Below are 57,060 nucleotides of genomic sequence, written 5' to 3'. Positions count from 1 at the left end.
CTTGGTCAGGATGCGGCCGACATGCGTCTTGACCGTCGCCTCCGACAGCACCAGCCGCGCCGCGATCTCCCCGTTCGACAGGCCCTGCGCCACGAGCAGCATCACCTCGCGCTCCCGCTCGGTCAGCCGGGCCAGCGCGGAGTCGACGGCGCGGGTCTCCTTGTCCGTACTCGGCAGCATCGACGAGAAGCGGTCCAGCAGCCGCCGTGTCGTGGACGGCGCGACGACCGCGTCACCGCTGTGCACGGACCGGATGGCGGCCAGCAGTTCGCCGGGCGGCACATCCTTCAGCATGAAGCCGCTGGCCCCCGCCTTCAGCCCGGAGAAGGCGTACTCGTCCAGGTCGAAGGTGGTCAGGATGAGCACCTTCGGCGCGTCAGGGTCCGCACAGATGCGCCGCGTCGCCTCGACGCCGTCCAGCTTCGGCATGCGTACGTCCATCAGGACGACGTCCACGGCCGTGGAGCGCAGGACCTCGATCGCCTCCGCCCCGTCACCGGCCTCCGCGACGACCTCCATGTCCGGCTGGGCGGCCAGGACCATGCGGAAGCCGGTGCGCAGCAGCACCTGGTCGTCTACGATCATCACGCGGATGGACATGGGGTGGGGTGCCTTTCGTCGGCGTAACCAGGGATGGGAGGCGGCCGCTCAGTGGGCCGGTTTGAGCGGCAGCAGCGCGCTGATCCGGAAGCCGCCGCCCGGCCGCGGCCCCGCGTCGAGCGTGCCGCCGACCATACCGACGCGCTCACGCATGCCGATCAGGCCGTGGCCGCGACCGTCCGCGCCGCCGTCCTCGTACAGTTCGTGCGCCGCGCCCCGCCCGTCGTCCTCGACGAGCAGGCCGAGCCCGTCGTCGAAGTACACGAGCCGGACGCTCGCGCCCGCCTCGGGCCCGCCGTGCTTGCGCGTATTGGTGAGGGCTTCCTGCACGATGCGGTACGCCGTGAGCTCCACGCCGCTGGGCAGCGGCCGGGGCGTGCCCTCCACCTTGAAATCGACGGTCAGCCCGGCGGTGCGTACCTGCTCGACCAGGTCCTCGATCTGCTCGACGTCGGGCTGCGGTACGTACTCGCCGCTCTCCTGGTGCTCGCCGGTGCGCAGTACGCCCAGCAGGCGCCGCATCTCGGCGAGCGCCTGGCGGCCGGTTGTCGAGATCGTCTCCAGGGCCTGCCTGGCCTGGGCGGGCGAGGCGTCCATGACGTACGCCGCGCCGTCCGCCTGGACGACCATCACGGAGACGTTGTGCGCGACGACGTCGTGCAGTTCGCGGGCGATACGGGCCCGCTCGGCGGCGACGGCCACCTTGGACTGCGCCTCGCGCTCCTTCTCCAGCCGGGCCGCACGCTCCTCCAGCTCGGCGAAGTACGCCCGCCGGGTGCGCATCGAGTCGCCGAGGACCCACGCCAGCGCGAACGGCAGGGCCATGACGACCGTGAAGAAGACGGACGCGAGGACGGAGCTGGTGCCCTGCTCGGCCGGCCAGCGCAGCTGCGCGAGCGGAGCGGCGGTGAGGCCGCCGAAGAGCGCGACGCGCGAGATCCAGCGGGGCCCGTCGCTCGCGGCGACGGTGTAGATGATGACGAGCATGGCCCAGTCGGCGGGATTGACCTCCACGTCGAACACGAGCTGCGCGACGCCCATCAGGATGGCCAGCAGCAGCATCTTGTCCGGCGCGCGGCGACGCAGGGCCACCACCAGGCAGAGGAGCGTGATGATCGGGACGGCCGCGATGCGTGGTTCGGTCCCCATGGCCGCCTGGACGGCCCACAGCAGGAAGATCCCGAAGAGCAGCACAGCCCAGAAGCTGTCGACACTCGTCGGGTGCCTGCGGATGAAATCGTAGAGGCGTTGCACGTAACCCAGCGTAGGGAAATCAAATAGGTGCAGGGGTCAACCGGAGGAGCGATCCGGTGGACCGGAGCCTACTCCCCAAGGTGGAGACTTGGTGCCGTGACGGATGAGTGGCAGGGGTGGCGGGAGGCGGCGGAGCAGGCGCTGTACGGTCCGGACGGTTTCTACGTACGGCCCGGTGGACCCGGCCCGTCCGGCCATTTCCGTACGTCGGTGCACGCGTCCGCGCTGTTCGCCGGAGCGGTCGCGCGGCTGCTCGGGGACGTCGACGAGTCGCTGGGGCGGCCGCGGGAGCTGGCGCTGGTCGACGTGGGCGCGGGGCGGGGTGAACTGCTGTCGGCGGTGCTGGCGGCGGCGCCGCAGGAGCTTTCGGCGCGCGTGCGGGCGTACGCCGTGGAGCGCGCGCCCCGGCCGCCCGGCCTGGATCACCGCATCGAGTGGCTCGCGGAGCCGCCGTCGGGCGTCGCCGGGCTGCTGTTCGCGAACGAGTGGCTGGACAACGTTCCGGTGGACGTGGCCGAGACGGACGCGGCGGGTGTCGCGCGGTACGTCCTCGTACGACGCGAGGACGGCGAGGAGCGCCTGGGCGACCCGGTCACCGGGCCGGACGCAGACTGGCTCGCGCGCTGGTGGCCGCTCGCGCCCGGCGGCGAGCCCGGACTGCGGGCGGAGATCGGCCGCCCGCGCGACGCGGTGTGGGCGGCGGCGGTGGCGACGCTCGACGCGGGACTGGGGGTCGCGGTGGACTACGCCCACGAGCGGACGGCACGGCCCCCCTTCGGCACGCTGTCGGCTTTCCGGGCGGGCCGGGAGGTACGCCCGGTCCCGGACGGCACGTGTGACATCACGTCCCACGTCGCGCTGGACGCCTGCGCGCTGCCGGGTGCGGAGCTGCTGTCGCAGCGGGAGGCGCTGCACCGCCTGGGCGTGACGGCCGCCCGCCCGCCGCTGGCCCTGGCGAGCACGGACCCGGCGGCGTACGTACGGGCGCTGTCGGGAGCGGGAGAGGCGGCGGAGCTGACGGCCCGCGGCGGCCTGGGCGACTTCACCTGGCTGACGCAGCCGGCCGGCTCGTCCCGGCCGGGCGGAATCAGCCCGTCCGGTGTCTGAGTGCCAGGGTCCGGGGCGGAGCCCCGGCCGTAACCCGCACCAGGGATACTGGCGGCATGACGGAGACCACGGTCGGCATCGGCGGCGCGGCGGAGAGCACCGACATGGTGCTCAACATCGGCCCCCAGCATCCCTCCACGCACGGCGTCCTCCGCCTCAGGCTCGTGCTCGACGGCGAACGGATCCAGCACGCGGAGCCGGTCATCGGCTACATGCACCGCGGCGCGGAGAAGCTCTTCGAGGCCCGTGACTACCGGCAGATCGTGATGCTCGCGAACCGCCACGACTGGCTGTCCGCGTTCTCCAACGAGCTCGGCGTCGTCATGGCCGTCGAGCGCATGCTCGGCATGGAGGTCCCGGAGCGCGCCGTCTGGACCCGCACGCTCCTCGCCGAGCTGAACCGGGTGCTCAACCACCTCATGTTCCTCGGCTCGTATCCGCTCGAACTGGGTGGAATCACCCCGGTCTTCTACGCGTTCCGCGAGCGCGAGGAGCTCCAGGCGGTCATGGAGGAGGTCTCCGGCGGCCGCATGCACTACATGTTCAACCGCGTCGGCGGCCTCAAGGAGGACCTCCCCGCGGGATGGCTCGGCCGGGCCCGCGAGGCCGTCGCGGACGTCCGGTCCCGGATGGACGTGTACGACGACCTCGTCACCGGCAACGAGATCTTCCGCGGCCGCACGCGGAACGTGGGCATCCTCTCGCCCGAGGCCGTGCACGCGTACGGAGTGAGCGGCCCCATCGCCCGCGCCTCCGGCGTCGACTTCGACCTCCGGCGCGACGAGCCGTACCTCGCGTACGGCGAACTCCAGGACACCCTGAAGGTCGCCACCAGGACCGAGGGCGACTGCCTCGCCCGCTTCGAGGTCCTGCTCGAACAGACGCACAACGCGCTGGACCTGGCGGACGCCTGCCTGGACCGGATGGCCGACCTCGCGCCCGGCCCGATCAACCAGCGGCTCCCGAAGGTGCTGAAGGCCCCGGAGGGCCACACCTACGCCTGGACCGAGAACCCGCTCGGCATCAACGGCTACTACCTCGTCTCGAAGGGCGAGAAGACGCCGTACCGCCTGAAGCTGCGCTCGGCGTCGTTCAACAACATCCAGGCACTGGTGGAACTGCTCCCGGGAACGCTCGTCGCCGACATGGTGGCGATCCTCGGGTCGCTGTTCTTCGTCGTCGGCGACATCGACAAGTAGGTTCCTCCTCGCCTCAGCGCAGCACGCCCTCCAGGAAGTCGCTGCCCAGCCGGGACACCACCTGGAGGTCCAGGCTGTGCAGGACGTAGCGGCCACGGCGCTGGGTGGTCAGCAGACCGGCCTTCCGCAGGGTCGTCAGGTGCCGTGAGACCTCGGGGGCGGTGATCCCGTGCGATTCGGCGAGCTCACCCGTCGTGTACGGGGAGCGGGCCAGGTTGCGGCACAGGCGCATGCGCATGGGGTGCGCCAGCGCTTCCATCCGCAGCTTCAGCAGCTCGACCGACGCGGGGGACGGCAGTTCCGGTGCGCCGACCGGGTAGTGGATCACCGGACGCCAGCCGGGGCGTGCAGGACCGACAGATGCGGCCAGCCGAAGCTCGACGGCACGAAGGTGAGACCCGCGCCGACGTCCGGCTCGACGGCGCTGGTGCGGCCCTCGGCGAGCTTGTCGGCCTGGATACGGGTCCTGGCCCCGCCCGCGCCACCGCTCTCCTCCAGCGTCAGCGCGGGGGAGACCGCGTGCAGCGCCTCCGCGAGGCCCTTGCGGCGCAGCACCTCGCCGTTGTGCCGTGCGTCGGCGGCCAGCTGGACCCGTATCCGGCGCCAGGTGTCCGCGAAGAACGCCTGGTCGCAGTCCTCGAAGAGCCGCCGCAGCCAGGCCCGTACGGACGCCGGGTCGGCCAGCAGCCGGCGCGCGAAGTCCGTCTGCTTCGGCCCGCGCGCGGCCGCCAGGTCCAGCGCCCGCTCGCGCATCGTGGCGTCGACGAGCGGGGACGGGCTGGGCATGCCGTACGTACTGGAGCAGGTGAATTCCAGGGCGGCGGAGACGAATCGCTCGTCGTCCAGCCGGTCCAGCGCGTCCAGGTCGTCGCTGAGCGTCGCCCCCGTCCTGCCGTCGCCGCCCCGCACGCCGGCGAACGGCATGAAGACGTCCGAGAACGTGCTGCGCCACAGGAACTCCGCCTCGCTCATCCGGTCGGCGAGGTCCGGCTTCAGCGAGGCGGCGGCCGCGGTCGCCCAGCCGTGCAGCCCGGGGTGGTGGCCTGGCTCGGACAGGGCGTGCAGGGCCATGCCGAGCTCCGCCAGCGGGGAGGTCTCGAAGACGATGCGCTCGGGCGGCAGGCCGGTGATGTCGATGGACACGCTCATGGGTACATCGTGCCCGGTGCCACTGACAGCGCGGCCGCCGATTGACGGGGCTCGTCAAACGATGCGCGTCGCGGGGTGCGGCGTACGCATGGTGAGGACATGAACGCCACTCAGCAGCACATGCTCGACGTCTACCGCGCCACCCGACTCGGCACTCCCGCGCCGCCGGCGCCCGGCCTCAACGACTGGCAGGTGGTGCGGGAGGTACGCGACTACCGGCGCTTCCGCGCGGCGGTCGAGGACCGACCGCGTCGGGCCCACCGGCTCCGGACCGCCCTGGCGAACCTGTTCGCCTCGGCCACCCGCAGCTCCGGCACCCGTGGCTCCGCCGGCCGGGCCGGGCGCTCCCGCCCTGTCGCGGGTGCGGGCTCGAGTGCGTGCGGCTAGGGGTGCGCGGGGTTTCCCTGCGGGTCGGGGAAAGCCCGCCGCAGGCGGTGTCCTACGGCCTCAGCCGCTCCGTGAAGTCCGCCACCGCCGCCCTCACGTCCTCCCGCGTCCACGCCAGGCCGGGAGACGCCACCGTCACCTCCGTGACGGCCAGCCCCGGTGGCGTGTCCGCGAACCATCTGCGGAACAGCGTCACGCCCGTCTCCTCCGCCTGCCGCACCGCCGCCTCCGTCAGTACCTCCGCCGGATACGGCAGCCAGACCTGGAACTGGTGCGTGTGCGGCGGTTCGGGATGCACCCGGAACCACGGCACCCCGGCCGCGCGGAAGCCGTCCGCGAGGGCCGCCGCCACCACCTTCGCGTGGGCGACGTACTCCGGCAGTCGCGGCAGCTCCCGCTCCAGGCCGAGCAGCGCCGAGAGCGCCGCGGGGAACTGCTGGAAGACCTGCCCGCCGTACCGGTGCCGCCAGGTGCGCGCCTCCGCGATCAGTGAAGCGGGCCCCGCCAGCGCCGCGCCGACATCGCGTCCAGTGACTTGTAGAACGACACGTACACGCTGTCCGCCAGCTCGGCGATCTCCGGGAGCGTACGCCCCAAGTGAGGGGCGCACTCCCACAGTCGGGCGCCGTCGAAGTGCACCACCGCATCATGTTCCCGCGCGGCTTCGACGACCGCCGTCAGCTCCTCCCACGAGGGCAGTACGAAACCGGCGTCCCGCAACGGCAGTTCCAGCATCAGCGTGCCGAAGGGCTCGTCGAACGCGCGGATTTCGTCCGCCGTCGGGAGCCGCGGCGCGTGCGTGGGGTGCACGGTACGCAGACCGCTCACCGCCGCCAGCGCGCCGCCCTCGTGCACCTCCGGGTGCGACAGCGGATGCAGCGCCACCGTCGCGTTGCCCGTACGCCCCGCCCAGCACCGCAGCGCCACCTGCTGAGCCATCGTGCCGGTCGGGAAGAACGCCGCCGCTTCGAGGCCCAGCGTCCGCGCGACGCGCCGCTCGAGCTCGGCGACGACACCGTCGCCGTAGACGTCGGCCCACTCGTCCAGGTCGTACGCCGAACCCGCGTCCGCCGCCAGCGCCGTCAGCCGCTCGCCCACCGTCGCCTCCGCGGAGGCGCGCGAGAGTATGCGCCCCGACTTCTTCCACGCGGTGAGCCTGCGCCGGCGCTGATCCTGCTCGCCGGTGTCCGGGCTGTCCGGGCTGTCCGTGAGGTCCGTGCGGTCCGCGGTGTCCGTCATCAGGCGATCATCGCGTACCGTGCGGCCTCTGCCCACAGCCTGTGGACAGCGAGGCGACCGCACGAAACGCTGGCGTAGCATGACGAGAAATCGTCCGGTACCCCCCGCGGACTGGAACGGAAGGCCGTCCCCGCGTGAACGTGAACGCACCAAACGCAGCACATGAGCCCCTGGATGCCAGGGACCGCCCCGCCCGCCTCACCGTCGGCGTGGTCGGAGCCGGCCGGGTCGGCCCCGCACTCGCCGCCGCGCTGCGGCTCGCGGGCCATCGTCCGGTCGCCGTATCCGGTGTCTCGGACGCGTCCGTCCGCCGGGCCGCGGCGCTCCTGCCCGACGTCCCGATCGTCACCCCCGCCGAGGTCCTGGCGCGCGCCGAGCTCGTCCTGCTGACCGTTCCCGACGACGCCCTGCCGGGCCTGGTCGAGGGGCTCGCGGAGACCGGCGCCGTACGCCCCGGACAGCTCATCGTGCACACCTCGGGACGGTACGGAACCCGCGTCCTCGCGCCCGCCCTGCGCGCCGGCGCGCTGCCCCTCGCCCTGCACCCCGCCATGACGTTCACGGGAACGTCCGTGGACGTGCAGCGGCTGGCCGGCTGCTCCTTCGGCGTCACCGCGCCCGAGGAGCTGCGCCTCGCGGCCGAGGCCCTGGTCATCGAGATGGGCGGCGAGCCCGAGTGGGTCGCCGAAGAGTCGCGCCCGCTCTACCACGCGGCCCTCGCCCTCGGCGCGAACCACCTGGTCACCCTGGTCGCCCAGTCCATGGAGCTGCTGCGCACGGCAGGCGTCGAGGCCCCCGACCGGATGCTCGGACCACTCCTCGGCGCCGCCCTGGACAACGCCCTGCGCTCCGGCGACGCCGCCCTCACGGGCCCCGTCGCGCGGGGCGACGCGGGAACGGTCGCCGCGCACGTCGCGCAACTGCGCGAGCACGCGCCGCAGGCCGTCGCCGGATACCTCGCCATGGCCCGTACGACCGCCGACCGCGCCCTCGCGCACGGCCTGCTCAAGCCCGAGCTCGCCGAGGACCTGCTGGATGTACTGGCCGACGGTGGCAGTACCGACGGCGGCAGCACCGATGGCGGCAGTACCGACGGGCCCAAGGGAGAAGACCGATGAGCGGCACCTTCGAGCTGGTCCCCACGCGCGAGGATCTCCAGTACGTCCTCGAACACTTCGGCGCCCCCGGCCGCACCGCCGTCGTCATGACCATGGGCGCCCTGCACGAGGGCCACGCGACACTGATCCGCACCGCGCGCGAGCACGTCGGGCCCAAGGGCTTCGTCGTCGTCACGGTCTTCGTCAACCCGCTCCAGTTCGGCGCCGGCGAGGACCTCGACCGTTACCCGCGCACCCTCGACGCCGACCTCGCCCTCGCCGAACAGGCCGGTGCGAACGCCGTGTTCGCCCCGTCCGCCGACGAGGTCTACCCGGGCGGCGAACCGCAGGTCCGTATCACCGCGGGGCCGATGGGTGAGCGCCTCGAAGGGGCGTCCCGTCCCGGCCACTTCGACGGCATGCTGACCGTCGTCGCGAAGCTGCTGCACCTGACGGGACCTGACGTCGCCTTCTTCGGGCAGAAGGACGCCCAGCAGCTCGCCCTGATCCGCCGCATGGCGCGCGACCTGAACTTCCCCGTCGAGATCATCGGCGTACCGACGGTCCGTGAGGAGGACGGTCTGGCCCTGTCCAGCCGCAACCGCTACCTCTCGCCCGCCGAGCGCCGCACCGCCCTCGCACTCTCCCGCGCGCTGTTCGCCGCCCGCGACCGGCTCATCGCCCTGGAAGCCCTGCACGCGCGTGCCGTGGCCCAGGGCGCGGTGACGACCCCCGCGCGCGTGGCCGCCCTCGCGGGCCTCGGCGAGGCGCGCGCGGCGGCCGACGCGCACGCCGTCGAGCAGGCGGGCCACGCGGACCTGAGCGGCCCGGCGGCCGTACGCGCGGCAGCGGCCACCGTCCTGGACGAAGCGGCGCGCCTGGAGCCCCCGCTGAACCTCGACTACGTCGCCCTCGTCGACCCGTCGGACTTCACCGAGGTGCCCGACACCTACCGCGGTGACGCGATCCTCGCCGTGGCCGCCAGGGTCGGCGTCACGCGCCTCATCGACAACATCCCGCTGACCTTCGTCCACGAAGCCGGCGAAGACAGCGAAGACAGTGCAGTCCGCGAGCAGGGAGCTTCGGCATGACCCGGACCGGTATACGGCTGAAGGCCCCCGCCCCCGGCTGGACCGTCGACGCCGACGTCGTGGTCGTCGGCTCCGGCGTCGCCGGTCTGACCGCCGCGCTGCGCTGCACCGCCGCAGGTCTGCGTACGGTCGTCGTCACCAAGGCCCGCCTGGACGACGGTTCCACGCGCTGGGCGCAGGGCGGCATAGCCGCCGCTCTCGGCGACGGGGACACCCCCGAGCAGCACCTGGACGACACGCTCGTGGCGGGTGCGGGCCTGTGCGACGAGGAAGCCGTACGGGCCCTGGTCACCGAGGGGCCCGACGCCGTACGCCGCCTGATCGACACCGGCGCCCTCTTCGACACCGACCCGGAGTCGGGCGCCATCCAGCTCACCCGCGAGGGCGGCCACCACCGCCGCCGCATCGCCCACGCGGGCGGCGACGCGACGGGCGCGGAGATCTCCCGGGCACTGGTCGAAGCCGTACGGTCCGCCTCTCTTCGTACGATCGAGAACGCCCTGGTCCTGGACCTGCTCATGGACCCCGACGGACGCACGGCGGGCGTCACGCTGCACGTCATGGGGGAGGGCCAGCACGACGGTGTCGGCGCCGTCCGCGCCCCGGCCGTCGTCCTCGCCACCGGCGGCATGGGGCAGGTCTTCTCGGCCACCACCAACCCGTCCGTCTCGACGGGCGACGGCGTCGCGCTCGCCCTGCGCGCCGGCGCGGAGGTCTCGGACCTCGAATTCGTCCAGTTCCACCCGACCGTGCTCTTCCTGGGCTCGGACGCGGAAGGGCAGCAGCCGCTCGTCTCCGAAGCGGTACGGGGCGAGGGCGCGCACCTCGTCGACGCGGACGGCGTGCGCTTCATGCTCGGGCAGCACGAGCTCGCGGAGCTCGCCCCGCGCGACATCGTCGCCAAGGGCATCATGCGGCGGATGCGTGAGCAGGGCGCCGAGCACATGTACCTGGACGCCCGGCACTTCGGCGCGCAGATGTGGGAGTCGCGCTTCCCGACCATCCTGGCGGCCTGCCGCTCCCACGGCATCGACCCGGTCACCGAGCCCGTCCCGGTCGCCCCGGCGGCCCACTACGCGTCCGGTGGCGTACGGACGGACCTGCGCGGCCGTACGACGGTCCCCGGGCTGTACGCGTGCGGTGAGGTGGCCTGCACGGGCGTGCACGGCGCGAACCGGCTCGCCTCCAACTCCCTCCTGGAGGGCCTGGTCTTCGCGGAACGCATCGCCGAGGACATCGCGGCCCACCCCGCCACCCCCGGCCCCGCCGTGGAGAGCGAGGAGGCCCCCGGCCCGCTCCTCGACCCGGCGACCCGCATCGAGATCCAGCGGATCATGACGGCGGGCGCCGGAGTTCTGCGTTCCGCCGACAGCCTGGACCACGCGGCGGACGCGCTGGAGGTCCTGTACCGCAGCGCGGCCGCCGAAGCGGAGGCGGGGAACGGGAGCGACGACGTCAAGGACGCCGAGCCCGGCGTGGACGCCTGGGAGGCCACCAACCTCCTCCTCGTCTCGCGCGTCCTGGTCGCCGCCGCCCGCGCCCGAGAGGAGACCCGCGGCTGCCACTGGCGCGAGGACCGCCCGGACCGCGACGACGACACCTGGCGCCGCCACCTCGTCGTACGGCTCACCCCCGGCCGCACCCTCGCCGTACACCGCACCGAGTCCGCATCCTTCCCGCCCGTAGACCCCGGCCCCGTACCAGCTCAGAGGGAGCAGTAACCGTGAGTACGCCCGACAACCCCCAGCTCCTGCCGACCGCCTCCGGCGGCTGCGGCGACGCCTGCGGCTGCGGCGGTGAGGAGACGTACGAACTCGACACCGCCGAGTGCAGCCTTGACCCGGACCTCGCCCAGCTCCTCGTCGCGGCGGGCCTCGACCCCGTCGAGGTCGAGGACGTCGCGAACGTCGCGCTCGCCGAGGACCTCGCCCACGGCGTGGACGTCACAAGCGTCGCGACCGTCCCCGAGGACGCCGTCGCGACCGGCGACTTCACGGCCCGCGAGGCCGGCACCGTGGCGGGCCTGCGCGTCGCCGAGGCGGTCCTGTCGATCGTCTGTACGGACGAGTTCGAGGTCGAGCGGCACGTCGAGGACGGCGACCGCGTCGAGGCCGGGCAGAAGCTCATCAGCGTCACCACCCGCACCCGCGACCTGCTCATGGGCGAGCGCAGCGCGCTCAACCTGCTGTGCCGTCTGTCGGGCATCGCGACGGCCACGCGCGCGTGGGCGGACGTTCTCGAAGGTACGGGCGCCAAGGTCCGCGACACCCGCAAGACGACTCCGGGGCTGCGCGCCCTGGAGAAGTTCGCGGTCCGCTGCGGCGGCGGCGTGAACCACCGCATGTCCCTCTCGGACGCGGCGCTCGTCAAGGACAACCACGTGGTCGCGGCGGGCGGCGTGGCCGAGGCGTTCACGCTCGTACGCAAGGCGTTCCCCGAGGTCCCGATCGAGGTCGAGGTCGACACGCTCGCCCAGGTGACCGAGGTCCTGGAGGCGGGCGCCGACCTGATCCTGCTGGACAACTTCACCCCGGAACAGACCGCCGAGGCGGTCGCTCTCGTGAACGGCCGTGCGGCCCTCGAATCGTCCGGCCGCCTGACCCTGGAGAACGCCCGCGCGTACGCGGACACGGGCGTCGACTACCTCGCCGTCGGGGCGCTCACGCACTCCTCCCCGATCCTCGACATCGGTCTCGACCTGCGCGAGGCGAAGTAACCCATGCTGCTCACCATCGACGTCGGCAACACCCACACCGTCCTCGGCCTGTTCGACGGGGAGGAGATCGTCGAGCACTGGCGCATCTCCACCGACGCCCGCCGCACGGCCGACGAGCTCGCCGTACTCCTCCAGGGCCTGATGGGCATGCACCCGCTCCTGGGCGACGAACTGGGCGACGGCATCGAGGGCATCGCGATCTGCTCGACCGTCCCGTCCGTCCTGCACGAGCTGCGCGAGGTGACCCGCCGGTACTACGGCGACGTCCCCGCCGTGCTCGTGGAGCCGGGCATCAAGACGGGCGTGCCGATCCTGATGGACAACCCGAAGGAGGTCGGCGCTGACCGCATCATCAACGCGGTCGCGGCCGTCGAGCTCTACGGCGGTCCGGCGATCGTCGTCGACTTCGGTACGGCGACGACGTTCGACGCCGTGTCGGCGCGCGGTGAGTACGCGGGCGGCGTCATCGCCCCGGGCATCGAGATCTCCGTCGAGGCGCTCGGCGTCAAGGGCGCCCAGCTCCGCAAGATCGAGCTGGCCCGCCCGCGCAGCGTGATCGGCAAGAACACCGTCGAGGCCATGCAGTCCGGCATCGTCTACGGCTTCGCGGGCCAGGTCGACGGCGTCACGCAGCGCATGGCGCGGGAGCTCGTGGGCCCCGACGGCGACCCGGACGACGTGACCGTCATCGCGACGGGCGGGCTGGCACCGATGGTGCTCGGTGAGGCCTCGGAGATCGACGAGCACGAGCCGTGGCTGACGCTGATCGGCCTGCGGCTGGTGTACGAGCGCAACATCGCCCGGATGTGACGGCCCCCGGCCGCCGCGCCGTCGTAGATCAATTAAACAGATTTTGTCCGTTTGGTGCGTATTGTCACTGCATGCCCACGCCATACGGATCCCGTGGCGGCATGGCGTTCAGCGCGGACGAGCTGCGTGTGCTCCGACGCGCCCTCGCCATCGCCCTCCATCCCGCGTCACTGTCCGACGAAGACGTCCAGGACTGCCTGCGCCTCGCCGGCACCCTGGACGAGGCGGTCCGCGAAGCGGCCCGGCTGCGCGCGTTCCTCCTCGCCGACCTGGCCCGCTACCGCGACGCGCTCCCCGCCGCCGCGGGCGGCTACCTGGGGCTGCTCCAGGACGCCCTGGCCACCGGCTACCAGCCGGTCCCCGACGACCTCGTGGCACTGCGCGGCCTGCGCGGCACGCCGGCGGGCGCGGCCCTCCTCGACCGCTGCCGGGCCATCGCGGAGCAGTCCGTACGGGCCCGCCTGGCCGGCCGCAGCACCGCCCCCCTCCCGCGCACCCGGCTGCTGGCCATCGCGGGCGGGCGGGCCCCCGACGCCGGGGAACCGCCGAAGCCCAAGAAGCCGGAGCCCGCCCGCGAGCCCTTGGAGCGTCCTATGCGGCCCGGGCGACCCGCGCGACCCGCGCCGAAGCCTTCCGAGGTCTTCCCGCCCCGCAGAAGCCCCGTGCCCCCGCGAGAGCAGCGGGCGGCCGGGTAGCTACTCTGGACGGCATGGACTACGTATCCGCGCTCCTGCCCCCCGTGGTGATGGCCGCGTTCTTCATCGCCCTGGTCACGACGATCGTCAAGACGCAGGGTGGTTCCAACAAGGCCAAGGAAGACGCGGCCGTGGACGCCACCATGGCCCGGGCCCAGTCCGCCCGCCAGGCGGGTGCGCCGAAGACCGGCGACGCCTGACCGCCGTCCGGCCCCTGTCCTGCTTCACCGAGCGCTTCACAAGGGCGTACGGCTCATTCCGGGCCGTACGCCCTTTTCGCTGCGCAAATAACCAGCCATTACCGATATCTCCTACTATGGTGGCGCTGTGCCTCGCCAATTGGGAGAGCTGGAAGACGCCGTCATGACGCGCGTGTGGCAGTGGAACCGACCGGTCACCGTCCGGGAAGTCCTTGAAGACCTTCAGAAGGAACGGTCCATCGCCTACACCACCGTCATGACCGTAATGGACAATCTCCATCAGAAGGGCTGGGTCCGCAGGGAAGTCGAGGGGCGGGCCTATCGATATACGGCTGTCTCCACCCGCGCCGCCTACTCGGCCGCACTGATGAACGAAGCCTGGTCGACGAGTGACAACCCGGCAGCGGCTCTTGTCGCCTTCTTCGGCATGATGTCGGCGGAGCAGCGCGAGGCCCTTGAGGACGCGATGCGCGTCGTTCAGCGCGCCGATCCCGCGACAGAACCGCCCGCTGGTCCGGCAGAGGGCGCCGAGAGTCCAGAGGGCCCGGGGCGATAGCGTCGACGTATGCCGTCAGAGCAAAAAGCCATCACCGTCCGGCGGGCGAGGACCAGTGATGTGCCCTCCGTACGCAGTCTCGTCGACACGTACGCGCAGAAGCGGATCCTGCTCGACAAAGCGAACGTGACGCTTTACGAGGACATCCAGGAGTTCTGGGTCGCCGAACGCGACGAGGACGCCGCCGTCGTCGGCTGCGGCGCGCTGCACGTGATGTGGGAAGACCTCGCCGAAGTGCGAACTCTCGCCGTCGATCCCTCCTTCAAGGGCGCCGGAGTGGGGCATCAAGTACTGGACAAGCTGCTCCAGACCGCACGCTGGCTCGGGGTGCGCAAGGTTTTCTGCCTCACCTTCGAAGTCGAGTTCTTCATGAAGCACGGCTTCGTGGAGATCGGAGAGGCGCCGGTCGACGGAGATGTCTACAGCGAGCTGCTGCGTTCCTATGACGAGGGCGTAGCGGAGTTCCTGGGACTCGAACGAGTGAAGCCGAACACCTTGGGCAACAGCCGGATGCTTCTGCACCTGTGATCGACAGAAGCGGCCGGAGCCCTATGTCCGATACGCGCACGTTTCCCGTCTTCTAGAGGTACTGAACCTCCACCGGGGGTTTGTGTTTTTCAGGGAAAAGCGGTTTCCTTTCCGCGTACTGCATTTTCGATGAAAGGAAATCCGGTGGCACAGAAGGTTCAGGTCCTTCTTGTCGATGACCTCGACGGTGGCGAGGCGGACGAGACGGTGACGTTCGCTCTGGACGGCAAGACCTACGAGATCGACCTCACCACCGCGAACGCGGACAAGCTCCGTGGTCTGCTCGACCCGTACACCAAGAGCGGCCGACGCACCGGTGGCCGTGCGGCTTCGGGTCGCGGCAAGGCGCGCGCCGCTGCCGCGGGCGGCAGCCAGAACACCGCCGAGATCCGTAAGTGGGCCAAGGCGAACGGTTACAACGTGAATGACCGCGGCCGTGTCCCGGCCGACATCCGTGAGGCCTACGAGAAGGCCAACGGCTGAGCATTCGCGTGAGCGGAATTCGTACGCGACAACCGGGCCCGGTGGCATTCCGTCGCCGCCGTGCCCACAAGACGTACGAGATCGGGTGTTTCCCCACGGCACCCGAGTCCGGCGAAAGCCGGAAGTGTCGGTTCCACCTCGTGCCGCGGCTCGGGGGGCCGCAGCCATACGGCGGCCCCCTGCGCGCCGGCCCGGCCGGGCGGTGAGGGCGCGGTCATCCGCCCGCCCGCGCCCAGCACGCGCAGGTCGAGGGCGACGCCGCCCCACTCCAGCCAGTCGAGGAGCCCGGGGAGCTCCTCGGCGCTTCCCGCGGCCACCAGCAGCCGCATCAGCCGCCCCGTCAGCGCGACGGGACACCTGAGCCCCGCGTGACGCCGCAGTACAGCGAAACCCGCGTCCGCAGGCAGCTCCAGTACGTCGAAGCGCAGGCCGGTCAGCAGCTGCACCGGGCGGCCCTCGCCGCTCGCCGCGGTGGCCCAGCCGAGCTCGTGTTCGTACCACTGGGCGATACCGTCTTCGGGCGGCGGTGGTGACGGCAGCAGCGGCAGTGACGGCGGCGTACGCGGGGACGGAACCGTGGGCGTCATGTCCGGACCAACTCCTGAAACGCCTCGGAGTTACGCTGCGTCCGCACCCGACTGCGCTGTGTTGATGCTGCGGGAGCGTGCGGAGGCATTCGGCGGCGCAAGAATGTTCGCCCGTAGCTGAGGGAACGGGGGCGCGCCGCATGGAGTGTCAGTGCTTACGGGTAAGACATTCCTAGTGGGAAGGGCCGACACGCCTGACGAACCGTCTCGCGTTCGCCATCGGCGTAGTGGATGAACGGGTATCCGCTTGGCCTGCGGGAACATCGTCTCCCACCATCAGGTTGGAGCAGGTGTCGGCTGTTCGGCAGCTCGATTCCCCGCGGAGGCGGGGGTGATCCGGACGGATATCGGCAGTTGGAATGAGCTGTCCCGTCCTACGGGACTAGCATGCGGAAGGACTGGGAGGGGACCGACCCCTCACTGACCGACCGCTCTGAGGAGCGATTAACGATGTTCGAGAGGTTCACCGACCGCGCGCGGCGGGTTGTCGTCCTGGCTCAGGAAGAAGCCCGGATGCTCAACCACAACTACATCGGCACCGAGCACATCCTCCTGGGCCTTATCCACGAGGGTGAGGGTGTCGCCGCTAAGGCCCTGGAGAGCCTCGGGATTTCGCTCGAGGCGGTCCGCCAGCAGGTGGAGGAGATCATCGGGCAGGGCCAGCAGGCTCCGTCCGGTCACATTCCCTTCACCCCTCGTGCCAAGAAGGTCCTGGAGCTGTCGCTCCGCGAGGCCCTCCAGCTCGGCCACAACTACATCGGTACAGAGCACATCCTGCTCGGCCTGATCCGCGAGGGCGAGGGCGTCGCCGCCCAGGTCCTCGTGAAGCTGGGCGCCGACCTGAACCGGGTGCGGCAGCAGGTCATCCAGCTGCTCTCCGGTTACCAGGGCAAGGAGACCGCCGCTGCCGGCGGCCCGGCCGAGGGCACGCCCTCGACCTCGCTCGTCCTGGACCAGTTCGGCCGCAACCTGACGCAGGCCGCCCGCGAATCCAAGCTCGACCCGGTCATCGGGCGCGAGAAGGAGATCGAGCGGGTCATGCAGGTGCTGTCCCGTCGTACCAAGAACAACCCGGTCCTCATCGGCGAGCCCGGCGTCGGCAAGACGGCGGTCGTCGAGGGACTGGCCCAGGCCATCGTCAAGGGCGAGGTGCCCGAGACCCTCAAGGACAAGCACCTCTACACCCTCGACCTCGGCGCGCTCGTCGCCGGTTCCCGCTACCGCGGTGACTTCGAGGAGCGCCTGAAGAAGGTCCTGAAGGAGATCCGCACCCGCGGCGACATCATCCTGTTCATCGACGAGCTCCACACCCTGGTGGGTGCGGGCGCCGCCGAGGGCGCGATCGATGCGGCTTCGATCCTGAAGCCGATGCTCGCTCGTGGTGAGCTCCAGACCATCGGTGCGACGACGCTCGACGAGTACCGCAAGCACCTTGAGAAGGACGCAGCGCTTGAGCGCCGCTTCCAGCCGATCCAGGTGGCGGAGCCTTCCCTCCCCCACACGATCGAGATCCTCAAGGGCCTGCGCGACCGTTACGAGGCGCACCACCGCGTGTCCATCACGGACTCGGCGCTGGTCGCGGCGGCCACCCTGGCCGACCGCTACATCTCGGACCGCTTCCTGCCGGACAAGGCGATCGACCTGATCGACGAGGCCGGTTCCCGGATGCGCATCCGCCGGATGACCGCACCGCCGGACCTCCGTGAGTTCGACGAGAAGATCGCCGGTGTCCGCAGGGACAAGGAGTCCGCGATCGACTCGCAGGACTTCGAGAAGGCGGCTTCTCTGCGCGACAAGGAGAAGCAGCTCCTCGCGGCCAAGGCCAAGCGCGAGAAGGAGTGGAAGGCCGGCGACATGGACGTCGTCGCCGAGGTGGACGAGGAACTGATCGCCGAGGTCCTGGCCACGGCCACGGGCATCCCGGTCTTCAAGCTCACCGAGGAAGAGTCTTCCCGCCTGCTGCGCATGGAGGACGAGCTGCACAAGCGCGTCATCGGCCAGAAGGACGCCATCAAGGCCCTCTCGCAGGCGATCCGCCGTACGCGAGCCGGTCTGAAGGACCCGAAGCGCCCCGGTGGCTCGTTCATCTTCGCCGGCCCGTCCGGTGTCGGTAAGACCGAGCTTTCCAAGACGCTCGCCGAATTCCTCTTCGGCGACGAGGACGCACTGATCTCCCTCGACATGTCGGAGTTCAGTGAGAAGCACACGGTTTCCCGTCTCTTCGGTTCTCCCCCCGGTTACGTGGGATACGAAGAGGGCGGACAGCTCACCGAGAAGGTGCGCCGTAAGCCGTTCTCCGTCGTTCTCTTCGACGAGGTCGAGAAGGCCCACCCCGATATCTTCAATTCCCTGCTCCAGATTCTGGAAGACGGTCGTCTGACCGACTCCCAGGGCCGGGTCGTGGACTTCAAGAACACGGTCATCATCATGACGACCAACCTCGGGACCCGGGACATCTCCAAGGGCTTCAACCTGGGCTTCGCGGCCCAGGGCGACGTCAAGACGAACTACGAGCGGATGAAGATCAAGGTCAACGAAGAGCTCAAGCAGCACTTCAGGCCCGAGTTCCTCAACCGTGTGGACGACACGGTCGTCTTCCACCAGCTCACCGAGGAAGACATCATCCAGATCGTCGACCTCATGCTGGCCAAGGTCGACGAGCGCCTGAAGGACCGCGACATGGGCATCGAGCTGAGCTCGGAAGCCAAGTCGCTGCTCGCGAAGAAGGGCTACGACCCGGTCATGGGCGCCCGGCCGCTGCGCCGGACGATCCAGCGGCAGATCGAGGACATCCTGTCCGAGAAGATCCTCTTCGGCGAGCTGCGTCCCGGCCACATCGTGGTCGTCGACGTCGAGGGCGAGGGTGAGGCGAAGAAGTTCACCTTCCGCGGCGAGGAGAAGTCGGCTCTGCCCGACGTCCCGCCGATCGAGCAGGCAACGGGCGGCAGCGCCGGCCCGAACCTGTCGAAGGACGCGTAACGGCGCGCGGAGCGCTTGAGCGCTCGAAGGGGTGGCCCCGGAACCAATGGTTCCGGGGCCACCCCTTTTTTGCTGCTGCTGCTGTTTCAGCAGGAGGCGGGCTTGCGCCAGGAGCATTCGACGGTGGTGTCGGTGGCGGCAGAGGCCGCGCGCCGGGTGGCTGGGCGTACGAGGGTCGTGCTGGTCCTGGTCGAGGAGGCGAGGGTGGTCACGATCGCGTCCTCGATGCTCTTCACCGAGGAGGCCAGGTAGTTGTTGAGGACGATGCTGAAGACCAGCTCGCGGCCGCCCGCGTCCGTGACGTACCCGGAGAGGCCGGAGGCGCCGGTCAGGGTGCCGGTCTTCGCGCGGGCGTTCAGGGCGGCGGGGGTCTTGCACATGCGGGAGCGGAGAGTGCCGCCGATCGTGCGGTCCGGGTTGCAGGCGACGGGGAGCGCCTCGTACCAGTCGGCGTACCAGGGTGCGGTGCGTACGGCGAGGAGCAGCCTGGCGAACTGGGCGGCCGGGATGTTGTTCATGCGGGACAGGCCGGAGCCGTCGACCTGGCGGAGGGTGGCCGTGTCCACGCCTTCCTTCCTGAGGTACGAGGAGATGCCGGCGAGACCGGCGCTCCAGGTGCCGTTGCCCGCCGTCTCGTAGCCGATGGTCTTGGTGAGGGCCTCGGCGTGCATGTTGTTGGACAGCTTCATGAAGGGGCGCATCAGCTCCTTGAGCGGCATGGAGGTGTGGGTGGCGAGGGGCCTGGCGTCCTTGGGGGTGGGGCGGCTCAGCCGGGTGGGGCCCAGGACGCGTACACCGTGGGCGGCCAGCGCGTCGGCGAACACAGCGGCGGCGTAACCGGTCGGCTCCCAGACGGTGACCCACTCCTTGGTGGCGTTCGCGCCGACGGGGATGTCGCCGGTGACGCTGATCGTGTTCGAGCCGTGCCGGCGTTCGACGGTGAGGGTGCCCGGCCGGCCGGCGGGGACGGTCGTGGCGCGGATATCGAGGTCGACGTAGTCGGTGGGCGGGGTGAGGGTGAGTTTGGGCGCGGCGCCGGGTGCGGCTCCGGGGGCGGCCGTGACGATGACCGTGCCGGAGTCGTAGTCGGTGTCCGGGGCGACGGTGAGTGCCGAGATCTGAGCGGAGTAGTACGACGACTCGTCATCGGCGGCCCAGGAGCGGCCGAGGCGCTGGGTGTCGAAGCGGGTGTCGTCCGCGATCAGCCGGCCGGTGATCCGCTTGATGCCGGACCGGGCGACCTGGGCGGCGAGTTCGTCGTAGTCCTTGGCGAGGGTGGTGGGGTCACCGGTGCCGCGCAGGTACAGGTCGCCGCGGAGTACGGGGCCATGGCGGCTGCCGGTGGCGAGGGCGTCCGTACGGTAGCGGTAGTCGGGGCCGAGGAGAGCCATGGCCGCGGCGGAGGTGGGCAGCTTGGTGTTGGAGGCGGGCATGAGGCGGTCGGCGCCGTCGCGCTGGTAGAGCGTCTCGCCGGTGGCGGCGTCCGCGACGACGACGCTCGCGGCGCCGCCGTCGAGGCGGGCGTCGGTGAGGATCGTGTCGATGGCGCCCTTGATGCCGGTGTCGGAGGGGCCTGCGGCGGTCGTGGCGGGTGAACTCCACGTGAGCGTGCAGGCGAGGGCGACGGCCAGGGGCCAGATCCAGGCGCGGGTACGGCGCGCTGGGCGCTTCGCTCGAATCACGGGTCTACTCATGGCAAAGGAGCATCCCGGACGGGGGCGGCGGGGGGAAGGACGCCGCGTAGTCGGGCGCGGTCAGTGGGTGACGGCAGGACCGAGGACGGACACGGCGACCGAGCCGGGGAGCTGGTCGGTACCGCGTACGGCGCGGGTTCCCCCCGAGATGTGAACGCTCGTCAGCTCGGGCAGTGCCGCCAGGGGCGCGAGGTCGAGTTCCTCCCCCCGGCCGACGATGTACAGCTCCCGGCACCCGGGAAACCGTTCCGCGCTCCTGTTGACCTCGCTCTGCGAGACCTTCCCGCGCAGGACGAGCCGCCGGACGGGCGGCACGGTGAGCGAACGAGGCGCCGAGGTGTCGGAGTACACCTGTAGGGTCGTCAGGTTCGGCAGGCCGCCGATCTCCTCCCAGTCCGCCGCGTTCCGCGGGCTGCTCCCCGCACCGAGGGTGAGCGCTTCCAGCCCGGTGAACCCGCTGAGCCCGCGAAGGCCACCCACCAGCCGGCGCACACCCGTCAGGGTCAGCTCTCGCAGCGGTGCGTGAACGGGCAATGATTCCAGGGACATTCCGCGCTCGTAGCTTGCCAGCTCAAGGACTTGCAACGTGTTCAGCGACGACAGGGGGTTGAGGTCCGCACCGGGCGCTGCTTCCAGGTGGAGCGAGGCCAGCGGCAGGCCTTCAAGTCCGGAGAGGTCGTTGAGCTGCGGGCAGTCGGAGATGTCGACAGCGTGGAGCCGGGACTGGCCGCGGAGGAAGGACACGTCAGCCAGCCGTTCGTTGTCACGGATCCTGACCTGGGTCATGGCTGCCCCGAGCGCGTACGCCTGGAGAGCGTCCGCCGAGACATCGCCCCGTGCCTCGGTCCACGGCCGGGTGCCGAGCCGGTGCAGCGCGTTCAGCTGTTCGTCCGATGTCGCGGTGAAGTACAGCTTGAGCGGATCGAGACGGGCGATCACCTCATCGGCGTACTGCTGCGTGTCGAAACGGCCCCACGACCACACGAGTTGCGAGCGGACCCCGATCGACGGGTGATCGCAGAAGCGGGTCAGGAAGGGGATTGCCGCCTCCGTGCTGACATGTGAGGCCGCGATGACGACGTACGTCGCCGTGCCCGTGTCCAGGCCATCGGGGCCCGGCAGCAGGTCCAGAATCACCGGCCCGGCAGCCCCGAGGTCTCGGGCCGCCTGGGCGTGGGGCGGCGGGATCAGGGACGCCGCGCGGTGCTCGACCTGCTGGCGTACGGCGGGGGACAGTTCGGCGGCGTGCTCGAGGCAGGCTGCCGCGAGGAGGTGAACCCGGTTGCGTACGGCAGCGTTGGCGGGGGCGTCGCCGTGCGAGATGAGGTCCGTGAAGAACTCCGCTCGCTCGCGCGGGCGCGCGTGCGCCACCGACATGCGGATGACGTCCTCCCACTGGTCGTCCGCCGCGTGGGCGACCAGGACGCCGAAATCGCCCTCGTCCACGGCGGCCCGCGCGCCGAGGAAGTCCTGGAAGGTGCGGTGGATGAAGTCGACCGTGCCCGGACTGGGCTGACGGAGCAGCCCGCTGCGGTGCAGGAAGTGGTCGAAGACCGCCTTGGCGTCGCCGAGCGCGGCCAGCTCCGGGACGGAGGGCAGGGCGTCGCTGATGATGCTCTCCGCCCGCGAACGGTCCATCTCCGTGCGGCCGTTGCGGATCAGCCAGTACGCCAGACGCTGGAGGAGCTGGATCTGCGGCTCTTCGCGCAGTTCCGGTACGCCCATGTCCCGTTCACGGTCGCGGCGTACCAGCAGCATCGAGAGCGCCGCCGTGTAGAGGTCCTTGCGGCCGAGGGGAAGGAAGCCGCGCCGGTCGCGGTGCAGGGCGCAGATCAGGCCGCACATCAGGGGGTTGGTGGCGAGGCGGCCCAGGTCGGGTTTCGCGCGTACGGCGGCCAGGAGCTGGCGCTCGTACGACAGCAGGGCCGCGTCCTCGTCGTCCGAGCCCGTACGGGCCGCCGCGTGCCAGCGCTTGATGAACGCCGCCACGTCGGCCGGTCGCATGGCGGTGAGCGTCAGTTCGGTGAACAGCTCGTCGGCCAGCCAGTCCTCCCGTACGGCCGAGGGGCGGGAGGTGACCAGCCAGCGGTTGCCGGGGTAGGCGTCGGTCAGGTCGGTGAGCCACGCGCGGGTGCGGGACCGTTCGGTGTCCGGGATCTCGTCGATGCCGTCGACGAGGACCAGGCCGCGGCCGGCCGTGAGTACGCGGGACTCCCAGCCGGCGGGCTGTTCCCCGGCGAGCGGGGAGCCGACGGCGGCCAGGAAGTCCTTGGGCGCGGGAAGGCGCTCGCCGTGGCGGGTCAGGGTGCGCAGGGGGAGGACGAAGGGCACGCGGTTGTGGAGGTACGCCATACGGTCGTCGAGGTTCTGGCGGGCCGCGGAGACCGCCAGCCACTGGACGAGCGTGGTCTTGCCGGAGCCGGCCTCGCCGCGCAGCAGGACGCGTTCGTGGTCGGCGAGGGCCTGGTCGGCGGGGCGGGGCTCGAAGAGCCGGCGGATGACCGCCGCGCTTTTGCTGGGCTGGCCACCGCCGTGGACCTGGGTCCAGTCGACCCTCCCGGCCAGCAGCCGGCCGTGATCGCGGTACCTGTCGTGCGAGTCCCGCAGGACCTGGGCCAGGTCGTCGACGTCGTCCACGTCGTGCGGGGCTGCCGTCGCCTCCAGGCTCAGGTACGCCGCGTCCAGCGGCCACTTCCCCGGTGAGTTGCTCAGGTCGATGCCGAAGATCGTCAGCTTGCTGTGCTTCTTCGCCATGTGCGCGAGGTAGCGCTGTTCGAAGGCCACGTCCTCGGCCCCCGGCAGGGGGCTGCGGGCGATGAGGGTGTCGACCTTGGCGATCAGCTCGCCCTGGCGGCGGCTCTGCGCGACCAGGGTCGCCGCGACGAAGGTCGAGCGCTGGGTGAAGAAGTGGAGGATGTGCAGGCAGGTGGCGGCCAGGAGGCGCTCGTAGAAGTACGTCGCGTCGGCCGACAGGTGGCGTTCCGGGCCGGGGCTCGCGCGGCGCAGTTCGGCGGCCAGGGCGATGTGGCCCAGGTCGACGGCCTCGACGTCGGTGAGGGTGAGGTCTCCGAGGGCGTACAGCGTGGTGGTGAGGGCGTCGACGACCGCCTGCTCCTCGTCGGCGGGCAAGGGTCGCTCTCCCGTACGGAGGGCCTGCTTCACCAGCTCGGCGGCGAGTTTGCGCAGGTCGGAGCGGGTGAGGGCGCGCTTTTCTCCTCTGAAGGACACGTAACCGGCCAGGCGCACTGGTTTGTCGACCAGTCCGGCGCCCGGGCTCTGTGCCACGAAGAGCTTCTTCACCAGTGGTGCGACCGCGCTCGACACGAGTCGCGTACCGATTACTGCGGGATCCACGTGCCGTCCCCCCGGGCCTGTGCTGTCCAGTTGATCAGCGTATCGGGGGGTGTCTCGGTGACAAGGCGCACAGGCGTTTTGGCCTCTACGAGGCGCAGTAGTGGCCCTGTGGCACGTCGGGGGAGGGACTTTCGGGCCGTGGGCGGGAGGACCTTCGGCCCAGGGGGGACGTGGCGCCGGGAGCCTGCGCGCATGGGTGGTTTGGGGCGGTCTGGCGTGGGGTTAAACCGGGTGAAGTCGCTTTATTTCACTGGTTCTGCAGAGTGCGGCGGATTGCGTCAAGAGTCGAATAGTTGATGCGGTTAATACGGTCATTGGTAGTAGATGAGCCATTTTGGGTGTGGCGGGAGCGCGGGTTACCAATGTGAAGCCAGCCCGGCGGTCTGCCGGGTTCACTCACTCCCGGAGGTTCCCCCCGTATGACGAAGTTCGACATGTTCTCCCGCGCCCGCTCCTCGTCCGTCCGTACCCGCCGCAACGCCGTAGTGGCCGCCGGGCTCGGCGCGTCGATGATGCTCGGCACGGCGGGCGTGGCGTTCGCCGCCGAGGGGACCGCGGCCGCGGCCGTCCAGAAGCAGGCCCAGGTTCAGGCCAAGGCCGCCGACAGCGCGAAGAAGGCCGCTGCCGACGCGAAGAAGGCCGCGGACCTGAAGAAGGCCGCGGCCAAGGCCAAGACCGCCGCCGCGAAGAAGGCGCAGGCCAAGAAGGCCTCCTCCTGGATGAAGCCGGTCCAGCAGTACTCGCTCAGCGCGACGTACGGCAAGGGCGGCGGCATGTGGGCCAGCAAGCACTCCGGCCAGGACTTCGCGGTGCCCACCGGCACGCCGGTCGACGCCGTGCACGGCGGCACCGTCGTGAAGGCGGGCCCGAACGGCGCCGGCGACGGCCCGGCGTACGGCAACGCGATCGTCGTCAAGCACGACAACAACACGTACTCGCAGTACGCGCACCTGTCGAAGGTCAACGTGTACCCCGGCCAGAAGGTCAAGACCGGCGAGCGCATCGGCCTCTCCGGCAACACCGGAAACTCCAGCGGCCCGCACCTGCACTTCGAGATCCGTACGACGCCGAACTACGGCACTGCGATCAACCCGGTGTCGTTCCTCCGCGCGGAGGGCGTCAGCGTCTGACCAGCGTCAGCCTCTGACACTTGCGTCCGCCTCTGACACCAGCGTCAGCGTGTGACCCTCGGAGCCTGGCCGTGTGCCTGGCTCACCAGATCGATGGCGACCTCGAGAGCAGCCTCGCGCTTCTCCTCGGGGTCGCCTTCGGCGTCCCTGAGGACGTACATCGCCGCGTGCATCGTGAAGAGCGCGCTGACGCAGCGGATCTGGTCGGTCAGCGCCGCGTCCGGGTCCTTGACCAGCTCCAGCAGCACGAGCATGCGCTCCTTGAAGGTCTCGCCGATGCTCAGGTCGCGCATCGTCGCCTGGTTCTCGTGCATGAACCGGAAGAGCGGGGCCGCGGCGGCGAGCGCCTGGCTGTAGCGGGCCAGGATCTCCTTCTTCGTCTCCAGGGTGCGCGGCTGCTCCTGCCCCCAGGTGATCAGCTCGTCCATGGGCCTGGTCAGGTCCTGGAAGAGACTGACGATGATGTCTTCCTTGGTCTTGAAGTGGTAGTAGAGCGCCGCCTTCGTGACGTCGAGCCGCTCGGCGATCTCGCGCAGCGAGGTCTTCTCGTAGCCCTGCTCGGCGAAGAGCTCCATGGCGACGTCCTGAATGCGCTGACGAGTGTTGCCTCTGGACACGCTGCTCTCCCAAGAAAACTTACTTGACGCCCGGCTAGTGAGGGGTCTACCTTCCCCAGTCTAGTCAACTTGCCGGTCGGCAAGTAAGTAGCCTGGGGACGGGGAGCGGGGATCATGGGCACGATGAAGCAACAGGCGAAGGCGAAGCAGGGGGAAGAGAAGAAACAGGCGAAGGAGGCTCAGCCGCGCAGTGTGCGCGTGGTGCTCCTCGCGCTCATGATCGCGATGCTGCTGGCCATGCTCGACAACATGATCATCGGCACCGCCATGCCGACCATCGTGGGCGAGCTCGGCGGCCTGGAGCACCTGTCCTGGGTCGTTACGTCGTACACCCTGGCCACGGCCGCGTCCACGCCGATCTGGGGCAAGCTCGGCGACCTGTACGGACGCAAGGGCATCTTCCTCACCGCCATCGTCGTCTTCCTCGTCGGATCCGTGTTCAGCGGAATGGCCCAGGACATGGGCCAGCTGATCGGCTTCCGTGCCCTTCAGGGGCTCGGCGCGGGCGGTCTCATGGTCGGCGTCATGGCGATCATCGGCGACCTGATCCCGCCACGGGAGCGCGGCAAGTACCAGGGCATGATGGCCGGCGTGATGGCGCTCGCCATGATCGGCGGGCCGCTCGTCGGCGGCACCATCACCGACCACCTGGGCTGGCGCTGGAGCTTCTACATCAACCTGCCGCTCGGCGCGGTCGCGCTGGCGATGGTCACCGTCGTACTGCACCTGCCCAAGAAGGAGCGGTCGCAGGCGCGGATCGACTACCTCGGCGCGGCGCTGCTGACGGTCGGCATCACGGCGATCGTGCTGGTCACGACCTGGGCCGGTACGGAGTACGCCTGGACCTCGGCCCTCATCATGGAGCTCATCGCGGTCGGTGTCGCCGCACTCGTCGGTTTCCTCTTCGTCGAGTCCAGGGCCGCCGAACCGATCATGCCGCTGCACATTTTCCGCAACCGCAACTTCACGCTCATGTCGGTGATCGGCTTCCTGACCGGCTTCGTGATGTTCGGCGCGGTGCTCTTCCTGCCGTTGTTCCAGCAGTCGGTCCAGGGCGCTTCGGCCACCAACTCCGGCCTGCTCCTGCTCCCGATGCTGATGGCGATGATGGTCGTCTCGCTGATCGCGGGCCGGATGACCACCAACAACGGCAAGTACAAGATCTTCCCCATCCTGGGCGGCGGACTGATGGTCGCCGGGCTGCTGCTGCTCGCCCAGATGGACACCGGGACCTCGCGGCTGACCTCGGGCGTGTACATGGCCGTACTGGGCGCGGGCATGGGCTTCCTGATGCAGATCACGATGCTCGTCGCGCAGAACAGCGTAGAGATGAAGGACATGGGCGTCGCGTCCTCGTCGACCACTCTCTTCCGTACGCTCGGAAGCTCCTTCGGCGTCTCGATCATGGGCGCGCTCTTCACCAGCCGGGTGCAGGACGCGATGGCCGAGCGCGGCGGGTCCGCGGCCACCCAGCAGTCGGCGCAGCTCGACGCGGCGAGCCTGGCGAAGCTGCCGGAGCAGGTGCGCGAGGCGTATCAGTTCGCGGTGGCCTCCGGTACGCAGGCGGCTTTCCTGCTGGCGGGGATCATCGCGGTGATCGGGTTCGTGGCGGCCTTCTTCGTGAAGGAGGTGCCGCTGCGGGGCGCGGGGCCGCAGGCAGCGCCCGGTGCGGGTGCGGGTGCGGGTGCCGATGGCGGTGGCGGTGTGGATGCGGGTGCGGGTGCCGTTGCCGCGGGCCCGGTCGGGCGACGGTGACGCGAACCGCCTGAGCCGGCGGCCGGCCCGGTTCGACTCCGCCCGGTTCGACTCCGCCCGGCTCGACTCCGCCTGGCTCAACTCCGCCCGGCGCAGTCTCACCGCGGCCCCCGGCGTTCGCGCCGGGGGCCGTCGTCAGTGGCGCGAGCCGACGTCCGGGAGCTGGACGACCGGGAGGCTGCCGGTCGTGGTCGGCGCTTGTTCCGGCAGCCACAGCACCGCGATCGCCCCGCCGTCCTGGTGCGCGTTGCGGAAGGTGAGGCGCGCTCCGAGGACGCGGGCCTGGCCGGACGCGATGGTCAGACCGAGGCCGTGCCCGTGGCCCGCCCGGTCGCTGCTGCCCGTACGGAACCGGCTCGGCCCCTCCTTGAGCAGCGCCTCGGGGAATCCCGGCCCCTGGTCGCGCACCCGTACGACGCGCCCCTCGACCGTCACCTCGAAGGGCGCCTTGCCGTGCTTGGCGGCGTTGCCGAGGAGGTTGCCGAGGATGCGTTCCAGGCGGCGCGGATCGGTGTTCACCCACGACTCGTGCACCACGCGGACCACCGCGTCCGGGTGGAGGAGCGCGACCCGGCGGCTCACGAACTCACCGAGCGCGATCTCCTGGAGCTCGGCCCGTTCCGCCGCGCTGTCGAGCCGCGCCACCTCCAGTACGTCCTCGACGAGCGTCCGCATCGCCTGTGCCCTGTCCCGTACGAGCTCGGTGGGGCGGCCGGGAGGCAGCAGCTCGGCCGCGGTGAGCAGACCGGTGACCGGAGTGCGCAGCTCGTGGGCGATGTCCGCCGTCACGCGCCGCTCCGCTTCGAGCCGCTCCTGGAGCGCGTCGGTCATGGCGTCGACGGCGCGCGCGAGCTCGTCCGTCTCGTCGCGTACGACGCCGCCGACAGCGTCCCGTACCCGCACCTCGGTGTTGCCCTGCGCGACCTTGCCCGCCGCGGCGGCCGCCTTGCGCAGGCGGCGGGAGAGCTGGCCGCCGATCAGCACGCCGAGCGCGCAGCCGCAGAAGACGACCGAGACCGAGCCGATGACCAGGGCGCGGTCGACCTCGTCCATGATGGCGGCGCTGCGGTCGGTGAACGGGGTGTGCAGCGACAGGACGTCGCCGTTGCCGAGGGGGGCGGCGGCCCATACGTCGGGCACACCGTTGGGGCGGTCCGACACGTAGGTGGCCCGGCGGCCGTTCGCCATGCTCGCCTTGAGCTCTTCGGGCAGCGCCGGGTCGTTGAGCTTGGTGCCGAACCTGGGCTCGCGCGAGGACTCGTACCACCGTTGGGCGAACTGCAGGCGCTCGATCTGTACGTCGCGGGCGTTGTCGAGCATCGACACGCGGGCGGCGTTGTGCACGACGAGGCTGAGCGCGACGGCGATGAGTGCGCCGACGGCGGCGATGGCGATGCTGATCTTCCAGCGGACGCCGGTGCGCAGGGCTAGGCGCATGGTACGGGGGCCCCGTTCTGTGTACGGGCACGGGTGCGGGTGGGGAGGGGGGTGGGGACGGGGACGTGCGTGGGGACGTGGCCGTGGGCGCCGACGTGGGCGCGGGGCCACGCGCAGGCGCGGTGCGGCTGCGCGGCTCGGCCCCGGGCCCCGAAGTGCGGGAGCCGCCGTACGGGCTCGGACGTCATGCCTTCAACTTGTAGCCGAAGCCCCGGACCGTCTCGATGCGGTCCTGGCCGATCTTGGTGCGCAGCCGCTGCACATGGACGTCCACGACCCGCGTGTCCCCGCCCCACCCGTAGTCCCAGACCCGCTCCAGCAGCTTGTCGCGCGACAGCACCGTGCCCGGCGCGGAGGAGAACTCCAGCAGCAGCCGCATCTCCGTCGGCGTCAGGCCGACCGGCACACCGCCCTTGCGGACCTCCATGCCCTCGGTGTCGACCTCCAGGTCACCGAAGACGAGCAGCCCGCCGCCCGGCGCCGCGCCGTCGTCGTACGTCCCGCCCGCCGGCCCGCCCGCATGTCCGAAGCGGCGCAGCACCGCCCGGATGCGTGCCACGAGCACCGCCCCGTCGAAAGGTTTCGTCACATAGTCGTCGGCCCCCGCCTCCAGGCCCAGTACGACGTCGATCGAGTCGGCACGCGCCGACAGCATGATCACCGGCACCGTCGACTCGTCCCTGATGCGCCGGCACAGGCTCACACCGTCCAGGCCCGGCACCATCACATCGAGCAGCGCGATGTCCGGCCGGTCGCTGCGGAAGGCGTCGAGCCCGGAAAGCCCGTCGGGCATGGCGGTGACCACGAAGCCGTCGCGCTCCAGCGCGAGCTGGGTTGCCTCGCGGATGACGTCGTCGTCCTCCACGAACAGGACATGGGTCTCGGCCATCCGCTGCTCTCTGTTCTCTGAGGTGGTTCTCTGAGGTGGTCAGGTCTCTCAGTTCTCCGGCGTGGCGGTCGTGGCGGGCTCGGACCCGTCCGCGTCACCGTCCCCGCCGACCGCGCGGCTGAAGTCGTTGTGCACCTGGTCGTGCACGGTGAACTTGCTCCCGGCCCAGCGGTACGTGATGACTTCTTCGCCGGACGGATACGCCATCGGGTCGTCTTTCCCGTACACCGGCTTCGTCAGCACCAGGTCGCCGCGGTCGATCTCCGCGTAGACCGCGGGGGCCTCGGCGGCGAAGACATTCTCGTACGCGTCCCCGTCCTCGCGGTACACATACGTCCCCACGCCCACAGCGTCCCCACACGTCATCACATTCACCACGACGTCATTCGCGGGCCCGCCGGTCAGCTTCCCGTACGACGTGTCGACCGGGTACTCGTCCTTCACGCACGGCTTCAGGTCCCGCTTCACCGTGTCGCTGACCTTCGGATCGCCCCGGAGCAGCGCCACCGGGTCCACCCGCTTGGTGGCGGGAGCCGACGGCTCGCCCGCCGATGGAGTCGCCCTGGCCACCGGGTCCGTACGCGCCGGACCCGCGTCCCGCGCGCCCGTCCCCCCGGCGTTGCACGCCACCACGAACAGGCCGACGGCGGCGACACCGGCCACCGCCGTGCCACCCGCCGCCACTGTGAACCTGCCGCCCCTGCCTAGGCCGCGCAACGCTCCATCCCCCGTTCGTCACCCTGCTCCGCACGCTCCAGGGCATGCGCGTCCAGATCGCGGCTCTCCAGCTCCTGCCGGAGACGGGCCAGCGCCCGGTGCAGCGTGCTCTTGACCGTACCTGCAGACATGCCCAGGGCCGCGGCCGTCTCCTCGGTGCTCATCTGCTCCCAGTGTCGCAGCACGACTACGCTGCGCTGCTTGGGAGCCAGTACGCCCAGTATGTCCATCAGCAGCGCACGGTCGGCGCGCTGCTCGGTGCCGTCCTCGACGCTCGCGTCCGGGAGCTGCTCGGTGGGCACCTCTTCGAGCTTGCGGGCCCGCCACCACTCGGTCCGCGTGTTGATCATGACGCGGCGCAGGTAGGCGTCGGCCAGCGACTTGTCCGCTATGCCGTCCCAGCGGCCGTACGTACGCACCAGAGCGGTCTGGAGCAGGTCCTGGGCGTCCACCGGGTCGGGGACCAGACGCCTGGCGCTCCGCAGCAGAGCATCCTGCCGAGTGCGTACGTACTCTTCGAATTCGAGCACCTCGCCGTGCGCCATGTCAGAACCGCCTCCGTCCCACTGACAAACAGACCCCGTGACCTGCTTGCTTACGGCGATGACGCTACGGAGGCGTTGTCACGGCACTGTGCGGGCCAGCCCTCGGCAGACGCACGGCTGTCCATCGGTTGTGTAACGGAGATGTGTTCGGGTCGCGGTCCGGCTGTGGTCAGCCGACGGGGAGCCGGTAGACGCCGTTCTCCAGCGGCTCCACCAGCCCGTCCGCGACCAGCCCGTCCAGCGCCCGCGCCCGCTGCACCGGTTCGTGCCACACCGCGTCGAGCGCTGCCTGCGGAACCGGCTCGGCCGCTTCCCGCAGTACGGCGAGCAGCTTGCCGCGCACCTGGCGGTCCGTACCGGCGTACGTCTGACCGCGCCGCGGCGGCCCCACGTGCGCGGGCTTGCCCGCCAGCCGCCACGCGCACTGCTGCGAGACCGGACAGGCCCCGCAGTCCGGACTCTTCGCGGTGCACACGAGCGCGCCGAGCTCCATCGACGCGGCGGCCCAGCGGGCCGCCCTCGCCTCCTGTTCGGGCAGGAGGGAGCGGGCGAGCCTGCGCTCGGCGGCGGTGGTGGCGTTCGGCGGGTACTGGATGCCGGTGACCGCACGGGCGAAGACGCGGCGGACGTTCGTGTCGAGGACGGCGTGCCGCTGCCCGTACGCGAAGGAGGCGACGGCCGCGGCGGTGTACTCGCCGATGCCGGGCAGCGCCAGGAGCTGGCCGTGGTCGCTCGGTACGTCGCCGTTGTGCCGGTCCCTTATCGCCACGGCGGCGCCGTGCAGCCGCAGCGCGCGGCGCGGATAGCCGAGCCTGCCCCACGCGCGGACCGCTTCGCCGGGGGAGTCGGCGGCCAGGTCGGCGGGGCTCGGCCAGCGTTCCATCCACTGCTCGTACACCGGGAGCACACGGCTGACCGGCGTCTGCTGGAGCATGAACTCGCTGACCATCACGGCCCAGGCACCGGCCTCGGGGCGGCGCCAGGGCAGGTCGCGGGCGTTCGCGTCGAACCACGCGATGACGGGGGTGTGGAGGGCGGCGGTGGCGGCGGCGGTGGCGTTCGTGGCGCTCGGGGTGATTTCACTTGTCGCAGTCATGGCACCACCGATCCTGACACGTTTCGGCGCACGGCCGGGCGAGGCTCGGTACGTACAGACCTGACGATCGGCAGGGGCGTGCGCCGTACCACCGCTTGTAGCGTCGTCACCGTGCCGTGCCTCCGCCGCTCCCTCCTCACCGACGCCCTCCTGTGGGCGGCGCTCGCGGTGCCCGCGCTCGCCGTCGACCGGATCGGCCTGAACGAGCCGCGCCCGTGGTGGCAGGAGGCCGCGGGCCTCGCGGTGCTGGCCGTGGCCGCGCTGGTGTGGCGGGCGCGGCCGGTGGTGGCGGTGCTGCTCGTCGCGGCGCTCGGCCTGGCCGCGTCCCGCTCGCTCTTCACCCTCTCGTACGGGCCGGCTCTCTCCCTTTTCTGTCTGCTCCTGGGACTCCGCGGGGCCCGGATGCGCGAGGCGCCGCTCGCCTTCGGGGCGGTGGCGGCGGCGGGCACGGTGGCGATCGCCGTGCGCGGGGCCGACCCGGTCGTGGAGTGGCTGGTCCTGGCGGGGACGCTGCTGTTCGGGGCGGTGTTCCCGTGGCTGGCGGGCCGGCACTGGCGGCAGCGCCGCGAGCTCGTCGCCGCCGGATGGAGCCGGGCCGCGCAGCTGGAGCGCGAGCAGCGGATCGTGGCCGACCGGGCACGGCTGTTGGAACGGGCCAGGATCGCCCAGGACATGCACGACTCGCTGGGCCACGAGCTCAGCCTGATCGCCGTACGGGCGGGCGCGCTCCAGGTCGCGCCGGGCCTCGCCGCGCCGCACCGGGACGCGGCGCGTGAACTGCGGGCCGCGGCGGCCGACGCGACAGACCGGCTCGGGGAGATCATCGGCGTACTGCGCGAAGGGGAGCCCGACGCCGAGCCCTCGCTCGCTCCGGCGGGCGAGACGATCGAGGACCTGGTGGCACGGGCGGCCGGCTCCGGCCTTCCGGTACGCCTGCTGTCACCTGGTGAGGTACGTCCCGTACGCGCCGGAGTGCCGGAGCGCACGGCGTACCGCGTGGTCCAGGAGGCTCTGACGAACGCGGCGAAGCACGCGCCCGGAGCACCGGTAACGGTCGTGGTCGCGCCGGCCCCGGACGGCTCCACGACGGTCACGGTCACCAACGGGCGCGCCGGGGGACCGGGCGGGGAAAGCTCCCCGTTCGCGAAGGCGCACCCGGGCACGGGCTCTGGCCTGCTGGGCCTCAGGGAAGGTGTCGCCCTGGCCGGCGGTACGTTCACCGCCGGCCCGTACGCCGACGGCTTCCGCGTCACGGCCCGCCTGCCGGGACCGGGCGGGACGCCACCGCGTACCGACACCCCGGCAGCCCAGGACGGCGCCCCCGAGGTCTATCTGCTGGCGCGGCGCCGGGCCCGGCGGCGGGCCGTCGTGTCGTTCGCCGTCGCCGGGGGCGTCGGCGCCGTACTCGTCGCGGGCGCCCTCGGCTGGTACGCGTACACCAGAACCCACACCGCCCTGGCCCCCGCCGACTACGCGAGCCTGCGCATCGGCGACACCGAGGCCGAGGCCGGGCGGGTCCTGCCCGGCCGGGCCGTCACCGATCCGCCCGTCGAGCGCGCACCCGGACCGCCACCGCCCGGCGCCGACTGCCGCTACTACCGCGCGAGCCCCGAACTCTTCGTGTCCGTCGACCACTTCAGGGTCTGCTTTCTGGACGGCCGTCTCGTATCGAAGTCGGTGGTGCCCACCCTGCGCACCACCGAACAGCACATCAGGGAAGAGGAGAAGGAATGGGTGCGGTGATCCGTGTGGTGCTGGCGGACGACGAGGCGATGATGCGGGCGGGCGTACGGGCGATCCTCACTGCCGACCCGGGGATCGAGGTCGTCGCGGAGGCCGCCGACGGCCGCGAGGCGGTGGAGCTGGTCCGCGCCCACCGCCCCGACGTCGCCCTGCTCGACATCCGCATGCCGCGCCTCGACGGCCTCGCCGCCTGCGAGGAGGTGACCAGGGCTGTCCCGGGGACCGCCGTCGCGATCCTGACGACGTTCTCGGCGGACGCCTACATCGCCCGCGCGCTGTCCGGCGGCGCCACCGGTTTCCTGCTCAAGTCCGGCGACCCCCACGAACTGATCGCGGGCGTACGGGCGGTGGCCGAGGGCGCCGCCTTCCTGTCGCCCAAGGTGGCCCGCCACGTCATCGCGGAGCTCGGCGGCGAGAAGCTGGGCCGCGCCGCCGCCGCCCGCGCCCGTACCGAGCGGCTGACGCCCCGTGAGCGGGAGGTGCTCGCGCTGGTCGGCGCCGGGCTTTCCAATCCGGAGATCGCGGCGCGGCTGCATCTCGTCGAGGGCACCGTCAAGGCGTATGTGAGCGCGGTCCTTGAGCGGCTGGAGGTCAGGAACCGCGTCCAGGCGGCGATCGTCGCGTACGAGGCGGGACTGGTCGAGGAGGCGGGGCCGGCCGAGGGGGCGGGCGGCGTCACGGCCTGAGGCCGGGGCCCGGCCCGGCGAACCAGACCGCGAGGGCGAGCCGGCTCGTACGCATGCTCGCTACGAGCGCCTGCGTGAGGCGCGTCAGGGCCCAGACGCCCACCGCCGTCACGGCCGCGCCGAGCAGCAGTCCGGCCACGACGTCACGCGGGTAGTGGACGCCGACGAAGACCCGCGAAAGGCCCATCAGCAGCGCCATCGGGACGGTGAGGACTATGAGTCGCCGCCAGGCGACGGCGAGAGCGACCGCCGCGGCGCCCGCGATCGTGGCGTGGTTGCTGGGGAACGACCAGTCGCCGGTCGGCGGGCACGGTACGAGCGAGGCCGCCGCGTTCGCGACGGCGCGGCACGGGCGCTCCTCGTCGACCACGCTCTTCAGCAGCTCGCTCGCCACATAGGCCACGGCGGTCACGAGCGGTGCGAGTACGGCCAGGGCGACGGCGCGCGAGTCCCCGTCGCGTGCCCGCCACCACGTGACGGCGAAGAGGACGCCGAAGAGGAGGAGTCCCGCCTCCGTCCAGACCTCGGCGAGGTGCCGCACCCAGGAGGGCGTGGTGTGGGCGAAGTCGGTGATGTCCCGGTAGAGCTCTGTGCTGTCCATGACCACGGACCGTACGGACCAGGGCCACGCCGTCACATTGAGCGATCGTCAGGTGCCTTGCCCCGACGAAAGACAGGGGTGGTGGCGGCGTGGCAGCGGGATGGCGGCGGGCGTCCGGAATGATGATCGTGAAAAGTTGGGGGCACGGGCGGCGGGTGGGGCAGGAGTTGGCCGCGATCTCTCGTACAGTTTGCGCCGTGGGATCTATGCGCAATCCAGTCGGGCCGCTTCCCTCCTCCATTTACTGGCGCCGGAGGGCAGTCGCGCTGTCCCTGCTGGTGCTGCTCGCGCTGGTGATCCTATGGATCGTCATGTCCGCGGGCGGCAAGGACGACAAGAACGAGAACGCCCGCAGCGGCGCCACTCCCGCGCCGTCCACCATCACCCCGGGACCGGACTCGTCGGGCCCCGCCATCAGCGAGGATCCGGGCGGCCGCGACGACTCGGGCGGCACGGGCGGCGACAACGGCGGCAGCGGTGACGGTGACGGCGGCGACGGCGGCGGTGGGGAAGACGCCGGTACGGGCGCGGACGCCGGCGGCAGCGGCGGTGGTGGTGACGGCGGCAGCGACGGCGCCGGCGCGGGTGGCGGCGGCGAGGGGTCCGGCGGAACCGGCGGCTCCGGAGCGGGCGGTGGCAGTGGCGCCGGCGGCAGCGTGGGCGGTCAGCGCGTACCGGCCGACTCCAGCCTCCCCGACTGCAACGCCTCCACCGTGGAGCTGTCCCTGCGCAGCATCAAGAACGAGTACGAGCCGGGCGAGAAGCCCAAGTTCGAGCTGATCGCCGAGAACACCTCGGGCGCCGCCTGCAAGATGGACTTCGGCCCCAAGGCCGCCGTGCTCACGATCACGGACGACGACAACAAGACGGTGTGGTCCTCCAAGGACTGCCCGGAGGGTCCCGGCAGCCTGCTGCTCCGCGTCCCCGCGCACAGCACCGTCAAGCACACCGTCGACTGGGACCTCAAGAAGAGCGCGCCGAAGTGCGCGACGCCGCCCGCCTCGTCGGTCGGCGAAGGGACCTACCTGCTGGAGTTGCCGGGCGCGAAGTCACCGGCGGCCTTCACGCTGAAGAAGGACTGACCGCTGCGGTACGCCCCGGGCGGGGCGACCGCAGCGCCGCGCCGGCGGACTCAGACGTAACGTTCCAGGATCGACGACTCCGCCAGCCGCGACAGGCCCTCGCGCACCGAGCGCGCCCGCGCCTCGCCGACGCCGTCCACCGTCTGGAGGTCGTCCACGCTCGCGGCGAGCAGCTTCTGCAGGCCGCCGAAGTGCTCGACGAGCCGCTCGATGATCGCGCCCGGCAGCCGCGGCACCTTGGCCAGCAGCCGGTACCCGCGCGGCGAGACCGCCGCGTCCAGTGTCTCGGGCGAGCCGCTGTACCCCAGCGCACGCGCCACCACGGGCAGTTCGAGCAGCTCGGTGTGCGGCAGCGCGTCCAGATCGGTCAGCGCCTCGTCGACCGTGCGGGAACGCTTCGCCGTGGGCTCCGGCACGTAGTCCCGTACGACCAGCTCGCGCTCCGGCTCGACGCCCGCGATCAACTCGTCCAGCTGGAGGGAGAGAAGGCGCCCGTCGGTGCCCAGCTCCACCACGTACTCGGCGATCTCGGTGGCGATACGCCGCACCATCTCCAGGCGCTGCGCCACCGCCGTCACGTCGCGGACCGTCACCAGGTCCTCGATCTCCAGCGCGGACAGCGTGCCCGCGACCTCGTCGAGGCGGAGCTTGTAGCGCTCCAGGGTGGCCAGCGCCTGGTTGGCGCGGGACAGGATCGTCGCCGACTCCTCCAGGACGCGGCGCTCCCCGTCGACGTACAGCGCGATCAGACGCATCGACTGGGAGACGGAGACGACCGGGAAGTTGCACTGCTTGGAGACGCGGTCCGCCGTGCGGTGGCGGGTGCCGGTCTCCTCGGTGGGGATCGACGCGTCCGGTACGAGCTGGACGCCGGCCCGCAGGATCTTGGTGATGTCCTTGTCGAGGATCAGCGCCCCGTCGAGCTTGCACAGCTCGCGGAGTCTGGTCGCGGTGAATTCCACATCCAGCACGAATCCACCGGTACACATCGATTCGACGGTTTTATCCATACCGAGGACGATGAGACCGCCGGTGTTGCCGCGGAGGATGCGCTCCAGGCCGTCGCGCAGCCCCTTGCCGGGCGCGACGGCGCTCAGCGAGGCGCGCATCAGCGCTTCGGTGCCCGAGCCTCCGCCGGACTTTCCGGATGCTGCTGCCCGGTCGATGGCTGCCACTGCATTCCTCCGGTCACACGGTTGCGGTGCCCTTCGGGCACTGAACTTCGCCTCGCGTACTCGTACGGGTGGGCGAGACCAGGGCAAAGTCTACCGGCGCTGTTCCTCGCCTTGTGGGGCCTGTGCACGAGAGCGGCGCGGAAGGACTCTCAGGGCGTCTCCCATGTCGGCGACCTCGGTGACCTTCATGCCGGCCGGGACCTTCCCGGGGTCGCTCGGGACCAGGGCGTGCGTGAAGCCGAGGCGGTGCGCCTCGGCGAGTCTGCGCTGGACCCCGGTGACCCTCCTGACCTCTCCCGCGAGGCCCACTTCACCGATCGCGACGAGGTTCTTCGGGAGCGGGGTGTCGCTGGCGGCGCTGGCGAGCGCGAGCGCGATCGCGAGGTCGGCGGCGGGCTCGGTGAGCTTCACGCCGCCCACCGTCGCGCTGTAGATGTCGCGCTTGCCGAGGGCGGTGATGCGGCCGCGCTGCTCCAGCACGGCGAGCATCATCGACACGCGCGAGGTCTCCAGGCCCGAGGTGGTGCGCCGGGGGGAGGGGATCTGCGAGTCGACGGTCAGCGCCTGCACCTCCGCGACCAGCGGGCGCCGCCCTTCGAGCGTGACGGTCAGGCACGTCCCCGGCACCGCCTCGGCACGCCGCGTCAGGAAGAGACCCGAGGGGTCGGCGAGGCCCGTGATCCCCTCGTCGTGCAGCTCGAAGCAGCCGACCTCGTCGGTCGCGCCGTAACGGTTCTTGACTCCTCGTACGAGCCGCAGGCGCGCGTGCCGGTCGCCCTCGAAGGACAGCACGACGTCGACGAGGTGCTCCAGCAGGCGCGGGCCCGCGATGGCCCCGTCCTTCGTGACATGGCCGACCAGGAGCGTCGACATGGCGCGCTCCTTGGAGGCCCGGATGAGCGCGCCCGCGACCTCGCGGACCTGGGCCATGCCGCCCGGCGCGCCGTCGATCTCGGGCGAGGCGACCGTCTGTACGGAGTCGAGGACGAGCAGGGACGGCTTGACCGCGTCGAGGTGCCCGAGGACGGCCGACAGATCGGTCTCGGCGGTGAGGTAGAGATGATCACTGAGCGCGCCGATCCGGTCGGCGCGCAGCCGCACCTGGCTCGCGGACTCCTCAGCGGTCACGTACAGCGTGCGGTGGTCGTCGCTCGCCGCCTTCGCGGCGACGTCGAGCAGCAGCGTCGACTTGCCGACGCCCGGTTCACCCGCGAGCAGCACGACGGCGCCGGGGACCAGGCCGCCGCCCAGGACGCGGTCCAGCTCGTCGACGCCGGTGGAGCGTGCGGTGGCCGTGCGGCCGTCGACCTGGCCGATGGGGAGCGCGGCGGTGCTCACCCGGCCGGCCGCGGTGGTCCGTACGGCGGGCGCGCCGGTTTCCTCGATCGTCCCCCATGCCTGGCATTCGGGGCAGCGGCCGAGCCACTTGGCGGTCGTCCACCCGCATTCGGCGCAACGGTAGGACGGCCGGTCCTTGGCGGATGAGCGAGATGTACGGGCAGCCATGGTGGTGACCGTACAGGCCGGGTCCGACACGCGGTCGCCACCCGCTCCCCGCGGCCGGAATCCCGGATTCCTGTCCCCTTTTGAGGGATGTGTTCACCCGTACGGGTTAAAACTCCTCAAGGGGTACTAAGGCGCCCGCCTCCGTTGCCTACGGTCGCCGGGTGACGAGCAGCAGGCTGGAGCCCCCTACGCACACCACCGGCGCACACCGGGCGCAGAGCCGTGCGCCCCGGCCTTCGCTGGCGCAGGCCCCGCCGACCCGGTACGGGCCGTATCTGGACGGCCTGTTCACCTACTGCCTGTCCGTGCTCTGCGACCACGACGCGGCGACGGCGGTGCTCGGTGACGTACTCGCCATCTCCGAGCGGCAGCACGGACGTTGCCCGTCCCGCGAACCGGAGCGCAAGGCCTGGCTGTACGCGCTGGCGAGATGGGCCTGCCTGCGCCGGGTCGCGGAGCAGAAGCGGCGCAGGCAGGGGGCGCACGGCGGCCACCGCACGGCCGCTCCCCGGCCCGTGAGCGCCGCGGCCGTACCGGATGAGACGGCCGTACGCCGTCGGCGCGAGCTGGCACTCCTCGCCTGGCCCGAGGCCGCGGGCACCACCCCCGAGCAGCGCGAGGCGCTGGAACTCGCGGTGCGCCACGGCCTCGGCCCGCGCGAGGTCGCCGCCGTCCTGGGCATGGACTATCCCGCCGCACGGGAACTGCTGGCCGCCGCGGCCTGCGAGGTGGAGCGGACCCGGGCCGCGCTCGCCGTCGTGGAGAGCGGCAGCTGCCCGATCGTCGCCCGGCTGACCGGCGACAACCAGGTGCTGCTCGGAGCGGCCCTGCGCCACGAGCTCGTACGTCACGTCGACGACTGCCCGCGCTGCCGTCGCTCGGCCGAGCGGGTCGGGGCCGGCGGGCCCTGGCCGGGTGCGGTCACGGCGTCGCCCGCCGCGCTGCCGGTGGTCGAGGCGCCGCGGGCGGCGGCGTACGCGGCGATGGCGAACGTCCCCCGGGCGCGCGTGAGCGCACCCCGGTTCGGCCGCGACGGTTTCCCGCTGGACCCCAAGGACCACGCGGCGCGCCGCGACCGGCTGCGGACCCGGGCGGTCACGACAACGGTCGTGGCGACCGTCGTGGCGGCCCCCGTGTTCGCCCTCTGGGCGGCGTACCGGGGCGCACCGTTCACCGGCGAGAGCCCCGGCGGTTCGTCGGTCACCGCGAGCAAGGCGGACGATCCCGACGGGCTCGGCGGCGGCCCGTACGACGGTCCGGGCGGCGACGCCGGCGGACCCGCGTACGAGAACACGGGCAACGCCCGCACGACCCCCGAGCCCGGCTTCACGGCGGGCGGCCCCTCGCCGGACGTGTCGGTCGAGGTCGTCAGCGGCGGTACGTCGATGCCGGGCCGGCCGGGGGAGGCCGGGGCGGGGCGGCTGGCGGTGGAGGCGAGGCCCGCGGGCAGCACGACGGTCGTCACCCTGACCGCGACGGGCGACTCGCCGGTGTCCTGGTCGGCGTGGACGAACGCGTCCTGGCTCTACCTGAGCCAGACCTCGGGCACGCTGGCGCCCGGCCGGTCGATCACGCTGTACGTGTCCGTGGACCACGAGCGGGAGCCGGCGGGGCCGTGGCGGGCGCGTATCGGGGTCGACCCGGCGGGAGCGGTGATCGCGGTGCGGGGCCATGGCCGGGCCACGCCGCCGCCCTCGAATCCGCGACCGACGCCGCCGCCCTCGTCCCCGGACCCGACGCCCCCACCGACGTCCCCGGACCCGACTCCGACGGAGTCGACGCCCCCGCCCTCCCCGGACCCGACCCCGACGGAGTCGACACCCCCACCGTCCCCGGACCCGGCCCCGGCGGAGGAGACGTCACCCCCGATGTCGTAACGGGGGCCCTGCGGGGCTTTCCCCTACCCGCCCCTTCCCGAAGCTGGGGGCAAGGCCCCCAGACCCCCCAACGCCCTCCGGGCGTGTCCTCAAACGCCGGACGGGCTGGATATGCCGGGGTGGGCTGGAGGTTGCCGCTTGCGGCAACTCCCAGCCCCTCCGGCGTTTGAGGGGCGGAGCCCCTCACGCGGCGGAGCCGCAAAATGCCCGCGGCCTCCCCGCGGCTAGGCGGGCGGCGTCGACGGGTCTGCCGGATGCGGAGCCATGGGCAGCAGCGACGACAGTCGCTCCTCGCACAACTCCACCAGCCGGTCGTACGCCGGCTTGCCCATCAGCTCCGTCAGCTCCGGCCGGTACGTCACGTACACCGGATCCCCCGCCCCGTGCGCGGAAGTCGCCGACGTGCACCACCAGTGCAGATCGTGACCCCCCGGCCCCCACCCCCGCCGGTCGTACTCACCGATCGAGATCTGCAGGACACGCGTGTCGTCGGGGCGCTCGATCCAGTCGTACGTACGCCGCACCGGCAGCTGCCAGCACACGTCCGGCTTCGTCTCCAGCGGCTCCTTGCCTTCGCGCAGGGCCAGGATGTGCAGCGAGCAACCCGCCCCGCCCGCGAATCCGGGGCGGTTCTGGAAGATGCAGGAGCCCTCCCAGCGGCGCGTCTGGCGTTCGCCGTCCTCGTCGGTCTGGGTCCATCCCGACTCCGTACCGACGTCGTGGAACTGCCACACGTCGGGGGTGAGGCGCGCCACGTGCCCCGCGACGCGCTCTTCGTCGTCCTTGTCGGAGAAGTGCGCGCCGAGCGTGCAGCAGCCGTCATCGGCGCGGCCCGCCTGGATGCCCTGGCAGCCGCTGCCGAAGATGCAGCTCCAGCGTGACGTCAGCCACGTCAGGTCACAGCGGAAGATCTGCTCGTCGTCGGCGGGGTCGGGGAACTCCACCCAGGCGCGGGCGAAGTCGAGCCCGCCCTTCTCGTCCTGGACCGGCGCGACAGGAGGGGTGATCTTCGGCTGCTCAGTGGCTTTGCCCGGCTTCGCCTTTTTCGTCTTCGACACGGGGCCAAGGGTAAGCGCGCCGCCGCAGTAGCGTTCCGCCTATGAGACTCGGAGTCCTCGACGTGGGTTCGAACACGGTTCATCTTCTGGTGGTCGACGCGCACCCCGGCGCCCGCCCGCTGCCCGCCCACTCGCACAAGGCCGAGCTCCGCCTCGCCGAGCTTCTCGACGCGGACGGGGCCATCGGCGCCGACGGCGTCGACCGCCTCGTGGCGACGATCGCCGACGCGGTGCAGGCCGCCGAGGACAAGGGCTGCGAGGACGTCCTGCCGTTCGCGACCTCCGCCGTGCGCGAGGCGACGAACGCCGACGAGGTGCTGGCCCGCGTCAGGGCCGAAACCGGAATCGATCTTCAGGTGCTCAGCGGCCCGGAGGAGGCGCGGCTGACCTTCCTCGCCGCCCGCCGCTGGTTCGGCTGGTCGGCCGGCAAGCTCCTCGTCCTCGACATCGGCGGCGGCTCCCTGGAGATCGCGTACGGCATGGATGAGGAGCCCGACGCCGCCGTGTCGCTGCCGCTCGGCGCCGGCCGCCTCACCGCCGCCTGGCTGCCCGGCGACTCGCCGGACCCGCAGGACGTGAAGGCGCTGCGCCGTCATGTACGGGCCCAGATCGCCCGTACGGTCGGCGAATTCGCCCGCTTCGGCAGGCCCGACCACGTCGTCGCCACGTCCAAGACGTTCCGGCAGCTCGCGCGGATCGCGGGCGCGGCCCGCTCCGCCGATGGGCTGTACGTGCAACGTGAGCTCAGTCGCAAGTCGCTGGAGGAGTGGGTGCCCAAGCTCGCCGCGATGCCGATATCGCAGCGCGCCGGCCTCCCCGGAGTCCCGGAGGGCCGCGCCGCGCAACTGCTGGCAGGAGCCCTGGTGGCGGAGGGTGCGATGGACCTTTTCGGTGTGGAGACGCTGGAGATCTGTCCCTGGGCGCTGCGCGAAGGTGTCATCCTGCGTCGTCTGGATCACCTGCCGACCGCCTGACGCCCGACCGGGAACGGCCCGTACGCTGTCCCTCGTGGCAGAACCAGTGGTGCGCATCCCTGATGCGAAGGTCGCGCTGTCCACGGCGTCCGTGTATCCGGAGTCGACGGCGACGGCCTTCGAGATCGCCGCACGCCTCGGCTACGACGGTGTCGAGGTCATGGTGTGGACGGACCCCGTCAGCCAGGACATCGAAGCGCTGCGCAGACTCTCCGAGTACCACGGCGTGCCCGTACTGGCCGTCCACGCACCCTGCCTGCTGATCACCCAGCGCGTATGGACCACCGACCCGTGGACCAAGCTCCGGCGCGCGCAGGCGGCCGCCGAGAAGCTCGGCGCGTCGGCCGTGGTCGTACACCCGCCGTTTCGCTGGCAGCGGCAGTACGCCCGCGATTTCGTCGACGGGATCTGGCGGATGGCGGACGAGACCGACGTCCGGTTCGCCGTCGAGAACATGTATCCGTGGCGCTACAAGGACCGCGAGATGCTGGCGTACGCCCCCGAGTGGGACGTGACCAAGGACGACTACCGGCACTTCACCGTCGACCTCTCGCACACCGCGACCGCCCGCACCGACACCATGGCCATGGTCGACCGGATGGGCGACCGGCTCGGGCACGTCCACCTGGCGGACGGCAAGGGGTCGGCGAAGGACGAGCACCTCGTGCCGGGGCGCGGCAACCAGCCCTGCTCCGAGCTCCTGGAGCGCCTCGCCCTCAACGGTTACGACGGCCATGTGGTCATCGAGGTCAATACGCGCCGGGCCATGTCGTCCGCCGAACGCGAAGCCGACCTCGCGGAGGCCCTCGCCTTCACCCGCCTGCACCTGGCGTCCCGGGTGTCGCAGCAGTGACCGACAGCGCAAGCGGCGGCGACAGCGGTACGGCGCCACCCGGGCCCCGCCGCCGCGGCCGTCCGCGCCGGTCGCCCGAGGACGCCGGGCCCGGCGCCCGCGAGCGGATCCTCCAGGCCGCCCGCGACGAATTCGCGGAGCGCGGCTACGACAAGACGTCGATGCGCGGCATCGCGAAGGCGGCGGGCGTGGACGCGGCGCTCGTGCATCACTACTTCGGTACGAAGGACGACGTCTTCGCGGCGGCCATCGAGATCTCCTTCGAGCCGGCCATGGCGGTGCCCGCGGTCCTCGGCCAGGGCGGCACCGACGGCATCGGCGAGCGGCTGGCCCGCTATTTCATCGGCGTGTGGGAGAACCCGGCGACCAGGGCGCCGCTGCTCGCGGTCGTACGGTCGGCGCTGACGAACGAGACAGCGGCGAAGGTGCTGCGTACGTTCGTACTGCGCCGGCTGCTGGAGCGGGTGGCGGCGGAGCTCGACGTACCGGATCCGACCTTCCGGGCGGAGCTCGCGGCCTCGCACATGGTCGGGATCGCGATTCTGCGGTACGTGATCAAGGCGGAGCCGCTGGCTTCGGCGGATCCCGAGCGGATCATCGCGATGGTGGCCCCGACGCTCCAGCGGTACCTGACGGAGGCGTGACACGGGGCACGCCGCGAGGAGCGAGCGCGCGCCCGGCCCCTGTCCTGCCCCGGTGGGTGACCGGAGGACGAGCGCGGCGTCCCGCATATCGGACGCGCTGTCCAGATCGTGGATCCGGGGCGTACGCTCGAAGTTACTCTCGTGAGTAAGCCTCGTACGTCCCATCTGTGCCCATCTGCGTCACATCTGCCTAAGGAGCGAGCGACGATGCCCGAGCTGAGGTCCCGCACAGTCACCCACGGCCGCAACATGGCGGGCGCGCGCGCCCTTATGCGGGCGTCGGGCGTAGCGAGCGCGGACATCGGCAAGCCGATCATCGCGGTCGCGAACTCCTTCACCGAGTTCGTTCCGGGGCACACGCACCTCGCGCCGGTCGGCCGGATCGTCTCCGACGCCATCCTGGCGGCGGGCGCCGTCCCCCGTGAGTTCAACACGATCGCCGTCGACGACGGCATCGCGATGGGCCACGGCGGAATGCTCTACTCCCTCCCGTCCCGCGACCTGATCGCCGACTCGGTCGAGTACATGGTCGAGGCGCACTGCGCGGACGCGCTGATCTGCATCTCGAACTGCGACAAGATCACGCCGGGCATGCTGATGGCCGCGCTGCGCCTCAACATCCCGACGATCTTCGTCTCCGGCGGCCCGATGGAGGCCGGCAAGGCCACGCTGGTCGACGGCACCGTTCGTAAGCTCGACCTGGTCGACGCGATGTCCGACGCGGTCAACGACAAGATCTCGGACGCGGACATGCTCCGTATCGAGGAGAACGCCTGTCCGACCTGCGGCTCCTGTTCCGGCATGTTCACCGCCAACTCGATGAACTGCCTGGCCGAGGCCATCGGCCTGGCCCTGCCCGGCAACGGCTCGGTCCTCGCCACGCACACCGCCCGCAAGGCGCTGTACGAGAACGCCGGCCGCACGATCGTCGAGATCACCAAGCGCCACTACGAGCAGGACGACCCGACCGTCCTGCCCCGCAGCATCGCCACCCGCGCCGCCTTCGAGAACGCCATGGCGCTCGACATCGCGATGGGCGGCTCCACCAACACGATCCTGCACCTGCTGGCCGCCGCCCAGGAGGCGGAGCTGGACTTCGGCCTCGACGACATGGACGAGGTCTCGCGCCGCGTCCCGTGCCTGGCCAAGGTCGCGCCGAACGTGGCTCCCGGCGGCACGTACTACATGGAGGACGTGCACCGGGCGGGCGGCATCCCCGCCATCCTGGGCGAGCTGTACCGCGGCGGCATGCTCAACGAGGACGTCCACTCCGTCCACTCCGCGACCCTCGCCGAGTGGCTGAAGACGTGGGACGTGCGCGGCGGCTCGCCGTCCGCCGAGGCCGTCGAGCTGTGGCACGCGGCGCCCGGCTGCGTCCGCTCCGCGACCGCCTTCTCGCAGTCCGAGCGCTGGGAGACCCTGGACACGGACGCCGAGGGCGGCTGCATCCGCTCCGTCGAGCACGCGTACTCCAAGGACGGCGGCCTGGCCGTCCTCAAGGGCAACCTCGCCGTCGACGGCTGCGTCGTGAAGACCGCCGGTGTCGACGAGTCGATCTGGACCTTCGAGGGCCCGGCGGTCGTCTGCGAGTCGCAGGACGAGGCCGTCGAGAAGATCCTCCGCAAGGAGATCGAGCCGGGCGACGTCGTGGTCATCCGCTACGAGGGCCCCAAGGGCGGCCCCGGCATGCAGGAGATGCTCTACCCGACGTCGTACCTGAAGGGCCGCGGCCTCGGGAAGTCCTGCGCGCTGGTCACGGACGGCCGCTTCTCGGGCGGTACGTCGGGCCTGTCCATCGGGCACGCGTCCCCGGAGGCGGCTGCGGGCGGCACGATCGCGCTGGTCGAGGACGGCGACCGTATCCGCATCGACATCCCGAACCGCACGATTGAACTCCTCGTCGCGGACGAGGACCTGGCGGCCCGCCGCGAGGCCCTGGGCGGCGTGTACGCCCCGAAGAACCGCGAGCGCAAGGTCTCGGCAGCCCTGCGCGCGTACGCCGCGATGGCGACCAGCGCCGACAAGGGCGCGGTGCGCGACGTCACCAAGCTGGGCTGAGCACGCACCCTCGCTTCGGCAGGCAGGCAGGCAGGCAGGCAGGCAGGCAGGCGGGCGGGACGGGGCACACGCCCGGTCCCGCCCGGCCCCGTTTCACCAGCGCGCCGGATCCCCGTCCTTCACGGCGAAGACCGACCCGTCGGGCGCGGTGGCGAACACCTTGCCGTGGGCGGGGACGGGCGCGGGGAGCGTCGGCGCGAAGCCCAGCTTTCCGGCCCGCAGCCGGGGCTCGGTCCCGCCAAGGAGTACGCCGCGAGCCGTGTCGATGGCGAGCAGTCGGCCATCGGCGGCGGAGAAGTAGAGCCGGTCGCGGCCGGCGACGACGGGCCGCGAGGTCCGTGCCGCCCCCGTCTCCAGATGCCACAGCTCGGCGGATTCCCCGTCCCGCGCGGGGCCTGTCCCGACGGCCAGCAGTGTGCCGCCGGGGGACAGGAGGTACGCGGTGTCGCCGCGCAGAGCGATCTGCGGCTCGTCGATGGGGTACGGCAGCGGGACGCGCCGTACGCTCCCGCGCCGGGGGTCGTAGCGGACGAGGGCGTCGGTCCGGCTGTCCAGGTCCGTGGAAGCGAGGTGAAGGACGCCGTCCACGGCTGCGGCAGGAGTGAGAGTCCCCGGCAGACGGCGCTCCCACTCCTGGGCGCCGGTCGCCGGGTCCACCGCGGCGACCAGCGTGCTCGTTCCGTCCGTTGCGCGCTGGGCGACATACGCGGTGTCCGTATCCGCGTCGTACAACTCGAAAGCGGGAGCGGGATGTCCGGCCACGGCGCGGCGCCAGCGCTCCTTCCCCGTCGTCGTGTCGAGAGCCCGCACGGTGCCGTCGGCCGAGACCAGCAGCACGGTCCGGCCCGCCGGATAGACCCGTCCCTGGTACGCGGAGACGTCCGCGCCCCAGCCACGGGCGCCGTCGGTGGTGTCGTACGACTGGACTCTCCGCTCGAACGGCGCGCCCAGCACCACCCCCGCCGCCACGGGCGGCGCCGACAAGGCGGCGTCACCGGTATCGGCCTTCCGCGACCACAGCACACGGCCGTCGGTGGGATCCAGGCGGGCCGCGCCGATGCCGGGGGCCGAGCAGTAGAGCGCCGGGCCCGCGAGCGAGCAGGCCGGGGGAGCGCCGTTCTCCGTGGTCAGGCCGGTGCGCCAGGGGACGAACGCGCCGGAACCCGTGCTCTTGTCCGCCGCCGGCTCCGATGGGGCTCGTGAGGTGCTCAACACCTGGACCGCGACGGCCCCTCCGACCACCAGGGCGCACAGTGCCAATGCCGCTTTCACCCAGGTCGCACGGCGACGCCGCGCGCCGGACGGTGCCGTACGGTCGCCGGATTCGCCGCCGGATTCGCCGCCGGATTCGCCGTCGGACGGTTCCGGGGCGGGCCGCCCGAGCGACCTGGTGACGTGATCGCCACCGGATTCGACGCCAGGTCCCGCGCCGCCTCCGCCTCCCGCACCGTCTCCCGCACGCCCACCGTCTCCCGTGCCGCCGCTGCGCCGCTGCGCCGGTACGAACGCGGCGGCCTCGTACGACGGCGGCTTCAGCGCGGCCATGATGTCGTCGGGGGTGGGGCGCTCCGCGGGGTCCTTGGCCAGGCACTGCTCGACGAGCGCCGCGAGATCCTCCGGTACGCCGGTCAAGTCCGGGGCATCGTGGACGACTTGATACGCCACGATGTACGGACTGTCCGAGTCGAACGGACCGCGACCGGTAGCCGCGTGCACCAGCACGGACCCGAGCGCGAACACATCTGCGGCCGGGCCGACTTCGCGCGGCCGCTGGAACTGCTCGGGAGCCATGAAGGGCGGCGAACCGATCAGCTTGCCCGTCTCCGTACGCAGATCACTGTCCGTGGGCCGCGAAATCCCGAAGTCGATGACCTTCGGCCCGGCGTCGGTGAGCAGTACGTTTCCCGGCTTGAGGTCGCGGTGCACCACACCCGCACGATGAATGTCCCGCAGCGCCTCGGCGAGCCCGGCCGTCAGCCTGCGCAGCTCAGCGGGGCTCATCGGCCCATTCCGCTTGACCTGTGCGGCCAGCGTGGGTCCGGGCACGTGGAGGGTGGCCATCCAGGGCCGCACGGCATCGGGATCCGCGTCGACGACCGGGGCGGTGAACGCCCCGCTCACGCGCCGCGCGGCGGCGACCTCCTGCCGGAAACGGGCCCGGAACTCGGGGTCCGCGGCGTACTGGCGGTGCACCACCTTGACCGCGAGGGCAAGTCCCGAAGCCGAGCGCGCGAAGTGCACGATGCCCATGCCGCCGGATCCGAGACACGCCTCAAGGCGGTACTGCCCGGCGTACTCCGGATGTTCCGCTTCCGGTACTGGCCCGCTATTGCGCAGCGGCGGCATCGCCCCCACCCCCGTGTGTTCGTCCGCAAGCGCGACGCACGGAGCCTAGTCGATGGTACGTACGAGACGCGTGGGGCTTGCTAGCCTGCGCGCGTCACGTCTGCGGGACATCATCCGCAGGACATCAAGCAGGACATCAACGGGGGAGAACTGCATGAGTACTGAAGAGAGCGTGCCGGCCGCATCGGTGGCGACGGCGGCAGCCGTGAGCGACGGCGTGAGCAGATACCCGGTCGCGCCCGGTTACCGGGTGAACGTCCGCTCGGGCCCGGGAACGCAGTACCGGCTGATCAAGACGCTGCCGTACGACGTCAAGGTCGCCGTCTACTGCCAGAAGCCGGGCGAGTCGATCTCCGGCCCGTACGGGACCTCGAACCTGTGGGACAACATCGCGGACGGACAGTTCGTGTCGGACGCGTACGTGAACACCGGCCGTGACGGTTACGTCGCGCCGCGCTGCAGCTGACCCGCCCGCCCCCGCCCCGGGGATAATCGACCCCGTGAGCGAGAACACCGACGGCACCCCGCCCCCCGCCGCCACCACCGTCCCGGCCGGCGGCGGCGGTCCGCAGCCCGAGCCCATCCGGTTCTTCGGTACGACCTGGGTGGGCCACGACAACGGCTACGGGCTGCGCCGCGCCGGGGTCGCCGTCGGCTCGCTGGCCGCCGCGGCCGCCGGCTGCTTCGTACTCCGCTTCGCCTACCAGGGCCTGGCGATCGCGGATGTGGGCGGCTTCGTGAACATCCTGGTGGTCGCCATGTTCGCGATCTGCAGCGCGATCGCCTTCCGCCGCACCTGGGAGGGGTACTCGCGCCGCCCGGACCCCACCACCGAGGCCCAGTTGCGCAGCCTGAAGGCAATCGGCTTCGTCGGCTCGCTCCTCGCGTACTTCTTCCGCTCGCTGACCGAGGCGCCGGGCGAGAAGCTGCGCCGCAGCGAGTACGAGACGGCCCTCACCCAGTACGAACGCCGCCGAGGCTCCCGCACGGGCAACCCCGCAGCCCGCAAGAAGCCCCCCAAGCGACGCCGCTGAAGCCGCCAGACCACCACCACCGCACGGACGACACCACCACCCCAGGCGTCCCCCGCGCTCCGAGCCGCCCACCCCTGGCAGCGCCGCTGCCCACGCATGGCCGACGCTGCCGCAATCCGCCAGGTCGACCCGTACTGGGCGGTCGTGCGGCAGCGCTTTCCCAGCGCGTCCATCAGCTTCAGCCGCGGGAACGCCGCATAGCCGCGCACCCAAGGCCCGCACCCACCGTGCAGACCCTCCGTCTCCACCTCCACCTGCACCTCACGTGCACCGGCACCTGACCGGTATCCCACGCGGTCTACGCGACAGCGAGCAGCGGACTCACCAGGACCCCTTCGAATAGGTTCGTCGCCACGATCGCCCCGTTAGTCACCACCAGGACCAGCACCACCGCCTCCCCCGATGCTCACGCCACAGCGGCACCAACTCTTGTACGGGAATGAGCTTCCAGCCCCTGTGCACCAGCACCCCGGCCAGCGCCGCCACCGGAATCACCCGAGCGCCGCGGGCACGGCCGGCCGCGAAAATCAGCAGCCGCACTTTGTGCAGCACCCGTGAGCCCTTCGTGCGCGCGCCCGCCCGCCCGCACATTGGCCATGCTGCGCACGATGACGGCGGTCACCGGCAGCGCCCCGCACACCGCGTTACCCGCCCCTGCGCCGCGATCAGCTCCTTGACGTAGTCAGTCCGCGACCCGCCGTGCAGCCGGTCGACGGCGGTCGCGCTGAACAGCGACTCGGCGGAGGCGATAAGCGCGACCCCCACCTCCGCGAGCCGCGCGAAGGGGTCAGCCCCGGCGGCTGTACGGCGTCCAGCAGTCCGTACACCTCCAAGGGCGGCACTGGCAGACCCAGCCTCCCCGTCACGCCAGCCGCCACCGCCACCGCGACAAACAACCCCGGTGCCACACGCGCCGCACCCCACCTCCAGCGCCACCCAGCGGAGCACCGCGACGGCCCCCACCCCCAGCGCGACAGCCGCGACCCCGGTAGCCGTATCGCCTCGGTGCCCACGAAGCGCGAATCAGGCGGACGCCCCGCCTTCGATCGCGTCGCCGTCCGCCTGCGCCGCCCCCGGCACCCCGTACGCACCCCGCCCTCCCGCGCCGCGGCCCGCGCCGATGCCCCGAGTTCTTGACGCGGGGACCCGCCGGGAGGATTATTCAACACATGATGAATTACTCCCCCGAGCACGCCCCGCCGCCAGAGGGGGCAGCCGTCACCGCCCAAGACCTCACCGTCGTACGCGGCCCCCGCACCGTCCTCCGCGGCCTCGACTTCGCCGTCCCCAAAGGCAGGATCACCGGCCTCCTGGGCCCCTCGGGCTGCGGCAAAACGACCCTCATGCGAGCCATCGTGGGCACCCAGGCCAAAGTCACCGGAACCCTCGAAGTCCTCGACCACCCGGCAGGCGCCGCCGCCCTGCGCCCCCGCATCGGCTACGTCACGCAGGCCCCCTCGGTCTACTCCGACCTGACGGTCCGCCAGAACCTGGAGTACTTCGCCTCCGTCCTCCAGCCCGGCCGCGACCACCGAGAAGCCCGCCACGACGCCGTCACCCGCGCCATCGCCGACGTCGACCTCACCTCGCACGAATCGGCCCTGGCCGGAAACCTCTCCGGCGGCCAGCGCAGCCGAGTGTCCCTGGCGGTCGCCCTCCTCGGTACGCCCGAACTCCTCGTACTCGACGAGCCGACCGTCGGCCTCGACCCGGTCCTGCGCCGCGACCTGTGGAACCTCTTCCACACCCTCGCGGACCGCGGCGCCACCCTCCTCGTCTCCTCCCACGTGATGGACGAGGCCGAGCGCTGCCACCGCCTCCTCCTCATGCGCGAGGGCGAGATCCTCGCCGAGGACACCCCGGACGCCCTCCGCTCCCGTACACGCTCCGCCACGGTCGAAGAGGCCTTCCTCCACCTGGTCGACGAGGCCAACTCCCGCCAGGAGACGCTCCGATGAACGCTTCCCGTACTCTCGCCACCGCCGCCCGCGTCCTGGCCCAGCTGCTCCACGACCGCCGTACGATCGCGCTCCTGCTCCTCATCCCGGTAGTGATGATCACGCTGCTGCGCTTCGTCTTCGACGCCTCGCCGCGGACCTTCGACTCCATCGGCGCATCACTCCTCGGAATCTTCCCCCTGATCACGATGTTCCTGGTGACATCGATCGCCACCCTGCGCGAACGCACCTCGGGCACCCTCGAACGCCTGCTCGCCATGCCCCTGGCCAAGGCCGACCTGATCGCGGGCTACGCCCTGGCCTTCGGCGCCCTGGCCGTGGTCCAGTCAGCCCTGGCCACAGGAATCTCCCTCTGGGTGCTGGACCTGGACGTGGTCGGCTCCCCGTGGCTGCTGCTCCTGATCGCTCTCCTGGACGCACTGCTCGGCACAGCACTGGGCCTCTTCGTTTCCGCCTTCGCGGCGTCTGAATTCCAGGCGGTCCAGTTCATGCCTGCGGTGATCTTCCCGCAGCTGCTCCTGTGCGGCCTGTTCACCCCGCGCGACACCATGCAGCCGGTCCTGGAGGCGATCTCGAACGTACTCCCCATGTCGTACGCCGTGGACGGCATGAACGAGGTCCTGCGCCACACGGACATCACGGTCACTTTCATCCGCGACGCGACGATCGTCGCAACCTGCGCCCTCCTGGTCCTGACCCTCGGAGCAGCCACCCTCCGCCGCCGCACGGCCTGACCCATGCGGGTGCCGCGTCCGGCGTTTTCGGGTTCCGGGGTCTGGGGCTTGCCCCAGTTCGGGAAGGGGCGGATTGGGGAAAGCCGACCGCCCCCACTCCCCACCCCCACTCCCCCCACCACAACGTCCCGCCCATCGGACACCGCGCCACACCCCCACACCCCGGTGCGAAGATGTCCCCGGGACGCCGGAGCAACCCAGGCGCATCCCCACGAACCAACGCGCACCCACACGCACGCAGCCCCACCGGCGAGGTGAACCGCATGACCCAGACAGTCGCAGTCCTCGGCACCGGAAAAATCGGCGAGGCCCTGCTCAGCGGAATGATCCGCGCCGGCTGGCGCCCCGCCGACCTCCTGGTCACCGCCCGCCGCCCCGAGCGCGCCGAAGAGCTCCGCACCCGTTACGGCGTCGAGCCGGTGACGAACGCCGAAGCCGCCAAGCGCGCGGACACCCTCATCCTCACGGTCAAGCCGCAGGACATGGGCAAGCTCCTCGACGAGCTCGCCCCCCACGTCCCGGCCGACCGCCTGGTCATCAGCGGCGCCGCCGGCATCCCCACCGCGTACTTCGAAGATCGCCTCGCGCCCAACACCCCCGTCGTCCGCGTCATGACGAACACGCCCGCCCTCGTGGACGAGGCGATGTCCGTCATCTCGGCCGGCACCCACGCCACCGCCGAACACCTCCTCCACACCGAGGAGATCTTCGGCGGCGTGGGCAAGACACTCCGCGTCCCGGAGTCCCAGCAGGACGCGGCCACCGCCCTCTCCGGCTCGGGCCCGGCGTACTTCTACTACCTCGTCGAGGCGATGACCGACGCCGGCATCCTCCTCGGCCTGCCCCGCGCCCAGGCCCACGACCTGATCGTCCAGGCGGCCATAGGCGCGGCCGTGATGCTCCGCGACAGCGGCGAGCACCCGGTGAAGCTCCGCGAGGCGGTCACCTCACCCGCCGGCACCACCATCAACGCGATCCGCGAGCTTGAGAACCACGGCGTACGAGCCGCCCTCATCGCCGCCCTGGAAGCGGCCCGCGACCGAAGCCGCGAACTGGCCTCGGGCAACGGCTGACCAACAACCAAAGCCGGGGCCGGCCCCCGGATCCAGCTCCGAACCGGGGCCCGGAAGCCGCCCCCGGCCCGGAAGCTGAGGCCGCAACCGTGCCCCCAGGGAGCCAGGCCGGGAACCGGAAGCTGGCCCCCGGAGCCGGAAGCGGCCCCCCGGACAGGCAGCCGCCGGCCCGGAAGCTGAGGCCGCAACCGTGCCCCCGGGGAGCCAGGCCCGGAGCCGGAAGCTGGCCCCAGACGGGTAGCCGGCTCCGGCACCGAAAGCCGCCCCCGGCCCCCGCTCCGGAAGGTGGCCGCGACCGGAAGCTGAGGCCGCAACCGTGTCCCGGAAGCGAGGCCCGGAAGCGTGCCCCGAGGGAGCCACGCCTGGAGGCCGTAGCTGCCCGGCACCGGAAGCCACGCCCGGTACCGGAAGCCGCCCGCACCGGAAGCCGCCCCCCGGCCCGGCAGCCGTGCTGAGGAGCCAGGGCCGACGACCCCCGCGCCGCTCAGGCGGCACCGGCCCCCGCCGCCCGCACCAACTCCTCCGTCCGCACCACCCGCGCGAACCCACCGCCGTGCAAAGTCACGGCGGTGGCCCGGGCCAGCTCCTCCGCGCCGAGCGTCCACCCCCACGGCCCGACCCCGTCGAAGGTGTACGTCGCGTCCAGCGCGAAGAACACCTCGTACCCCAGGTTCCCGCCCATCCGCGCGGTCGTCTCGGCGCACATATTGGTCTGGATCCCGGCCACGGCAATCTGCCGCGCCCCCACCCCCTTCAGCCACGCATCGAGGTCCGGCGCCCCGTAAAACGCCGAGTTCACGCTCTTAGTGACCAGCAGCTCCGCCCCGTCCCCCTTCCCGCGCCGCTTCGCCACGTACTCCTTGAACTCATTTCCCTCGTAACCGACCCGCAGCGGCGAATCAGGCTTCGGCGAGTCGTGCCGCACGAACACGACCGGCCGCCCCGTCCCCTGCCACGCGTCGATCAGCGCGGCGATGTTGTCATCGGCCGCCGGATTGTTCCGCGGCCCCCAGTGCTCCTCCTCCTCGAACCCTTTCTGTACGTCGACAACCAACAGCGCTGCGTTCTCTGCGATCTCCATACGGACGATGCTCCCGCCCGTTCCCCGCGCTTCCCATACAGGAGAAAGCCATCGCCCGATGGTTTACTGCCAGGGTGACTTCCCGAGCGACGCCCCCGAGCCGCATCGCGCTCCTCACCTTCCCGGGCATTCGCGCGTTCGACGTCTCGGTCATCACCGAGGTCTGGGGCGTGGACCGCACCGACCGTGGCGTCCCCGCCTTCGACCTCCGCCGGGTCGCCGTCGACCGCACCCCCGTCCCCATGCGCGGCGGCCTCACCCTCACCCCCGACCGCACGCTCAACTGGCTCAGCGACACCGGCACAGGAACCGCCCCCGAGCTGATCGTCATCCCGGGCCTGGACGACCACCTCACGCCGGCCCCGCCCCAAATCCTGGACGCCCTCCGCGAAGCCCACACCCGAGGCACCCCCATCGCGGCACTCTGCGGCGGCGCCTTCGCCCTCGCCCAGGCGGGCCTCCTGGACGGCCGCCGCGCCATCACCCACTGGAACCTCACCGAGCTCCTCCGTACGCACCACCCCCACGTCACCGTCATCCCTGACGCCCTCTTCATCGAGGACGACAACATCTGGACCTCCGCCGGAACCGCCGCCGGCATCGACCTGTGCCTCCACCTCGTCCGTACGACGCACGGCGCCGAGGCCGCGGCGGCCATCGCCCGTTCGATGGTCACCGCGCCCTTCCGCACCGGCACCCAGGCCCAGTTCATCGAGCACCCCACCCCCCGAGCCGACCGTGACGCCGACACTCTCGCCTCCGTACGCGAATACGCCCTCACCCACCTGGACGAACCACTCACCGTCAACGACCTGGCAGCCCGCGCCGGCATGTCCCCCCGTTCCTTCGCCCGCCACTTCGCAGCGACCACCGGCACCACTCCACAGCGCTGGCTCATCACCCAGCGCCTCGCCGCCGCCCAGAAGCTGCTGGAACGCACCGATCACCCCATCCCCGAAGTGGCCCGCCGCGCGGGCTTCGGCAGCGAGGTGACCATGCGCCAGCACTTCGCCGCCCACCTGTCGACAAGCCCACGCGACTACCGAGCAGCCTTCCGCCACCCGCACCCGCACCCGCACCCGCACCCGAGCGCGCACCCGAGCGCGCGGACGGAACCGGACCCCGAGCCTCAGCCCGCAGGCAGCAGCCCAATCGCCCGATAGGCCGCGTCCACCGTCGGCCGCGCCATCCCCCGAGCCCGCTCGGCCCCCTCCCTCAGCACCTTGTCCACATAACCGGGATCGGCCGCCAGCTCCGCATGCCGCTCCCGCACCGGCCGCAGCAACTCCACAACAGCCTCCGCGGTGTCCTTCTTCAACGCCCCGTACGACTCATATACACCGGCCAGCTCCTCGGGGTTCCCACCCTCACAAGCCGCGAGTACGTCGAGCAGATTCGCGACTCCGGGCTTCTCCTCCCGGTCGTACTCCACCTCGCGCCCGCTGTCCGTCACGGCCCGCATGATCTTCTTCCGCACGACTTCGGGCTCATCGAGCAGATAGACGATTCCCGCCGTGGCCGCGTGCGACTTCCCCATCTTGGAGGTGGGGTCCTGCAGGTCCATGACCCGAGCGGCAACCTGAGGATTCGTAGCCTTCGGCACCACAAAGGTGTGCCCGTACCGCTGGTTGAACCGCACCGCCAGATCCCGCGTCAGCTCGACATGCTGAGTCTGGTCGTCACCCACAGGCACCTCATCGGCCCCGTACGCCAGAATGTCCGCGGCCATCAGCGCCGGGTAGGTCAGCAGCGACAACCGCACACTCTCCCCGGCCGCCCTCGCCCGCGCGCTCTTCTCCCTGTACTGGATCATCCGCCGCATCTCGCCGTCCGTGGCGGTGCATTCCAGTACGAACGAGAGCCGCGCGTGTTCATCCACATGGCTCTGTACGAATACGGTGCACAGCGCTGGGTCCAGCCCGGCCGCCAGCAGCAGCGTGGCGGCCTGCCTGCTGAGTCGCCGCACCCGCGCCGGATCGTGGTCCACGGTCAGCGCGTGCAGGTCCACTACGCAGAACAGCGCGTCGGCCCGGTGCTGATCGGTCTCGGCCCACCGCCGTACGGCCCCGAGATAGTTGCCCAGCGTCAGGTGCCCGGTCGGCTTGACCCCGCTGAAGATCCGCGTCATCTCTCTTGCCTCCTGGTCGGAGCCGCCGCCACCAGCGACCGGCCTCCCGGAGGGGAAACGCGAACGGCCGCCGAAGCGGCGGCCGTTGAGTGCATACGTGTCTGCCGGCCGCCGTCAGGCGGCCCGCCACCCCTGGGTGTACGTACGCGAAGTCATGAGCCCCACTGTAGCCGCGCAGGCCCCGGTTGACAGGGGATTGACGCCTACGTAGTGTTCTCCGAGTTGTCCGACGTGAGCACCGGCCCTGGTCGGCCCCGGACAACCATTCCGCAGTAACCACTGGAGCAAACGACAGCTGTCGTCCTGCTTTTGTGCGCGTTTGCGAAATGAGGAATCCGCGTTCGAAGGAACGCCACCCCGATTAGCTCGGGAGCCAGGATTCCGCTAAAGTCTCACTCGTCGGAACGGCCGAACAGCCGGAATGACAAGCCCGCTGACTGGGAGTCAGGCCCGAAAGGACCTGATAGAGTCGGAACCGCCGGAAAGGGAAACGCGAAAGCGAAGAACTGGAAAGCACCGAGGAAGTCGGACACGAAAG

At 71.4% G+C, this 57,060-nt stretch carries 50 protein-coding genes and 2 pseudogenes (1 of these 52 only partly in view); 30 read left to right on the top strand and 22 right to left on the bottom strand.

The genetic code is table 11. From position 1 onward, the window contains the following. Positions 1–600: the 5' portion of a response regulator transcription factor gene (locus tag J7E91_RS27300; protein ID WP_214909172.1), read on the bottom strand. Its footprint begins 93 nt before the window's first position; only the first 600 of its 693 coding nucleotides appear in the window; it begins with the start codon at positions 598–600; its stop codon lies off the left edge, out of view. A gap of 48 nt (positions 601–648) precedes the next feature. Next, entirely contained in the window at positions 649–1,854 is a 1,206-nt protein-coding gene (locus J7E91_RS27295; RefSeq protein ID WP_214909169.1) for a sensor histidine kinase, read from the bottom strand. Positions 1,855–1,950: 96 nt separating this feature from the next. On the opposite strand from J7E91_RS27295, the gene J7E91_RS27290 reads away from it, so the two are divergent. Together J7E91_RS27290 and J7E91_RS27285 are read left to right on the top strand one after the other, a co-directional pair. After that, a complete protein-coding gene (locus J7E91_RS27290; RefSeq protein ID WP_214909167.1) occupies positions 1,951–2,961 on the top strand; it encodes an SAM-dependent methyltransferase in 1,011 nt (336 codons plus the stop codon). Positions 2,962–3,017: 56 nt separating this feature from the next. Then, positions 3,018–4,160: an NADH-quinone oxidoreductase subunit D gene (locus J7E91_RS27285; protein ID WP_214909164.1), complete on the top strand. Its 1,143-nt coding sequence runs from the start codon at positions 3,018–3,020 to the stop codon at positions 4,158–4,160. Between the two features lie 13 nt (positions 4,161–4,173). On the opposite strand, the pseudogene J7E91_RS27280 reads toward J7E91_RS27285, so the two are convergent. Further along, positions 4,174–5,303: pseudogene (locus J7E91_RS27280) on the bottom strand (DUF5937 family protein). Positions 5,304–5,408: 105 nt separating this feature from the next. Here J7E91_RS27280 and J7E91_RS27275 point away from each other — a divergent pair. Next, on the top strand, positions 5,409–5,696 hold the full coding sequence (locus tag J7E91_RS27275) for a hypothetical protein (RefSeq protein WP_214909162.1): 288 nt from the start codon (positions 5,409–5,411) through the stop codon (positions 5,694–5,696). Positions 5,697–5,748: 52 nt separating this feature from the next. Here the strand turns inward: J7E91_RS27275 and J7E91_RS27270 are convergent. Continuing rightward, positions 5,749–6,935, bottom strand: a pseudogene (locus J7E91_RS27270) (low specificity L-threonine aldolase). 140 nt (positions 6,936–7,075) lie between these two features. Here J7E91_RS27270 and J7E91_RS27265 point away from each other — a divergent pair. The 10 genes from J7E91_RS27265 (at position 7,076) to J7E91_RS27220 (ending at position 15,111) form a co-directional block, all read left to right on the top strand. Further along, entirely contained in the window at positions 7,076–8,053 is a 978-nt protein-coding gene (locus tag J7E91_RS27265) for a Rossmann-like and DUF2520 domain-containing protein (protein WP_214909160.1), read from the top strand. Beyond that, positions 8,050–9,123, top strand: coding sequence for a pantoate--beta-alanine ligase (gene panC, locus J7E91_RS27260; RefSeq protein ID WP_214909158.1), 1,074 nt, complete (start codon positions 8,050–8,052; stop codon positions 9,121–9,123). The genes J7E91_RS27265 and panC overlap by 4 nt, the downstream gene beginning before the upstream one ends. Continuing rightward, positions 9,120–10,844, top strand: a complete 1,725-nt coding sequence (locus J7E91_RS27255; protein ID WP_214909157.1) for an L-aspartate oxidase — start codon at positions 9,120–9,122, stop codon at positions 10,842–10,844. The genes panC and J7E91_RS27255 overlap by 4 nt, the downstream gene beginning before the upstream one ends. Before the next feature lie 2 nt (positions 10,845–10,846). After that, positions 10,847–11,839: a carboxylating nicotinate-nucleotide diphosphorylase gene (gene nadC / locus J7E91_RS27250; protein ID WP_214909156.1), complete on the top strand. Its 993-nt coding sequence runs from the start codon at positions 10,847–10,849 to the stop codon at positions 11,837–11,839. A gap of 3 nt (positions 11,840–11,842) precedes the next feature. Beyond that, entirely contained in the window at positions 11,843–12,649 is an 807-nt protein-coding gene (locus J7E91_RS27245) for a type III pantothenate kinase (protein ID WP_214909155.1), read from the top strand. Between the two features lie 101 nt (positions 12,650–12,750). Continuing rightward, entirely contained in the window at positions 12,751–13,344 is a 594-nt protein-coding gene (locus J7E91_RS27240) for a hypothetical protein (RefSeq protein ID WP_214909271.1), read from the top strand. 14 nt (positions 13,345–13,358) lie between these two features. Beyond that, positions 13,359–13,544 (top strand): hypothetical protein, encoded by a 186-nt coding sequence (locus J7E91_RS27235; protein ID WP_214909154.1) that lies wholly within the window; start codon positions 13,359–13,361, stop codon positions 13,542–13,544. Between the two features lie 127 nt (positions 13,545–13,671). After that, on the top strand, positions 13,672–14,100 hold the full coding sequence (locus J7E91_RS27230; RefSeq protein ID WP_214909153.1) for a BlaI/MecI/CopY family transcriptional regulator: 429 nt from the start codon (positions 13,672–13,674) through the stop codon (positions 14,098–14,100). Positions 14,101–14,109: 9 nt separating this feature from the next. Beyond that, entirely contained in the window at positions 14,110–14,628 is a 519-nt protein-coding gene (locus tag J7E91_RS27225) for an amino-acid N-acetyltransferase (RefSeq protein WP_214909150.1), read from the top strand. A 144-nt stretch (positions 14,629–14,772) separates the two neighbouring features. Next, positions 14,773–15,111, top strand: coding sequence for an Lsr2 family protein (locus tag J7E91_RS27220; protein ID WP_214909148.1), 339 nt, complete (start codon positions 14,773–14,775; stop codon positions 15,109–15,111). Here J7E91_RS27220 and J7E91_RS27215 read toward each other — a convergent pair. Further along, the gene (locus J7E91_RS27215) at positions 15,090–15,698 is read right to left on the bottom strand and encodes an SCO3374 family protein (RefSeq protein ID WP_214909146.1); all 609 of its coding nucleotides are present in this window, start codon (positions 15,696–15,698) and stop codon (positions 15,090–15,092) included. The genes J7E91_RS27220 and J7E91_RS27215 overlap by 22 nt on opposite strands. Before the next feature lie 450 nt (positions 15,699–16,148). Between J7E91_RS27215 and J7E91_RS27210 the strand changes: the two genes are divergently transcribed. After that, positions 16,149–18,677: an ATP-dependent Clp protease ATP-binding subunit gene (locus J7E91_RS27210; RefSeq protein ID WP_214909270.1), complete on the top strand. Its 2,529-nt coding sequence runs from the start codon at positions 16,149–16,151 to the stop codon at positions 18,675–18,677. 86 nt (positions 18,678–18,763) lie between these two features. Here the strand turns inward: J7E91_RS27210 and dacB are convergent, their stop codons facing one another. Together dacB and J7E91_RS27200 are read right to left on the bottom strand one after the other, a co-directional pair. Next, positions 18,764–20,371 carry a D-alanyl-D-alanine carboxypeptidase/D-alanyl-D-alanine-endopeptidase gene (gene dacB, locus J7E91_RS27205; protein ID WP_214909144.1) on the bottom strand — a complete coding sequence of 536 codons (1,608 nt, stop codon included), beginning with the start codon at positions 20,369–20,371 and terminating at the stop codon, positions 18,764–18,766. Between the two features lie 60 nt (positions 20,372–20,431). Continuing rightward, positions 20,432–23,725, bottom strand: a complete 3,294-nt coding sequence (locus J7E91_RS27200; protein WP_308377248.1) for an NACHT domain-containing protein — start codon at positions 23,723–23,725, stop codon at positions 20,432–20,434. Positions 23,726–24,144: 419 nt separating this feature from the next. Between J7E91_RS27200 and J7E91_RS27195 the strand changes: the two genes are divergently transcribed. After that, positions 24,145–24,855: a M23 family metallopeptidase gene (locus J7E91_RS27195; protein WP_251016326.1), complete on the top strand. Its 711-nt coding sequence runs from the start codon at positions 24,145–24,147 to the stop codon at positions 24,853–24,855. Positions 24,856–24,899: 44 nt separating this feature from the next. Here J7E91_RS27195 and J7E91_RS27190 read toward each other — a convergent pair whose 3' ends face one another. Beyond that, on the bottom strand, positions 24,900–25,430 hold the full coding sequence (locus J7E91_RS27190; protein WP_214909267.1) for a TetR/AcrR family transcriptional regulator: 531 nt from the start codon (positions 25,428–25,430) through the stop codon (positions 24,900–24,902). Between the two features lie 165 nt (positions 25,431–25,595). On the opposite strand from J7E91_RS27190, the gene J7E91_RS27185 reads away from it, so the two are divergent. Further along, positions 25,596–27,227 (top strand): MDR family MFS transporter, encoded by a 1,632-nt coding sequence (locus J7E91_RS27185; protein ID WP_214909265.1) that lies wholly within the window; start codon positions 25,596–25,598, stop codon positions 27,225–27,227. Between the two features lie 135 nt (positions 27,228–27,362). Here J7E91_RS27185 and cseC read toward each other — a convergent pair whose 3' ends face one another. The 5 genes from cseC to J7E91_RS27160 form a co-directional block, all read right to left on the bottom strand. Then, entirely contained in the window at positions 27,363–28,664 is a 1,302-nt protein-coding gene (cseC, locus tag J7E91_RS27180; RefSeq protein ID WP_214909143.1) for a two-component system sensor histidine kinase CseC, read from the bottom strand. 184 nt (positions 28,665–28,848) lie between these two features. Further along, positions 28,849–29,553, bottom strand: coding sequence for a two-component system response regulator CseB (cseB, locus tag J7E91_RS27175; protein ID WP_214909142.1), 705 nt, complete (start codon positions 29,551–29,553; stop codon positions 28,849–28,851). A gap of 48 nt (positions 29,554–29,601) precedes the next feature. Continuing rightward, positions 29,602–30,216: a hypothetical protein gene (locus J7E91_RS27170; RefSeq protein ID WP_214909141.1), complete on the bottom strand. Its 615-nt coding sequence runs from the start codon at positions 30,214–30,216 to the stop codon at positions 29,602–29,604. Between the two features lie 41 nt (positions 30,217–30,257). Continuing rightward, complete coding sequence (locus J7E91_RS27165) at positions 30,258–30,815, bottom strand: SigE family RNA polymerase sigma factor (RefSeq protein ID WP_214909140.1); 558 nt, start codon at positions 30,813–30,815, stop codon at positions 30,258–30,260. A 169-nt stretch (positions 30,816–30,984) separates the two neighbouring features. Next, positions 30,985–31,911, bottom strand: a complete 927-nt coding sequence (locus J7E91_RS27160) for an A/G-specific adenine glycosylase (RefSeq protein WP_214909138.1) — start codon at positions 31,909–31,911, stop codon at positions 30,985–30,987. A 111-nt stretch (positions 31,912–32,022) separates the two neighbouring features. Here J7E91_RS27160 and J7E91_RS27155 point away from each other — a divergent pair, with 111 nt between their 5' ends. Beyond that, positions 32,023–33,654 carry a histidine kinase gene (locus J7E91_RS27155; RefSeq protein WP_214909136.1) on the top strand — a complete coding sequence of 544 codons (1,632 nt, stop codon included), beginning with the start codon at positions 32,023–32,025 and terminating at the stop codon, positions 33,652–33,654. Further along, positions 33,651–34,340: a response regulator transcription factor gene (locus J7E91_RS27150; protein ID WP_214909263.1), complete on the top strand. Its 690-nt coding sequence runs from the start codon at positions 33,651–33,653 to the stop codon at positions 34,338–34,340. Before J7E91_RS27155 ends, J7E91_RS27150 begins: the two co-directional genes overlap by 4 nt. On the opposite strand, the gene J7E91_RS27145 is transcribed toward J7E91_RS27150, so the two are convergent. Beyond that, entirely contained in the window at positions 34,330–34,941 is a 612-nt protein-coding gene (locus J7E91_RS27145) for a phosphatase PAP2 family protein (RefSeq protein WP_214909133.1), read from the bottom strand. The two genes, J7E91_RS27150 and J7E91_RS27145, sit on opposite strands and share 11 nt — an antisense overlap. A gap of 206 nt (positions 34,942–35,147) precedes the next feature. Between J7E91_RS27145 and J7E91_RS27140 the strand changes: the two genes are divergently transcribed. Beyond that, positions 35,148–36,023, top strand: coding sequence for a hypothetical protein (locus tag J7E91_RS27140; RefSeq protein WP_251016323.1), 876 nt, complete (start codon positions 35,148–35,150; stop codon positions 36,021–36,023). A gap of 50 nt (positions 36,024–36,073) precedes the next feature. Here the strand turns inward: J7E91_RS27140 and disA are convergent, their stop codons facing one another. Both disA and radA read right to left on the bottom strand, forming a co-directional pair. Beyond that, positions 36,074–37,198, bottom strand: a complete 1,125-nt coding sequence (gene disA, locus J7E91_RS27135) for a DNA integrity scanning diadenylate cyclase DisA (RefSeq protein WP_028810281.1) — start codon at positions 37,196–37,198, stop codon at positions 36,074–36,076. Positions 37,199–37,288: 90 nt separating this feature from the next. Beyond that, positions 37,289–38,704 (bottom strand): DNA repair protein RadA, encoded by a 1,416-nt coding sequence (gene radA / locus J7E91_RS27130; protein ID WP_214909129.1) that lies wholly within the window; start codon positions 38,702–38,704, stop codon positions 37,289–37,291. A gap of 161 nt (positions 38,705–38,865) precedes the next feature. On the opposite strand from radA, the gene J7E91_RS27125 reads away from it, so the two are divergent. Further along, positions 38,866–40,581: a sigma-70 family RNA polymerase sigma factor gene (locus J7E91_RS27125; protein ID WP_214909128.1), complete on the top strand. Its 1,716-nt coding sequence runs from the start codon at positions 38,866–38,868 to the stop codon at positions 40,579–40,581. A gap of 224 nt (positions 40,582–40,805) precedes the next feature. On the opposite strand, the gene J7E91_RS27120 is transcribed toward J7E91_RS27125, so the two are convergent. Further along, complete coding sequence (locus J7E91_RS27120) at positions 40,806–41,639, bottom strand: hypothetical protein (RefSeq protein ID WP_214909127.1); 834 nt, start codon at positions 41,637–41,639, stop codon at positions 40,806–40,808. A gap of 41 nt (positions 41,640–41,680) precedes the next feature. Between J7E91_RS27120 and J7E91_RS27115 the strand changes: the two genes are divergently transcribed. The 4 genes from J7E91_RS27115 (at position 41,681) to ilvD (ending at position 46,168) form a co-directional block, all read left to right on the top strand. Further along, positions 41,681–42,613, top strand: a complete 933-nt coding sequence (locus J7E91_RS27115; RefSeq protein WP_214909126.1) for a Ppx/GppA phosphatase family protein — start codon at positions 41,681–41,683, stop codon at positions 42,611–42,613. A 34-nt stretch (positions 42,614–42,647) separates the two neighbouring features. Beyond that, positions 42,648–43,466, top strand: coding sequence for a sugar phosphate isomerase/epimerase (locus J7E91_RS27110; protein ID WP_214909124.1), 819 nt, complete (start codon positions 42,648–42,650; stop codon positions 43,464–43,466). After that, positions 43,463–44,110, top strand: coding sequence for a TetR family transcriptional regulator (locus tag J7E91_RS27105; RefSeq protein WP_214909122.1), 648 nt, complete (start codon positions 43,463–43,465; stop codon positions 44,108–44,110). Before J7E91_RS27110 ends, J7E91_RS27105 begins: the two co-directional genes overlap by 4 nt. 207 nt (positions 44,111–44,317) lie before the next feature. Beyond that, the gene (gene ilvD / locus J7E91_RS27100) at positions 44,318–46,168 is read left to right on the top strand and encodes a dihydroxy-acid dehydratase (protein ID WP_214909120.1); all 1,851 of its coding nucleotides are present in this window, start codon (positions 44,318–44,320) and stop codon (positions 46,166–46,168) included. Between the two features lie 93 nt (positions 46,169–46,261). On the opposite strand, the gene J7E91_RS27095 is transcribed toward ilvD, so the two are convergent. Next, on the bottom strand, positions 46,262–48,514 hold the full coding sequence (locus tag J7E91_RS27095) for a PQQ-binding-like beta-propeller repeat protein (RefSeq protein WP_214909118.1): 2,253 nt from the start codon (positions 48,512–48,514) through the stop codon (positions 46,262–46,264). Positions 48,515–48,668: 154 nt separating this feature from the next. Between J7E91_RS27095 and J7E91_RS27090 the strand changes: the two genes are divergently transcribed. Together J7E91_RS27090 and J7E91_RS27085 are read left to right on the top strand one after the other, a co-directional pair. After that, complete coding sequence (locus J7E91_RS27090) at positions 48,669–48,980, top strand: SH3 domain-containing protein (protein ID WP_214909116.1); 312 nt, start codon at positions 48,669–48,671, stop codon at positions 48,978–48,980. 34 nt (positions 48,981–49,014) lie between these two features. Continuing rightward, positions 49,015–49,548: a hypothetical protein gene (locus tag J7E91_RS27085; protein ID WP_214909115.1), complete on the top strand. Its 534-nt coding sequence runs from the start codon at positions 49,015–49,017 to the stop codon at positions 49,546–49,548. A 369-nt stretch (positions 49,549–49,917) separates the two neighbouring features. Here the strand turns inward: J7E91_RS27085 and J7E91_RS37380 are convergent, their stop codons facing one another. Both J7E91_RS37380 and J7E91_RS37375 read right to left on the bottom strand, forming a co-directional pair. After that, a complete protein-coding gene (locus tag J7E91_RS37380; RefSeq protein ID WP_374224786.1) occupies positions 49,918–50,139 on the bottom strand; it encodes a SulP family inorganic anion transporter in 222 nt (73 codons plus the stop codon). A gap of 27 nt (positions 50,140–50,166) precedes the next feature. Continuing rightward, on the bottom strand, positions 50,167–50,313 hold the full coding sequence (locus tag J7E91_RS37375) for a hypothetical protein (RefSeq protein WP_374224785.1): 147 nt from the start codon (positions 50,311–50,313) through the stop codon (positions 50,167–50,169). Between the two features lie 404 nt (positions 50,314–50,717). Between J7E91_RS37375 and J7E91_RS27075 the strand changes: the two genes are divergently transcribed. From J7E91_RS27075 to proC, 3 genes are all read left to right on the top strand, one after another. Then, a complete protein-coding gene (locus J7E91_RS27075; RefSeq protein WP_214909114.1) occupies positions 50,718–51,506 on the top strand; it encodes an ABC transporter ATP-binding protein in 789 nt (262 codons plus the stop codon). After that, a complete protein-coding gene (locus tag J7E91_RS27070; RefSeq protein WP_214909113.1) occupies positions 51,503–52,240 on the top strand; it encodes an ABC transporter permease in 738 nt (245 codons plus the stop codon). Before J7E91_RS27075 ends, J7E91_RS27070 begins: the two co-directional genes overlap by 4 nt. A gap of 263 nt (positions 52,241–52,503) precedes the next feature. Then, the gene (proC, locus tag J7E91_RS27065) at positions 52,504–53,313 is read left to right on the top strand and encodes a pyrroline-5-carboxylate reductase (RefSeq protein ID WP_214909112.1); all 810 of its coding nucleotides are present in this window, start codon (positions 52,504–52,506) and stop codon (positions 53,311–53,313) included. 484 nt (positions 53,314–53,797) lie between these two features. On the opposite strand, the gene J7E91_RS27060 is transcribed toward proC, so the two are convergent. Then, on the bottom strand, positions 53,798–54,394 hold the full coding sequence (locus tag J7E91_RS27060; protein WP_214909111.1) for a cysteine hydrolase family protein: 597 nt from the start codon (positions 54,392–54,394) through the stop codon (positions 53,798–53,800). 74 nt (positions 54,395–54,468) lie between these two features. Here J7E91_RS27060 and J7E91_RS27055 point away from each other — a divergent pair, with 74 nt between their 5' ends. Continuing rightward, entirely contained in the window at positions 54,469–55,557 is a 1,089-nt protein-coding gene (locus J7E91_RS27055; RefSeq protein WP_308377230.1) for a helix-turn-helix domain-containing protein, read from the top strand. On the opposite strand, the gene trpS is transcribed toward J7E91_RS27055, so the two are convergent. Next, the gene (gene trpS / locus J7E91_RS27050) at positions 55,524–56,522 is read right to left on the bottom strand and encodes a tryptophan--tRNA ligase (RefSeq protein ID WP_214909109.1); all 999 of its coding nucleotides are present in this window, start codon (positions 56,520–56,522) and stop codon (positions 55,524–55,526) included. The two genes, J7E91_RS27055 and trpS, sit on opposite strands and share 34 nt — an antisense overlap. Positions 56,523–57,060 lie beyond the last annotated feature (538 nt).

The sequence above is a fragment of the Streptomyces sp. ISL-99 genome (assembly GCF_018614005.1).
Lineage (GTDB): Bacteria > Actinomycetota > Actinomycetes > Streptomycetales > Streptomycetaceae > Streptomyces > Streptomyces flavidovirens.
The sequence above is the reverse complement of the archived record's forward strand: the minus strand, read 5'-3'. Positions and strand labels throughout refer to the sequence as shown.

Coding starts and splice junctions, on each gene's coding strand:
- J7E91_RS27285 (WP_214909164.1), top strand. CDS start 3,018: ATGACGGAGACCACGGTCGGCATCGGCGGCGCGGCGGAGAGCACCGAC.
- J7E91_RS27275 (WP_214909162.1), top strand. CDS start 5,409: ATGAACGCCACTCAGCAGCACATGCTCGACGTCTACCGCGCCACCCGA.
- panC (WP_214909158.1), top strand. CDS start 8,050: ATGAGCGGCACCTTCGAGCTGGTCCCCACGCGCGAGGATCTCCAGTAC.
- J7E91_RS27255 (WP_214909157.1), top strand. CDS start 9,120: ATGACCCGGACCGGTATACGGCTGAAGGCCCCCGCCCCCGGCTGGACC.
- J7E91_RS27245 (WP_214909155.1), top strand. CDS start 11,843: ATGCTGCTCACCATCGACGTCGGCAACACCCACACCGTCCTCGGCCTG.
- J7E91_RS27240 (WP_214909271.1), top strand. CDS start 12,751: ATGGCGTTCAGCGCGGACGAGCTGCGTGTGCTCCGACGCGCCCTCGCC.
- J7E91_RS27235 (WP_214909154.1), top strand. CDS start 13,359: ATGGACTACGTATCCGCGCTCCTGCCCCCCGTGGTGATGGCCGCGTTC.
- J7E91_RS27225 (WP_214909150.1), top strand. CDS start 14,110: ATGCCGTCAGAGCAAAAAGCCATCACCGTCCGGCGGGCGAGGACCAGT.
- J7E91_RS27215 (WP_214909146.1), bottom strand. CDS start 15,698: ATGACGCCCACGGTTCCGTCCCCGCGTACGCCGCCGTCACTGCCGCTG.
- J7E91_RS27210 (WP_214909270.1), top strand. CDS start 16,149: ATGTTCGAGAGGTTCACCGACCGCGCGCGGCGGGTTGTCGTCCTGGCT.
- dacB (WP_214909144.1), bottom strand. CDS start 20,371: ATGAGTAGACCCGTGATTCGAGCGAAGCGCCCAGCGCGCCGTACCCGC.
- J7E91_RS27195 (WP_251016326.1), top strand. CDS start 24,145: ATGACGAAGTTCGACATGTTCTCCCGCGCCCGCTCCTCGTCCGTCCGT.
- J7E91_RS27190 (WP_214909267.1), bottom strand. CDS start 25,430: ATGGAGCTCTTCGCCGAGCAGGGCTACGAGAAGACCTCGCTGCGCGAG.
- J7E91_RS27185 (WP_214909265.1), top strand. CDS start 25,596: ATGAAGCAACAGGCGAAGGCGAAGCAGGGGGAAGAGAAGAAACAGGCG.
- cseC (WP_214909143.1), bottom strand. CDS start 28,664: ATGCGCCTAGCCCTGCGCACCGGCGTCCGCTGGAAGATCAGCATCGCC.
- cseB (WP_214909142.1), bottom strand. CDS start 29,553: ATGGCCGAGACCCATGTCCTGTTCGTGGAGGACGACGACGTCATCCGC.
- J7E91_RS27165 (WP_214909140.1), bottom strand. CDS start 30,815: ATGGCGCACGGCGAGGTGCTCGAATTCGAAGAGTACGTACGCACTCGG.
- J7E91_RS27160 (WP_214909138.1), bottom strand. CDS start 31,911: ATGACTGCGACAAGTGAAATCACCCCGAGCGCCACGAACGCCACCGCC.
- J7E91_RS27145 (WP_214909133.1), bottom strand. CDS start 34,941: ATGGACAGCACAGAGCTCTACCGGGACATCACCGACTTCGCCCACACC.
- J7E91_RS27140 (WP_251016323.1), top strand. CDS start 35,148: ATGCGCAATCCAGTCGGGCCGCTTCCCTCCTCCATTTACTGGCGCCGG.
- radA (WP_214909129.1), bottom strand. CDS start 38,704: ATGGCTGCCCGTACATCTCGCTCATCCGCCAAGGACCGGCCGTCCTAC.
- J7E91_RS27115 (WP_214909126.1), top strand. CDS start 41,681: ATGAGACTCGGAGTCCTCGACGTGGGTTCGAACACGGTTCATCTTCTG.
- ilvD (WP_214909120.1), top strand. CDS start 44,318: ATGCCCGAGCTGAGGTCCCGCACAGTCACCCACGGCCGCAACATGGCG.
- J7E91_RS27095 (WP_214909118.1), bottom strand. CDS start 48,514: ATGCCGCCGCTGCGCAATAGCGGGCCAGTACCGGAAGCGGAACATCCG.
- J7E91_RS27090 (WP_214909116.1), top strand. CDS start 48,669: ATGAGTACTGAAGAGAGCGTGCCGGCCGCATCGGTGGCGACGGCGGCA.
- J7E91_RS37380 (WP_374224786.1), bottom strand. CDS start 50,139: ATGTGCGGGCGGGCGGGCGCGCGCACGAAGGGCTCACGGGTGCTGCAC.
- J7E91_RS27075 (WP_214909114.1), top strand. CDS start 50,718: ATGATGAATTACTCCCCCGAGCACGCCCCGCCGCCAGAGGGGGCAGCC.
- J7E91_RS27070 (WP_214909113.1), top strand. CDS start 51,503: ATGAACGCTTCCCGTACTCTCGCCACCGCCGCCCGCGTCCTGGCCCAG.
- proC (WP_214909112.1), top strand. CDS start 52,504: ATGACCCAGACAGTCGCAGTCCTCGGCACCGGAAAAATCGGCGAGGCC.
- J7E91_RS27060 (WP_214909111.1), bottom strand. CDS start 54,394: ATGGAGATCGCAGAGAACGCAGCGCTGTTGGTTGTCGACGTACAGAAA.
- trpS (WP_214909109.1), bottom strand. CDS start 56,522: ATGACGCGGATCTTCAGCGGGGTCAAGCCGACCGGGCACCTGACGCTG.